This is a genomic window from Bacillus sp. BF2-3, from assembly GCF_008368795.1.
Taxonomy (GTDB): Bacteria; Bacillota; Bacilli; order Bacillales; family Bacillaceae_G; genus Bacillus_A; species Bacillus_A cereus.
The window spans coordinates 173,015-230,685 of the sequence record NZ_QOSA01000002.1 but is presented as its reverse complement, the minus strand read 5'-3'; the positions used below and the strand labels follow the sequence as shown (position 1 = coordinate 230,685).

Genomic DNA, 57,671 nt, shown 5'->3' with positions numbered 1-57,671 from the left:
CCGTTGATTTTAACGGTCTTCCAATTAAAAATCTTTTAATAGATGAAACCAATGCTGTCCACTCTCCAATAATTTTGTACGAACTTTACTGCTTGTTACAGCCAGTAAACGATTTCCTCAGAAAACAAAAAATGTCTACAAGCCATAGCGAAATAGACTTGTAGACATTATTTTTTTTGTCGCACAAGCTCCACCTTCCTTCTCAATATAACGCTTACGAGGTTAGCTGTCGGATTCGGGCCTATGAGTAGCCCTACCTTTTTCAAGGATTCACCCCATCGGATTATGTACTAATCCGTAAAAACGGGTCCCCCGTACCATGCGGTTTCAGCGATTTAGAAAATTGAAACTGTGGATTATAATACTCCTTTATTTTCAAAAAGTAAACAAAAATTTTTAATAAGAAAAAAATTAAAATGATTGCGCATAATCCGCTGAGAAATATACATAATGAATACTAAAAAATCCGCAAAGGAGACCCATATGTCTAAAGAAAAGAAGCCTATTTTTTCCGATTCATATTTAGATGCAGTAGCAAATGAAATTAATCAGTTATATGGTAAACGTGAACAGGAAATAAATTTGACAGATAGAACGAAAAGAAATAAATAATTTGTCATACAAAAAATAAAAAAGATAGCAATACACTTATATATTGCTATCTTTTTTATTTTTTCATACATCTAATTCTATTACAGATCTGTTAAAGGTCATCTCTTCATACACCTTTAAATTTTGATATATAGTGCCTAATAATGGTGCCGCTATAGAAAATTGCTCTGCTACATCCAGTAAATATCCTTGCAAGTGCTTCCCTTCAATAAACGAACCCTTCTCCATATCACGTTGCATCGATGACTTCATATCATACGAAATTTTATCAATTGTTTTCATATGTTCCTGGACATTATTAACCTTTATTGGAGCTCCTAATACTCTCATGATTTGTACAGATTCCTCAAATACATTACGGATAAAATCACGGCCGCCTTCACTTTCACGGATTGGTCCAATTGGTGCACGCATTAACGTTGTCACACCGGACATTACAGTAATAAATAAATATTTATGCCACATATCTTGCGTAATATTTTCACTTAAAACAAAACTAGATTTCGTACCTGCAAATGCTTTAGAAATATGCTTTACTCTCTCTGAATTTTGAGACTTAATTTCTCCAAACACAAGTCTGTTGGCAGCGCTAGTTTGTACAATTTCTCCTTGATCGTTTAACGTCGTCTCGATAAAGCATAAACCGCCAATTACTTTTTCTTCGCCGAATTCTTTTTGTAATAGCGATAAATGAGCGATACCATTTAACAATGGAATGATTACAGTATTTTCGCCAACAAACGGCTTCAAATCTTGAATTGCCTCGTTTAAGTGATACGCTTTTGTTGAAAATAAAATGACATCAAATGGAGAAGTTCTCTCTTCTTTCGTTATTAATTTCGGTTGAAAGGAAAAATCCCCGTTAACACTTCGGATTACAAGTCCTCTTTCCTCTAATTGTTTTTTCCGTTTACTACGAACAAGAAATGTAACATCTTCTCCCTTTTCGACTAATCTGCCACCAAAAAATCCTCCGACTCCACCAGCGCCTAATACTAAAATCCGCATACAGCATCCCCCTTTTCAAAATAAAATTTTATAACTTTTAGTATACATAACATTATACATGTCCTCTGCTAAATAAGCTGAATTTTCACTCTCAATTGAGTATAAAAGAGTGGTTATTTTCAAATAAATTTGGGCATGTTGTTTCTATAGCATATATGGAAAGGACACAATGTAGATGGAGGCAATACAATCAATTGAGGAAAAAGGTGTAGCAACAGCTATATTTCAATTTATATTCCCGTTTTCGTTTAAAGCTGGATATGAACAAGAGATGTTCCCTTTCTTACAAAAAAACGATTTTCGTCCTTTTCGGCTCGATCATCTCGATGATGAAAATACATATTATGGGGAGTTTAAAGTTTCACATCAAAATATGGAAGCATACTATCTTTCATTTACAAATAAAATTCTCTTTCCTCACTCAGAGCATCAAAAGGGCTTGCAACGTTATTCAAAGGACCTTAACTTAACTGGACATTTAACAACAAACCGTATTTCAATCCCATTCAAGATACACTCTATTGATGTAACACTTTGTCCTTATGAACTTGGCTTCTTAACAATTCGAACAGAAGTAAACACTGCTCCAAACATGACTTTATCTGAAGCAATCGAATTCGCTGCTCGCTTCCGTGTACTTGAAACTAAAAATGATACAAATGAAACTATTTGTATTGAATGTAACGGAAAAAAGTATTCCCAAGTTGAAAAATTCATTTTTGGTTATTTATTTCATGGCGTAACTGATTTCTTTGAAAAGAAGAGATTAAGAAGTTCATACTTTCAAACCTTCCCTTTCTTCGAAGACCAAAGAATGTACGTCCAAACTTTATTGTCACTAAAAGAAGGTATGGAGCTTAATGAAGTGGATGTTTATCGTACTTCTAGTCTTTCCGGATTAACAAGTGATGGTAAGCCATATGTGAGCGCAAATAACCTTCCTTACATTCATGACTATTTAAAAAAACACGCTTACCAGAGATGGGCTCCAAATCGTTATTTCATAATGGAAGAACATATTTTTACATGTGTAACAAATGAAGGAGAACGTAAAATCGCTAAACTCGCTAGTCAAATGTACGGAGAATTTTATTACGCTTTATTATTAAACCTATTCCATAAAATTGTTTTATTAAAAATGGCTAACGCCTATGCTGAGCTAAACATTGAACAAGATACTAATGAAATAGAGAAATTAATTTATTCGATCAATTCGTTCACTGCTAATTATTTTTCTTTAGAATTAGTATCCCAATCACAAAGTGAAGATATTTTCTTTCGTTTAAGAAAACTTTTTAATATTGAGGTTCTATACTCGAACGCGAAACAAAATCTTGATAGTTTGTTTAAATATCAAGAAAATGTCGCCTCTAAAAAAGATAGCCTCTTATTGTTAATTTTAACGCTCTACTCTGTAGTGGGCCAAATGTTAGGGTTTACTATGATTGACCTTTTAAGAAACACCGATTCAAACAAAATATCGTCACCTCTTGAATTTTTCGCTCTATTAATTGCGATTAGCGGCATTGTCATTTCACTTATTTTAGGAGCCCAAAGTTTATACCAATGGGGTCTACAACATAAACGAAGAAAAGCTTGGGTAAAACAAACTGTACTTTCTGCCGTTAAAGAGAAAGAAGATAAAAATTAAAAAAGGTTATTTTCAAATTCTTGGTGCGCTGCAGTAAGTGAAATTTTTATGAGCGATTTTCCGATTATATCGGCGCAACTCGAAATATATCAGCGATTTTTTTAATATATCGACTTACCGACAAATGACAGGACCGGATAATAAAAAAAGGGTGCTCCAAAATAAAACTTGGAGTACCCCTTTTATTATACGAATTCAGTTTACTTCCCTGCTTCGATTTGCTCTAATGCAGCAGCTACTTGCTCTTCCGTTAATTCATGTTGTATTACGTAGCGGTTACGTGGACTTACACGACATTCATGAGAACATGCACGTAAATATTTCGCTTCGTTTTCTTCAGAACATAAAATTTTCTTATTACATTCTGGATTTGAACAGTTTACATAGCGCTCACAAGGTTCACCTGTAAAGTGGTCTTTACCAACGATAACATGTTCTTTTTGGTTTACTGGTACAGCAATACGCTCATCGAACACGTAACATTGTCCATCCCAAAGCTCACCTTGTACCTCTGGGTCTTTTCCGTACGTTACAATTCCGCCGTGAAGCTGACTTACATCTTCATAGCCTTCACGAACTAACCAACCAGAAAACTTCTCACAACGAATTCCGCCTGTACAATAAGTTAAAATCTTTTTACCTTCAAGTACTTCTTTATTTTCACGAATCCAATCTGGTAATTCACGGAATGATTCGATATCAGGTTTAATCGCACCTTTGAAGTGACCTAAATCAAACTCATAATCATTTCGTGCATCAATGATAACTGTATCTTCTTGTTTCATTGCTTCATAAAAATCTTTTGGCTCTAAATACTTCCCAGTTATTTCGTGTGGGTTAATGTCATCTTCTAGACGAAGTGTAACTAACTCTGGACGAGGACGCACGTGCATTTTCTTGAATGCATGACCATCAGCTTCATCTATTTTAAATACGATACCGTCAAAACGTGGATCATTGTTCATTGCTTCCATGTATTTCTCTGTTTGTTCTACAGTTCCAGAACAAGTTCCGTTAATACCTTCTTTCGCTACAAGAATTCTTCCTTTTAATTCAAGTGAATTACAAAATTCTAAATGCTCTGCCGCGAATTCTTCTGGGTTTTCAATTGTTGTGTACATGTAATATAGTAATACTCTGTATGGTTTTGTAGTTGCCAATGTATTTCTACCACCTATCTAATTTTTAAAATCATGTATAAGTTAACGTTCATATCAAAACATATATAATAAGAAAATGAATCCCATTTTCTTTTCTTTATACTATTTTCTATCAGTTAACAAAAATAAAAAACAAGATTACACATCAAAACACTATGGTTATGTTGTAATCCCAATATATTATATATCATACAAATGCAATTCCATCAATTAATATGCTGGATTATCGGCTTTATGTTCACATAAATTTCAAAATTGACCCTTTAATTTATTATGTTTCCCCACGTCATCACACCATAAACTCCCAATTTATTTTACGTTATCACACCATCCATTGCATAAAGGCATATAATTTGCATTAAGGAAACTTTCGTGTTCAAATGAAATTATCATATAACATATTTAAATGTATTGAAATAATGAGTAAGAATAAATACAATAATTTCATCAAGTTAACATTTTAAAGGGGAAAACTACTATGAATAAAGATATAACAAAAGATGAACATCTCCCTTCTGAAAGTACAACCGTACAATCAGCTCACTTAGCTTTAAGTGGAGAAACAAAAGGCTGGAAAAGACTGTTACCATTTTTAGGACCCGCTTTTATAGCGTCCGTTGCTTATATTGATCCTGGCAACTTTGCTACAAATATCGCAGCTGGTTCACAATATGGATATTTACTATTATGGGTTATACTCGCCTCTAACTTAATGGCTGTATTAATCCAAACTTTATCAGCTAAATTAGGAATTGCTACAGGAAACAATTTACCCGAAATAGCTCGTGAAAACTTTCCAAAGCCTGTGTCTATCGGTTTATGGATACAAGGTGAACTAGTTATTATGGCTACAGATTTAGCGGAATTTATTGGAGCTGCATTGGGGCTTTACTTACTATTTGGAATCCCGATGCTACCTGCCGCTTTAATTACAGCAGCCGGATCATTTATTATCCTTGAATTTCAACGTAGAGGATTTCGTCCACTAGAAGCTATTATTACAGGAATGATTTTCATTGTAGTAATTGCTTTTGGGATTCAAGTTTTTTATGCAAAACCAGAATTAAGTCCCCTTCTTTCAGGACTATTTATTCCAAAATTCCAAGGTGTAGACAGTATATTACTTGCAGCAGGGATTTTAGGTGCGACAGTTATGCCGCATGCAATATACTTGCATTCTGCATTAACACAACGCCGTGTGGTCGGAACAACTGACGAACAAAAGAAAAAGATTTTTCGTTTCGAATTTATCGATATTATTATTGCAATGGTTATTGCTGGAGCAATTAATGCAAGTATGTTAATTGTTGCTGCTGCACTATTCTTTAAAAACGGCTTGCACGTTGAAGATTTAGATGTTGCTTACACTCAATTTACCAACTTAGTAGGTCCTGTATCAGCTGCTTTATTTGGAATTGGGCTCTTATCAGCAGGACTATCTAGCTCTTCTGTCGGTACAATGTCGGGTGATATTATTATGCAAGGTTTCATTCGCATGCATATTCCGTTATACTTACGCCGATTTATTACAATGATTCCACCATTAGTTATTATCGCTTTAGGTGTAAATCCAACTTACGCTCTAGTCATGAGCCAAGTCGTCTTATCATTCGGTATTGCATTTGCACTAGTGCCACTTATTATGTTTACAAGTAATAAAAAGATTATGGGTGCACTCGTTAACCACCGTATAACAACATTTATCGCTTGGATAATTGCAGCACTCGTTATCGTTTTAAATATCTTCTTACTGTATCAAACATTTGTAGGGTAATGAAAAAAGGGTATTCCAATTTTAATTTGGAGTACCCTTTTTGGATGAAATGATTTTCTTCTAGTTACCACTTGTGTATGTCCCTCTTTCCGGCATCATGACACCATTTTCAGTTCGAAAGTAAAGTGGCAATCCTTCCGCAAAAAACATACTTACCTTGGACGGATCTTGCCTTTGATGATGAATATGTAAATGCGGCTCACTTGAACTTCCTGAGTTACCGACTTGAGCAAGAAATTCTCCTTCATTTACATGTTGTCCTTCTCTCACATTAATTGATCCTTTCTTTAAATGGGCAAGAATTAAAAATGTGCCCGTTTCATCTAGTCGTAAATAAATATGATTCCCAGCCATTGACTGAAAATTATCCGATCCCGGAACTAAATCTTGTTCATTATTATTAATTGATACAACCGTCCCAGAAGCTGGTGCCATTACTTTCGCTCCATATATTCCGTAATCCTCTAACTTACTACTTTTCACTTCAGCAGGTGGAATGAGAATATCATATGCCCACCTTTCATTTGGTTTTATAACGTGATAGTTCATTTCTAACCGATCACCACCCCAACCTATTAATGCTCGCTCATTCAAAGGAAAACGAACTACTGCTTTAGGACTCATAGATTGTATATCTGCTGGATAAGCAATTCTACCTATATTAGCAAACCAACCGACAGGCCAAGCTCCAATGATAGAAAACAGAATGATTAAAAATAGCGTTCTATCTATCCGCTTTCTAAAAATGCCTTTCCAAAAAAATATTATTACTGATCCTACCAAGAGGAAAACTGAAATAAAACTAAAAGCCTGTATACTCCACCAAACAAAAACTGATGTAACACCATTAGCTACATAAACTAAGATCCAACTTATAATTAAAAAAGAAACTATAATTACTAATAAAAATGCCTTCCACATGTCGCGTCCCTACTCTCATATCCTTTTTCTCAATGATACAAAGTAAAAATTACGACATATAAAAGAAATACTTACGACTTTCTTACTTTTTTATACTGCGGTAATTTCACAGTAAAAACTGTTTCTTTATCGTTACTACGTACAGTGATATCCCCTTGATGGAGATCGGCTATACTTTTTGAAATTGCAAGTCCTATTCCTTTCCCGCCCGTATGAGAACTACGTGATTTTTCACTACGATAAAATTTCTCAAAAACGTAAGGAAGGTCCTCTTTCGGAATGCATTGTCCAAAATTTTTAATTTCTACTTCAACATTCATTGTTTTATTGGAAATTTCAATTGCAATTTCCTTTCCATCTTTTCCATACATAATACTATTACCTATTACATTTTCAAATAGTCTCACTATAAGTGCTACATCAACTTCTACATGCAGCACTTCATCACTTTTAATATAAAAGCTCATATTAGCATCATCTAATTGTGGTACAAAGTCAATCATGATTTGTTCAATTAATGCTTTCATATCTACTTCATCTTTATGTAATTCAATCTCTCTATAATTTATTTGACAGTATTCTAATAAATCATCTATTTGATGTTTTAATTCATAACTTTTTCGCTTTAATATACTTACATACTGTTCACATTCCTCTCCATTCGAATGAAGTTTATTTCCTAACAGGTCCGCATAACCGATTAAAGATGTTACTGGCGTTCGTAAATCATGAGAAATATTACTAATCATTTCATTTTTCATTTCCTGTGATTTTTTTTCATTCTCGATAGACTCTTTTAAGCTTTTCGCCATTCTATTAACATTTGCCGCTAGTTCACCAATCTCGTCATTTTTCAAAATAGGTATATGTATTTCAAAATTACCGTCACTTATTTCCTTCAGGTTCTTGTTAATTTGGGACAACCTTTTCATCAGTGTTTTTGTCATACATGCAAAGTATGTTGTAGTAAAAATCAAAAAAACTATAAAATATAAAAATGAATATTTTTCCTCTAAAACATTAACCTGACTATATATATTTCCAACTAAAATTTGAAACACTATTATACTTACAGTCGCTAACAAGATGCTACATATGAATGCGATAAAAAACTTAGCTCTAATGCCTTGTAATGATTTAATCTTCAATTTTATATCCGACTCCCCAAACATTTTGAATAAACTTCGGTTCTTTTGGATTCTCTTCAATTTTATTTCTCAATCTTGCAATATGAACTATTACTGTATTATTACTTTCATAGGCTCTTTCGTTCCAAACGCTCTCATATATTTCTTCAATTGTGAACACACGATTCCTTGCAGCTGCCATTAAGTGTAAAATATCATATTCAGTTTTCGTAAGATTGATTCTTTCTCCATATAACATTACTGTTCTCGACACTTCATCTATTTCTAAACCTCTAATATTTATTTTCTTTTCCATTACTTGGGGAGCATTTTGATTGAAATATGTATACCTTCTTAATTGAGCTTTCACTCTTGCGATAAATTCAATTGTACTGAACGGCTTCACAATATAATCATCTGCCCCAGTACTAAATCCAATTACCTTATCTACATCCGATGATTTCGCGCTTAAAAACATAATTGGTAAACTATGTTTCTCTCTAATCCTTCTACAAAGTTCTATACCATCCATTTGAGGCATTATAATATCCAAAATAGCAAGTTGAATACTGTTATTATTTATTATTTCTAAAGCCTCTTCTCCGTTATGAGCACTAAAAACTTTAAAACCTTCTTGTTTTAAATTCACATTAATAAATTGAATAATATCTTTATCGTCATCTACAATTAATATCGAATTTTTTCCATTTCCAAACCTCTTTTTTGAAATATATTCCACATCTAAGTTTATCATAAATCAAATCTACCCTTACACCTTGAATAATCTTTATTTTCAGATTAAATTATATAATAACAAATACATTCTATTTTCATGTGAAAAGGAGCGAAAATATGTTTCCTTTATTAAAAACTGAAAGACTTATTTTAAGAGAACTTACCGAAGAAGATGCACCAGGTATACTACAATGCTTCTCTAATACTGACGTACTGCGCTATTATGGCCAAAAACCGTTACAAGATATTGATCAAGTGAAACAAATTATTCATAACTTTAAACTGAGTTACAATGCAAGAAGCGGTATAAAATGGGGAATCGAATTAAAAGACAAGAAAGAACTCATCGGTACCATTGGTTTTCACGATTGGTCTTCTGAGCATAAACGAGCCAATATAAGTTATGCCTTTTTGCCTGAACACTGGGGACAAGGATATGCGACTGAAGCTGTTTCTGAGGTTATATCATACGGTTTCCATACGATTCATTTAAAGCGGATCGGAGCAATTGTATTTCTTGAAAATGAAGCTTCCAATAAAGTACTATTAAAATTAGGCTTTGAAAAAGAAGGCGTTCTAAAAAATTATATGTATCAAGATGACATTCCCTATGATACGAATTTTTATTCTTTATTAAAATCGGTTTAGTAGAATACATGTGTAAAAAACTTGTTTCAGTACAACAGTTATAGGTAGCGAATTTTTAATGACGGATGCGAAGTACTATACATTATAAAACATTAAAAAAGGGCTGTGAGTAAGCTTTTACTCATAGCCCTTTTTTATGTTCTTTTTCTGTTTTCGCAATGCTTTTGGTACGTATACGCAGAAAGGCTCACTTTCCGTATAATCCCCCGTCATTGCATATGCTCTAGAACGAGATCCCCCACAAACATATCGAAACTCACAAACACCACACTTTCCCTTATACTTGTCAGGATTACGAAGATTTTGAAAAACAGGGGAGTTTCGATAGATTTCAGCTAGCGAATTTGTTCTAATATTCCCGGTTTTAATCGTCAATACCCCACTTGGATATGTTTCTCGGTATAAAGTTAAGAAATTAGGAATTTTTCATTACTCTAAAAATACGCTATTTAACTGAAGACTATTAAATTAAGTTTCTTAAAATTATATTTTTAAAGTCTTTCAACATCATTACCTCTTTTCTAAAACCATAAAGAACGTACTATCTGGTAGCGTAACAGCATTCCCAGACTCATCTGTAAACTCGATTTTCTCGCTAAGATGGTTTGTATATCCATCCTGCAAATAGTTCATAGCTTGAACGATATTTACTTTATCTCCAAAGATACCCTTTACGAAGTCCTTATAGTCGTTTGGCGTAAAAATTCCAAACTGCTCCTGCACTTCATGAACAAAGGAATCCTCACCCCAAGTATACGTATATAAGAACTCCATTGCATCATTAACAGGCATTTTGACTGTATTGTCTGCAAGTACCTCATACTGGATTATACGCCCCTTAAATTCTTGGACATACTGCTCTAAGAACTTCATTCCGCCTGCATCTTTAAAACGAATCACCCGCATTAACCTTTTATCTTCGGTCATGATGCCATCACGAATGATAATACGGCCTCCTGGCTTTAACACCTCATAAGCACTCTGCAGCCCCTTTTTAATTACTTCATGATTAAATTTCCTACCTTCATACTCGATATAAGAGAACAGCTCATGAAGGATAGAAGAATATACAATCGTATCAACCGATTCTTTTTCAAATGAGCTGCTTAAATTGATTGCATCCCCTTTAATGACGTTCCAAGAACGCCCCTCGTCCTGCTTCTTCTTTTTCAACGTATCAATCACGTTTTCGGAAATATCGATACCGTAGATTCGTTTATCCTCGGTCTCTTCTTCAATCATGTCTAGCATGACACCACCACCGGCTCCGACATCTACAATCGTATCTCCCTTTATATAATCAAGAATAATTCGTTTATCATCAGCCGAGCTATTCATATGCTCCAGATACACTTCTTCGTTATGGAATCTATCATATGCATCCTTTCGTAACCCGAAGAAATCAAACAGCAGCACATTTGCCCGAGCATGCATCATATCTATCTTTTCTGCCTCTACACAGAAGGTAATTAACGCCTCACCTACAGCAGAAAACCGAAACGACACATACGCAGTCTTCATATCTTCATCGACTTTAACCTGAAAAGAAACATGCGTTGTATTCGGTTTCTCGTTCTCACGGTACTCCCGTAGATACTTCTCAATAACTCGCTTACGATACACGTTGTCCTTTTTTTCGCCTTTGAAATCATAATGTAGCTGCTGCATCAATTTCTCGAAATGTATATGCTGAACTTTTCTAGTGCCTATCTCATTCTTTAACATAACAAAAACTGTCCAAATATCCTCAAAGCTAAGAGCATGCATAGAAGGTTCTACATACCACAAATCCTTATTAGATAGGAATGTTTGAACGTCACTCTTCTCGCTCCCCATAATTATATCTTTTTCAAATGCTGACTCCTTATGTTTTGGCGTGAGTCTATGTATACGAGAAGTAAATGGCTCCATATAACCATCAAACAGACCATCAATTGTAATCTTCACATCGTTCTTCACTTCACTCCACAAAGCTTTTGATACGCCCTCAATAATGCATTGGTTAAGATAGTATAGAATCTCCTTTAACCTAACGTCTCCGTATTCTTCTTTATATGTGTTAATTAAATCAACATGAGAGTCCAAACGAGCCTCCCCGCGTATATACTGCCCGATTAATCCATGTGTTCTAATTAAATCTTGAATAAACAAATACTCAGTAGAGTTTAAGTTTGTCTCTACACGTTCAATAAACTGAATATCACTAAAGATATCAGCAGAACCCTCGTTATGTACCAATAGATTAATCCCTTTTTTCTTCCATTGCTCCCGCTGTTTTAAAGATCCTACCTTTGCAAGCTCACTATACGTTAGTACCTTTTCAATAATACGATATGCTTCTTCATCTAAAGACAGTCCATCCAACACTTGCAGCGTACGGTGTACATAGTACAACACCGCATCTGTTTTTAATGCACCAAGTACTTGTACATTCTCATAATTTTGATGTATCTCCTCTGCCTCAATTAGATGCTTTAACCACGTAGGGATTGAAACAGAACTCACTTCAATATATGTATTTAGAACTTCAATGCTTTTCAACTTATTTCCCCCCATATATAATCAATATCGGTAGTAAGATCTAGTACACCTTCTCCAAAAAGAACATCACCTTATGTCCCTTCTCCTAAATACTACTACTTGCTTTTTACCATCTACATCTCTTTCGAATAAAAATGTATCAAACCCAGTCTTTTTATCGTGTAAAAGAGAGTTATAAATTCCGTTACTACCACGCCAAGGTTGTAACATATTTTTTGTTGATCTCTTATTTTAACTTCATTAGGAATTTCGGAAGATCACCTCTTAAATTGATAAACATATGTTGTGACAGAATCAACTGAAAATGGAAACGGCAAGCGGGTGCACTCCACTTACCGTTTTTTCATAGCTTAGTATGTATTTGAATTTCTTTTGCTTTCTCTTTTTCACCCTTCACGCGTACAATTAAATCATATGATCCGGATTTTGAAGCTTCAAAAGAAAGCAAACCTTCTTTTTGAGAAGTGATTTCTTCTTCATAAATAACCTTATCATCTTTTGTAACTTGTAATAAAATCGTACCTTCTTCAACAGCTGCTTCATAAGGGATTTCCACATTTCCTTTTTCAGCTTTAAGTGTTTGTACATCGTAATACCCTTGCAGAGAACCAATTTTTAAAGTCGTTTCGCCATTTTTTTGAACCTTTGTAACTTGTGTCGCTGTATTGCACGCGCTTAACAATACAACAAGAGTGAGAATCATAAATAAACGTAATGATTTCATAGAAATTCCCCTTTTTTATGTATATGTGAATTAAGATTCATTCTTTAACTATTTCAAAAACACCAACACCTAAAAAGAATCACTGCTTTTCTTCAATTTCTTTTTTAAATAATTTTTGAAACTCTAATCATTAAAAACCCTACTTTTTCTTACTTTAATTGTTTCTAAAATATAGAAAAGAACCCCTAAACCAAATATCTTTTCAGCATTAGAAATATTATTACCTAATTTAATAATAGGTACATTTAATCCGAATCTTTCGCTCCATTCCAAAGGCATATATCCTCTTTTACAGTTTATTAATATCCGGTTATCCATTGTACGAAAAGAAGTTTCGAAAAAATCAAATTCAACTTCTACTTCAGAAAGTCTTATCTCTTTTTCATTCATTAAAGAACCACGTACCATTCCAAATCCTTGTATCATATTTTCTTTAAACATACCTACACAATTATAATTTGAGTCATAAATAGCCCAATCATAGTTTTCAACTTCACTATGAAAATATGCAAGAGTTTCCCCATCCTTTGCTTCCAATCCAATAACTTGCTTGTTTTTTAAAAAAGGTAATTTTGAAGAAATTATATCAGTTGAAACCATAGTTGTTCCTACTATATAGGCCCCATCGGGAGTATATAAACCGTAATGTTTATTATTTTGAGGTAATTCTAGTAAAACATAAGTATCAATATCCCAAAACTTCAAATCATTTTTAGCTATATTTTCTTCTAATAAGTTCCCTTTTCTTAATTGCCAAAATCCAATCCCCCCCAAAACAAACGAAGCTATAACCATAAATATTATTTCTCCCCAATTAACATCACCCCAACTATTATACAGACAATATAATCCAAAGAGAAAAATCCCTGTCCCAATTAAACACTTAAACCGCCCCTTTTTTTTATAATACTCAAATAATTCCACACAAACACCTCTATCAATTCATCTTAATACCCCAAATTACCTTTTAAGTATACCAAGGACAAAATATATAACCTAATATTTTTTTATATAATTAAAAACAAACATAGTTACAGAAAGAAAATGCTTGTATGCTGATCTGTACTACATTCCCTTATTCCTTGTATGCTATATTTCTATTCTTCTCTTTACTTAAACAAACTGCTCAATATTATTTGTTGCAACTTCTTATGAATGTGTAACTACAATTTTGCACTTCTCTTCTTTATATGCTAGGAACACCACCAAAGGATTTCCCGGTCCTCTGTAAAAAAAACCTTACTTTTAAAAAGTAAGGTTTTTTTTATTTATTCATTAGCAATATAAGCATTCTTATAAGTATAAATACCACCAAATTGATGCTTTTCAATTCCTTTTACATAATCCTTTTGTACATATGCTGAGCCAATATGATAAAGCGGCGCCACCGCAGCATCTTCTAATAATACCTGCTCGGCTTCTCGCAACGCTTTCCATCGATTTTCCGTATCTAGTACAAAATCCGTTTTCGCTTTCTTTATTAATTCATCGTAACGAACATTAGAATAATTCATTTTATTATTCGGATTCCCTGTCGTAAATAACTCTAAATAACTAATTGGGTCTTTATAGTCAGGTCCCCAATTTGCCATAGTTATATCGTAATCACCTATTTGTTCTAACTGTAATTTTTGCTTAAATGGCTGTTGTTTAATTTGTATCGTTAACCCTTGCAAATTCTTCTCTAAATCACCTTTTATATATTCTGCCATACGTATTGCGTTATCTTGTTCGAACGTTAAGAACTCTAGGTTTACTTGTTCTACCCCAAGCTCTTTTTTCGCTTCTTCCCAAAGTTTTTTTGCATTTTGCAAATCATATGAGGAAATATCTCCATTTTCTTTTCTAAAATCTTTACCAGTCACTTCATTTACATGACCAACTGGTACAAGTCCACTTGCAGGTTTTGCTCCGTTATTAATAAAGTGAGCAACGAAATCATCTTTATTTAACGCTAATGAAATAGATTGACGCACCTTTTTATTTGCTAACGCGTTATTTTTTTCATTAAAACGAAGCATAGCAATTCCAGGATCACTCGACATATGTAATTCCTTATTCCCTTTATACTTGTCTACAACTTGCGAATTAATAGGTACTCGATCTAAATCTCCGGCTTCATATAAATTTACAGCTGTCATTGTATCCTTTACGATATGAAAGTTTATTTCGTCTAATTTCACTTTCTTTCGATCCCAATATGTAGCATTCTTCTTTAATTGAAACTCTTGTTCATGCTTCCATTTTTCTAATACAAATGGACCGTTATATATGAGATTACTAGGTTCCAATGCATAATTGTTTCCTTGTTCTTTCAAAAATGACTCATGCTGTGGTAAGTATATAGGTAGTGCTAACAACTGTAAAAAATACGGAACTGGCTGTTCGAGTTCAACTTCTAACGTATAATTATTTATTGCTTTAACCCCAAGTGCATCAAGAGGCATTGTTCCCTTATTAATCTCTTTCGCATTTTTCACATAAAAGAGCATGTATGCATATTGAGATGCCGTTTCAGGATTAATTGCACGTTTCCATGCAAATATAAAATCATTTGCTGTCACACTGTCTCCATTTGACCATTTTGCATCTTTACGCAAATCAAATGTATATTTCTTACCATCTTCACTTCTTTTAAACGATCTTGCTACTGCTGGAATAGGCTGATCTTGATCATTTAATACATATAACCCCTCAAATATATTCTGCATAACGTGGGCTGATGTACCATCCATTGTTTTCGCAGTGTCCAGAGAAGGAATTTCTTCTGATACTGTTACATTTAACACTTGTTTTTTAACCTCTGTATCACTTTTATTCGCTTTATTATTACAAGCTGTTAATAATAAAGATGTAACAAGTGCCATTACCATTAAATGGCTCTTTTTTCGCTTCATGAGTTGTTCTCCTTAAATATAAAATATTATAAAGCGTAATATATTATAGCAGAAATACTAACAGAAAGATGCGACATTCTTTTGAATATTTATTCGTTCAAGAAAAAAGCTATCCTTTTAAAAGGATAGCTTTTTCAACTGCCACATAATTATCTATCTTTGCAAACCTCGTTTATAACGACTTGCTTCAAATATAATACGCTCTTCATCTAACGTTTTACATTCGCCATTCCAAACGACATGTTTTCCGTTAATAATTACATCGCTTATATCTTTTCCACTAGCAGCATATACAAGGTGTGATAACACTTCATCCGCTGGTTGTAAATGCGGCTTATTAGACGGGTCAATCGTAATAAAATCAGCACACTTACCAGCTTCTAGTGACCCTGTTTGTTTCATCCCGATTACTTCCGCAGCTCCTTTTGTCGCAAGAGAAAGAGCTGTTTCAACTGGTAATGCTGTTGCATCTTGGTGAATACCTTTTTGTAATAAAGTCGCTATGCGCATTTCTTCAAACATGTCTAAATTATTGTTAGATGCAACACTATCTGTTGCAATTCCTACTTTTATTCCTGCTTCTAGCATCGCTTTTACATTCGCTATACCAGAACCTAGTTTTAAATTACTATTTGGGTTATGTGCTACTCGAACATCATGTTCTGCTAAAAATGCACGCTCATCGTCATTTAATACTACACCGTGTGCAATAACTGTTGGGCGTTTAAACAATCCGCAGCTCGCTGCATATTCTACTGGACGTTTTCCATATTGTGCTTCAATATCACGTACTTCACGCTCTGTTTCCGAAAGATGAATATGGACCATCGTTTGATTTTCTACTGCAATACGTGCGCATTCTTCTAACAGTTCTGTAGAACATGTATATGGACTATGCGGTGCAACCATCGTAGTTAACATGCCATTTTCTTTATAGTAACGCTTCACATATTTCTCAGCTTCTTCAATTGCTTTCTTTTCATCCTCTTTCGTTCCGAAGCTAAATAAAGTTCTTGAAACAGCAGCTCGCATTCCACTCCTTGATACCGTTTCCATAATTGCATCTTGATCTACTCCAATTGGATTAAACATGTCAGAAAATGATGTTGTACCACTTTTCACCATTTCAAGTAATCCTAATTCCGTACTAGCAACCGCAAGCTCTGGAGTAAACTGACTTTCAAGTGGCCAAATTCTCGTCTCCAGCCATGGTTGTAATAACATATCATCGCCAATACCTCTTAAGAGACTCATTACAACGTGTGTATGTGTGTTTACAAGCCCTGGTAAAACCCACTTTCCTTTCATGTCAATTACTTCATCTACTTCAAAATCATTAGCGAATTCTCCGCTCTTTACATCTATAATTTGATCATTTTCTACAATGATATATCCATTTTCTATCACTTCGTTTTGTTCATTCATCGTTACAATTGTAGCGTTTACATAAGTTGTTTTCAAAAGTATTTCCCCTTTCAACTCTATGAAGTTCCCTTTAATAAGTTACCACCATTATAGTAACTTATTAAAGATTAAGAGTCAAAAGATAATTTTAATTCTTTCGTTATTTTTCCCTTCAAAATGTTATATTGCTTTTCATTTGTATCTGCAAATGCTTCTTCCCGATTTGACTTTTCATCCATATAATTCAATTTCCCATTGAATTGAGTCTCTGTAAAATCAAATCTCTGCCCATCTATAAAGTTATAAAAGTGCCATACCTCTCTTACTTTTGTCTTTTTAATTTCTCCTCCGTATATGTCTTGAACGACAAGAGCTGTAACACCACATTGTCCCTTTGCTGGGTTTTCAATTGTCCACTTTGAACTCGTTTCAATCGACCACGATTTTATTAGTGCTTCATATATTCTTTTTTCCTTTACATCATCCATTCTAATCTTCCCCTACTATTAATAGTTTTACACATCATATTTCAAAAGAGGCAGTACACGATCCTTAAAGACAGTTGATGGTGTCTCTCCTATTAACTGTGCTCCCATTTTCAAGTAATATCCTTTTGCATTCGGATCACTATCAATTGTAAAACTTTTTAATCCTAGTTCATTGGCTTTTTCTATTACATACTCCCAAAGTATTTTCCCGTAACCTTTTCCTTTGTAATGAGGATGAATGTACAAGAAATCGAGAGCTTTATCATTACGTAAAAATGAGAAAAAACCAATCTTCGCATTATCGTTTACTAAAACATATACAAAATTATTTTTTATGTACTCTTCCGTAATTGTTAAATCTTCCTTACAAGCAAGTATGAATTCTTCACTATAATTCCACGTTGCTTTTGAATGCAGTGCGAGTTCACTTAATTCATTTGCTTCACTTAATAATGCTTCTCTTATCTTCATGATTCTTTTTCCTCACTTTCAATATGTACACTACTAAATTGATTCGGAAAGCACTTCAAAAAAACCTTTAATTTCCATAAAATAGAAATTGATTTTATAAATCTTTATTATAATCAGTACGATTTTCAACAATTTTTTTAAAGAAAAAGAACGCCATCCCTAAAAGTTGGCGTTCTCTTTTTCTAAAATTTAATCTTCAAGCTCACTCATTCGTTTTACTATTTCGTACGATACAAACCTATACAGTTTCTACTACCGCTTCAAGCATTGTTCCATTTTTAGCATAGTTCGTATGCCAAGAAAAAGCTTTTTCTAAAATATGAGGAGTTTGTCCACCTCTTATTTTTGCTTCTTCGTAATAAGCTCGTAGCTGTTCACGATACATTGGATGTGCGCAATTCTCAATAATAAGTTCCACTCTTTCTCTTGGCGCAAGTCCCCTTAAGTCGGCATATCCCTGTTCAGTGACGATAACATCTACATCATGTTCAGTATGGTCTACATGAGAAACGAAAGGAACGATACTTGAAATGTTACCACCTTTCGCAATCGATTTAGTAACAAAGATAGCTAGGCGAGCATTTCTTGCAAAATCACCAGACCCACCAATACCATTCATCATTTTTGTACCTAAAACGTGAGTAGAGTTAACATTTCCGTATATATCTAATTCTAATGCAGTATTAATTGAGATTAATCCAAGGCGACGAATAATTTCAGGATGATTGGAAATCTCTTGTGGACGCATCATTAATTTGTCACGATATTTTTCAAAGTTAGAAAATACTTGTTGCATTTTCTCTTCAGAAAGCGTGATAGAACAACAAGAAGCAAAATTGACTTTTCCAGCATCCATAAGATCAAAAACTGCATCTTGTAAAACCTCGGAATATACTTCTAAATCTTCAAATTCTGAATCTAACATTCCATGCAATACGGCGTTAGCCACTGAACCAATTCCTGATTGTAACGGCGCTAAACGATTTGTTAATCGGCCTACTTTGACTTCTTCTCGAAGGAATTCTATTAAATGCTGTGCCATAATAACAGTTTCTTCATCCGGAGGAACAATTGTCGATGGCGAATCCAATTGATTCGTAAACACAATTCCCTTTACTTTTTCAGGATCAATTGGAATACCGATTGTTCCAATTCGGTCATCTGTTTTCACAAGCGGAATTGGAAGCCTCTCCCCTTGTTTACCTGGTTCATATAGATCATGTAGCCCCTCTAATTGCGCGGATTGAGCCATATTCATTTCAATAATAATAGACTTAGCATTTAAGGAAAACGCTAAGGAATTTCCAATTGAAGTGGTTGGAATAATCATTCCGTCCTCTGTAATCGCAACCGCTTCCAAAATAGCGAAATCTATATCCAGAACGTCAGCACGGAGTAACTCTGCTGTATGAGACAAGTGTTGATCCACAAATAAAAAGTCTCCGTTATTAATTCCTTTTCGCATAGTAGCGTCAGCTTGGAAAGGTAATCTTTTCCCTAAAATTCCTGCCTCAGCAAATAATTTGTCTACATCCGATCCTAAAGAAGCCCCAGTATAAACATTTACTTTAAAAGATTCATCATTCTTAACTCGGTTTACAAGCGCAAATGGGACTGCTTTTACATCACCTGCACGTGTAAACCCACTTAAGCCTAAAGTCATTCCACTTTGAATCCAGGAAGCTGCTTCTTCAGGTGTAACTACCCGATCTTTTAGACGTTGATCTCTGATTCTATCTAAATTGTTCTCCATATGTAATCCCTCTCTCATTGAATATTCATAATTATTTTACACATTAACACTATCAAAATAGGGATTTTAGTATACAATGCCGAAAATTCAGACAGAACAGCAAATCTAGGTTCTAAAGCAGAAAAATTTAGAATCCTAGAAGTTTACGGAAATAACTAGCGTATGATTGACTAACTGGTACTCTCTCACCATTATCCATCGAAAGTACAAAAGTAGAATGGGTATCAGGATAAATTGCTTTAATATGATTAACATTTACAATAAACGAACGGTGACATCTAATAAATGAATCTTTCGGAAGCAAGTATTCGAATTCTTGCAGAGAGTATTTATGTGTTCCTGATAACTCTTCTGAATTCACATACGTCTTTTTATCTTTAGCCTCTAAATACATAACCTTTGAAAAAGGAACCGGAATCCAGCCGTCTGTTGTTTTTAAAGTAACAACTGACTTTCCATCCGTTAAAGCTGGATAAATTGCCGTCACGCACCCTTCAAGCTTTCCATTGTTTGAAAATGGTACAGCCATTCCATGATAAGGAATACCAAAAACATCTCGATTCATAAACTCAGATGTTTTTTGATTCATCACCATCGCTTTATGAGCAATCGTTCCTTCCTTTATAGGATCCCCGACACTAATCTTTAAATCAATTCGTTTACTTGGCCGATAGTAAATATATTCTTTCGTATTCGAAACAGCAATTGAAATTTCATCTGAAAATAGTTCCCCAACAACATCTAGTAATAAACCTAACGTTCTATCTTCCATTCTATTAACACCTCATTCACTATTATACTACTATTATGAACGAGCATCTGTTGCTTTATAAAAAGTTTAATTTTAAATTACTTTTAAAATTAGTTTTATTCACTATTACTTCGTTACTACAAAAAACCTCACTTCAGAAAAGTGAGGTTTCCTCTCATACAATATTTTTTTATTTTTTATTAAGTAAAGTGAATTTAAGAATTTATTGCCCCTATTTCTGTATAATAAATAATCCCAAACTACAAACAGTTTGGGATTATCTTTCTCATTTATTATGCGCATCTAACCACGAAATTAAATCTTTAAATACTTCATCCTTATTTACTTCATGAAACATTTCATGTCTACCATTTTCATATAAACGTAGTGTCACGTCTTTCACACCACATTTTTTATAGTTTTCATATACTTCTTTTACACCTTTCCCCATATCGCCAACAGGATCACGATCACCAGAGAATATATGTATTGGAAGATTCTTTGGCGTCTTCTTGTATTCTTCTAGTTTATTTACTTCTAATACACCAGAAAATAATTCTCGGTAAAAACTCGTCGTACAAATGAAACCACATAACGGATCCGCAATATATTTATCAACTTGATTATTATCTGAAGATAACCAATCAAATTTTGTACGATTTGGCTTAAAGTTCGAATTGAAGTTTCCGAAAGATAAAAAGTTTAACATTGGACTTTTCGTTTTTGCCCCACGCAATTTCATTTCGATTGTTGCTACTTTATGACCAATAGCTCCTAAAAGCCCTGGATTTCCACCTGTTCCTGAAATCAGAAATCCATCATATAATTCGCCTCTAAGTTGTACAGCACGTCTTGATAAAAAAGAACCCATACTATGTCCAAGTAAAAACAAAGGACTTGACTGCTCTTCTTTTATCTTTTCTGAAACAAAGATAACATCCGATACAACTTGATTCCAGCCTATATTTGGTTCAAAATGACCATAATCTTCTTCTTTTTTTACTGTTTTCCCATGTCCTTTATGATCATGCGCATAAACACCATACCCTGCTTCCAATAAAGCATCTACAAATTCTGTATACACCCCTGCATGCTCTGTCATGCCATGTGCAATTTGAATAATTCCTCTCGGATCTCCTTCTGGTAACCACTTACGCAAATAAATTTCCGATCCATCCAATGCCGTAACGAAACTTTCCTGTACATTCATTTCGTCAGCCCCCAACTCTATTATGTATAGCTTTAAGAAAATGAATATCCATTCACTTTTCTTATTTTATATTATATGTAATTGCTTTCATTATGACAAATGATGTATTTTTCAGACTTGCTTTTAAACTAATTTCTTGACGAATTCAAAATAAAATTATATAGTTACTTACATAAAGTAACTATATAATTTTTAGGAGGTTCCTACTATTATGATGCCATCATTATTTTTAGCACATGGTTCGCCTATGCTCGCTATTCAAGATACAGACTATACACGATTTTTAAAAACACTTGGAGAAACATATAAACCGAAAGCAATTGTTATTTTCACTGCTCATTGGGAAAGTGAAGTATTAACGATTTCCTCATCAGATAACGAGTATGAAACAATTTATGATTTTGGAGGTTTTCCCCCTGAGTTATACGAAATCAAATATCGTGCGAAAGGCTCTTCTCATATTGCATCTATTTTAGAAACAAAATTTAAGAACAAAGGTATTTCAGTCCATCATAATATGACGAGAGGTTTAGATCATGGTTCATGGACACTCCTGCACCGCATGTATCCAGAAGCAAATATTCCTGTCGTGCAAATATCAGTCAATCCATTCCTTTCTGCAAAAGAACAATTTGAAATTGGAGAAGCACTTAAAGGACTCGGACAAGAAGATATTTTAGTAATCGGGAGTGGCGTTACCGTTCATAATTTACGAGCACTGAAATGGAATCAAACTACACCTGAAAAATGGGCAATTGAATTTGATGATTGGATTATTAAACATATGCAGAATAACGATAAAGATGCATTGTTTAATTGGGAGAAAAATGCTCCTCATGCACAATTAGCAGTACCAAGAGCAGAACATTTTGTTCCTTTATTTATCGCTATGGGAAGTGGTGAAAATAGCGGTGAAGTCATTCACCGTAGTTACGAGCTTGGTACATTAAGTTATCTTTGTGTTCGATTTTAAAGAAAAGGATGAAGCACATGCTGCTTCATCCTTTTTCTTTTTCATTCACTTAGTTAACTAACTTCCAAATGTCGGTTCTCTGATACCTCTTCGTTCTTATTATGAAAATAAACCCAAATACACGCAATAAATAATAGTGAAGATGTAGAGAGGAAAACATATTGGAAACCTGCATGCGCTGCAATTTGTCCCCCGAGCACTGGACCAATCATATTTCCTAAAAACTGAAATGATTGATTATATCCAAATATTCGTCCCGTAACATGGGTTGGTGTATGTTGTTTTAGTAGAGTTTGTACGGAAGGTAATAATCCTGCTTGTGCGATACCTAATAAAAATCGAAGAATTAATAGTTGCCAAGCTGACGTTACAAATGCTTGCGGGATAAAAATAATTCCTGCAGCAAATAACGCTACAACTAACGTTTTTTGAGGACCGATATGATCTGATAATCTTCCTAGTCTTGGTGCTGCCAAAATAACTGCTAATCCTGTCGCTGACATAACTGCACCCGCAATTGTTTCAATATGTGCAGTATGAGGACCTACTAAATTTTTCACGTACAATGTAACAATTGGTTGAACTGACATATTAGCAAGTTGAATAATAAATGTTGTTACAAATAAACTAATAATTAAATGCTTCGCTGGGACCATCGTCCATACTTTTTTCGGCTGTGTTTTTTTTGCTTGAGCAGAGTGATTTTCTTCATGCAGGAAGAAAAAAACGATGAGAAAGGAAAGGAATAAAAAAGCTCCCGTAACAAGAAAGACATGACGCATTCCAATTAACTCAGACAAATAACCGCCAAGTAACGGGCCAAGTAACGAACCGCTCACACCACCAGTTGAAATTGTGGAAATCGCCCAACCTGAATGTTCTTTCGGAGTTTCTGCTGCAATAAATGTCATCGCTGTTGAAAGGAAACCAGATACTGCTCCCATTAAAAATCTTAGTGCGACTAGTTGATACACATCCGTTACAAACCCCATAAGCGTCATAATAATCGCCATACCGAGGCTAGCACGAATAAGCATCAATTTCCGTCCATGTATATCACCAAGCTTTCCCCATATTGGCGATACGATCGCACCCATTAAAAATGTTACACCAAATGCAAGTCCCGACCACTGTGCAATGCTTGAAGTGCCAGTTACTCCTAATTCCTCAATATAAAAAGATAAGAAAGGAATTACTAAACTCATACCGGCTGCAGTGGTAAAACAACCTAGCCAACAAATCATTAAATTCCGTTTCCAGCTGGCCATTTTCACACCTTCTTTCTTTAGATACCCATTCTACACCCTTTCTTGTAAAAAGTTTAGTAATTTGCTTTATATGCAAGATTTACTACAAAACCCGCTATTTTCTAGTAAAAAACACTACATCTCTACATCATTTTCATAATAAAACCAACTCCTCTATATGAAGTTGGTTACTTATTATCTATCGGTATTAAACGAGCATTACAATTTCTCTCGTAAAACTCAATGGGACCTGCTTGTCCAATAATCGCATATTCATATCCATCTTGCTTCATATTATATAAACAATGATGCAATAATTCTTTTCCTACACCTTTCACACGATTTTGTTTCGCTATGCCCATTGGACCAAACAAGCCTTTCTTTCCTCTCACTACATCGTAACAGGCGAAACCAACTATTACTTCCTCCTGCTGTGCAATATAGATAGGTAACTTTTCGTTATATGTCCGAAATCCATAATCAACCGACTGTAACCACCGTTCACCAAATTCATCCACTACAAATCGTGATAACTTATCAAAATCAGAAGGACTAACTCTTCTTACATGACAAAATAATGTATTATAAATAGATTTAAAACTATTTAAATCAACCGCTAAGTCTCTCGGTGCAGCTGTAATACGTAATATATCTTCTTGCATTTGTGTATGTATAAATCCACCAATATTTGTATCTACATGAAATAATGCATACATAACATGTCCTTCATTTACTACTACTTGCTGAAAGCGTTCCATACGTTTCTTCGCTATTTGTAAAATTTCTATCGCCTTATAAGATAGTTTATATTGCCCTATTTTTTTATACTCTTGATTATGTAAATCGAATTGTTTTCGTAACGAAAGTTTTTCTAAAAAATCTGGACCGACTTTGTGAAACAAATACATAAATAACTCAGCGCAAACTCCTGTACCTTCTTTACACATACCTATAAACAGATGGACTGGGTGAATTATGTTATACTCACTCTCTTTTGCTGCAATCTCCAATATTTTATGCACACGTTTTGTAAATTGAAATTCCTCCATATGTGTTTCCATCCTCTACTAATTTACTAACAAACCGTAACCATAAATAATTGAAACAATTACACCCACTACCAATATACCTGGAAGTAAATTTGCCACCTTGATTTTAATAATACTAAGCAAGTTCAATCCAATAGCAGATATCATAATGCCGCCCGTAGCCGTCATCTCCACTATAAATTGGTTCATTAATTCTTTCGGGACAAAACTATTAATTTGTGTTGCAAAAACTGCAATACCACCTTCATATAAAACAACTGGAATTGCCGAAAATACTACGCCAATTCCTAGAGTTGTCGTTAATATAATAGAAATAAATCCATCGATAATCGCCTTTGTAAATAAAATATCATGATTTCCGCGAATCCCACTGTCAAGTGCACCAAGTATCCCCATCGCGCCAATTGCAAAAATTAAAGTAGCTGTTACAAAACCTTCTGATATGCTACCTTTCCCTTTCGATCCAACTTTATTTTCTAGCCAATCCCCTAAATGTTTTAACTTTTCTTCTAATTGTAACCATTCTCCAATTACCGTACCAATCACTAAACTCAGTATGACAACAAGAAAGTTTTCACTTTTTAATGCCATTTGAAGCCCAAGCACAGTAACCGCTAAACCGATTGCGTGCATTATCGTCCCTTTCATACTTTCTGGAATCCTACTAAATAATTTACCAAGTAAAGTACCAAATATAATACAAATTCCATTTACAACTGCTCCTAATATAACCATTTCTCATTCTTCACCCTTCGAATTCTTTATTTCTATATTTTGGTTTATACATTGATTTACAGGTTATCTATATGTTAACTTAATATTGAGAATATTAACAAATGTTTTCCACTACATAACCCGCTATTTTTTGTAACTTTAATTACCTTTAATAGATTCAGTGTTAATTTAATTGCGGGATAATATTAAAAGGGAAGGTATATATGAAAACTTTACTAAAACGATTTTTGTTAATAGCCTTTTTCATTACACCGATTGTTTTATTAATCAATTACTCTTTTATTTCAAAAGCAAAAGACAAACCCGATTTGCAAAACAAATCTAGTAAAACCGCTTCAAAAAGCGAAAAGAAAATAGAAGACCAAGAAATCACACTCACCTTCTCTGGTGATACAATGTTTGATTGGCAATTACGTCCTATAATCGAAAAGAATGGGGCTGATTACCCATTCCAACATGTAAAAGAAGAAATAAAAAAAGCTGATATTTCTTTTGTGAATTTAGAGTCGGCATTTACAACGAAAGAAAAGAAAGCACCTGGGCAACTGTTTTGGATTAAAAGTGATCCATCTACACTACAAGCTATTAAAAACACTGGATATGACATCGTAAATATTGGGAATAACCACACACTTGATTATGGGCAAGATGGATTATTAGATACGATTTCTCACGTAGAAAAATTAAAGTTCCCTTACATTGGAGCCGGAAAAAATGCGAAAGATGCATATACAGCACGAGAAATGACCGTAAAAGGGAAAAAGTTTAAATTTCTTTCCTTCGTTCGATTTATGCCTGATTCTAATTGGGTAGCTGGTGAGAATAAACCTGGCGTTGCGAATGGCTATGATTTAAATCTTGTAACAAAAACAATTAAAGAACAAAAGAAAGATGCAGACTATTTAATCGTCTATATGCATTGGGGCGTTGAAAAATCAAATCGTCCGGTAGAATACCAAAAGCAATATGTACCTAAAATGGTTGAAGCAGGAGCTAACGCAATTGTCGGGAGCCATCCACATTGGTTACAAGGGTTTGAGTATTATAATAAAGTTCCTATCGCTTACTCATTAGGTAACTTTTTATTCCCGAGTTATGTGAATGGGAAAAGCGCTGAAACTGGCGTATTAACTTTAACTTTTAAAGGAAAGGATGTCCAAATGTCATTCAATCCTTATATCATTCGCAACAACCAAGTTTCCCCTGTAAATGAAGGAGAAAAGAAAAAAGCTCTTCAATATTTACAAACAATTTCAACTGATGTAGAAATTGATGATACAGGGAAAATAAAAAACAAACGAAACTAGACAGCTCAAGATCTATTTCTCTGTAATATACTTTACAGAATAGGTGATAAACATGCTGAAAGAGTTATTAGAAAATATAAACCTCTTAGAAAACATCTATAAAATGTCTATAGCAATCCTGCTTTTATGTTCCTTTTATTCTGTGAGACTATTTAAAAAAATAAAGCGAGAGAGAAATCTTACTCCTTTTGAATTTACAATGTATGTAATCATTCGTATTGCGATACTCTTTTGGTTAGCTAGCTTTATTCTTCTTGAATTTAATGAGTACCTAGTTTAACTATAAAAAAGATAGAACAAGCACTATATTCCCTCGCTTGTATCTATCTTTTTTATTTACATTCTAACTCTTTCCTTCTATTAAATAAGCAAATCAAACAAAACAGGGTTTTTATTAAGTTCCATAAATTGAATATTATTTTCTTTAAAGCGAGTAATTAATTGCTCATAATCTTCTTTATGTTTTAATTCTACGCCGACTAATGCTGGACCATTTTCTTTATTATGTTTCTTAATATACTCAAAGCGCGTAATGTCATCTTCTGGTCCTAATCCTTTATCAAGAAATTCTCTTAGCGCACCTGAACGCTGCGGAAATTCAATGATAAAGTAATGTTTCAGTCCTTCATAAATGAGCGAACGCTCTTTCATTTCTTGCATTCTATCAATATCATTATTTCCACCACTTAGCGTACATACAACTGTTTTACCTTTTATTTCATCTCTATATAAATCAAGCGCTGCAATAGAGAGTGCACCAGCCGGTTCAGCTACAATCGCATTTTTCTTATACAGTTCTAAAATCGTCGTACAAACTTTCCCCTCTGGTACTAAAATAATATCGTCAATTACATCTTTACAAGTTTCAAATGTTAACTTTCCTACTTTTTTAACAGCTGCCCCATCAACAAAGCTATCTATTTTCTCCAATGCTACATTTTCATTTTGAAGAAAAGCCTCTTTCATAGATGCAGCTCCCATTGGCTCTACACCAATAACCTTTGTAGTAGGACTAACACCTTTTACATATGTACCAACTCCTGATGCTAATCCACCACCGCCAATTGCTGTAAAGATATAATCAACCGGTTTCTCCATATCATGCATAATTTCAACTGCCACTGTCCCTTGACCAGCAACTACATACGGATCATCAAACGGATGAACAAATGTCATTCTATTTTCTTCACAATAACACTGTGCTTCTTGGAAAGAGCTATCGAATGTATCACCAACTAATACAATCTCTGCGAAATCACCACCGAAAAATTGTACTTGTGATACTTTTTGTTTCGGTGTTGTTGTGGGCATAAATATTTTTGACGGAATCTTCAATAAATTACACGTGTAAGCAACTCCTTGCGCATGATTACCAGCACTTGCACAAACAACACCGTTTTGTAACTTTTCTTTCGGTAAACTTTGAATCAAATTGTATGCACCACGAATTTTGAAAGAGCGAATTAATTGTAAGTCTTCTCGTTTTACATAAACGTCACAATCATATTTCTCAGATAAAACTGTATCACGTTGTAACGGTGTTTTAATAACGATATCTTTCATGCAATTATGGGCCATTAAGATATCTTCAATTTTCACTCTCTCCTTTACCTTTTGCACCATTATATATCATCCTTATCTCTTTTAAATTGGCTCAATCAAAATGTGGGATTTTCAGAACAGCCCCTGTATTCGCCGATGTTACCATTTGTGCATAACGTCCAAGCCAGCCAGTTTTCACTTTTGGTTCTGGTCGTTTCCATTCTTTTTTACGCTTTTCTAATTCCTCATCACTCACCCTTACTTCTAGCAAGCGTTCTTCAACATCAATACATACAATATCCCCTTGTTCAAGAAGTGCAATCATCCCGCCCGCTGCTGCTTCTGGTGAAATATGTCCTACTGAAATTCCACGTGAAGCTCCAGAAAAACGTCCATCTGTTAATAATGCAACCTCAGCACCTAATCCCATTCCAGCAATTGCTGATGTTGGGGCTAACATTTCTGGCATACCAGGGCCACCTCTTGGTCCTTCATAACGAATGACAACTACATCTCCTTTTTTCACTTTCCCAAGCATAATGCCCGCAAGTGCCTCATCTTGTGAATTAAAAATAACGCAAGGCCCTTCAAAACGCTTTACCTCTGTTGCACCGCTTTTAATAACCGCTCCATCTTTAGCAAGATTTCCTTTTAATATACGTAAGCCCCCCTCTTCACTATGAGGGTTTTCGAGAGAGTGAATAACCTCCTTATCTTTAATCTCTGCCTCAGCGATATTTTCTCTTAATGTTTGCCCAGTAGCAGTTATTCGATCAAGATGAAGTACTCCTTCTTTCCGGCTCATCTCTTTCAAAATTGCACTAATCCCGCCCGCACGATCAATATCTTCCATATGCCAATTTGAGGCTGGACTTACTTTACATAAATGAGGTACACGTCTTGAAACTGCATCAATACGGTTCATATCATAATCTAGTCCTGCCTCTTGTGCGAGTGCTAGCGTATGTAATACTGTATTCGTTGATCCACCCATCGCCATATCAAGTGCAAAAGCATCGTCAATTGCTTCTTCTGTTACAATATCACGCGGCTTAATATCTCTTTCAATTAAAATTTTCAATTTCTCTGCTGCTTGTTTAATTAACTCTTCACGTCTTGGATCAATTGCTAAAATACTCCCGTTACCAGGAAGAGCTAAACCTAATACTTCACATAAACAATTCATAGAGTTCGCGGTAAACATACCCGAACAAGAGCCACAAGATGGACAGCCATGATCTTCAATATCTTTTAATTCTTCTTCTGAAATTTTCCCAGATTGATAAGCTCCTACCCCTTCAAAAACAGAGCTTAAATCAACAACTTCTCCTTTTGACGTTTTTCCAGCCGCCATCGGGCCGCCTGAAACAAACACAGTCGGAATATTAATACGTAGTGCAGCCATCATCATACCTGGTGTAATTTTGTCACAGTTTGGGATACAAATCATGCCGTCAAACCAGTGTGCATTTACAACCGTTTCTACTGAATCTGCAATAATTTCACGACTCGGAAGAGAATAACGCATACCGATATGTCCCATCGCAATACCATCGTCAACTCCAATTGTATTGAATTCGAATGGTACCATACCTGCCGCGCGAACTGCCTCTTTTACAAGTTTCCCAAACTCGTTCAAGTGTTTATGCCCTGGAATAATTTCAATAAAAGAATTACAAATCGCTATGAAAGGTTTATCAAAATCTTCATCTTTCAAACCAGTTGCTTTTAATAAACTACGGTGCGGTGCTTTATCAAAACCTTTTTTAATCATGTCACTTCTCATCTTGTCAAATCCCCTCTTACATATTTTTCATTTATACTCTCTTACTCTATTTCTTTACTAATTCTTTCGGTGCATGAATCCAGCTCATCATTTCACGAAGCTCTGCTCCCACTTTTTCTAATTGATGATTTTGTTCTGCTTTTTTCATTGCGTTATACGTCGGACGCCCTGCTTGATTTTCTAAAATCCATTTCTTCGCAAATTCACCTTGCTGAATTTCTGTCAGAACACGCTTCATTTCCTTCTTCGTTTCATCTGTAACAATTCTCGATCCTGTTACATAATCTCCAAACTCTGCCGTATCTGAAATAGAATGGCGCATAGTCGTTAATCCACCTTCGTACATTAAGTCAACAATTAGCTTTAATTCATGCAAACATTCAAAGTATGCAATTTCAGGACGATATCCACCTTCCGTTAACGTTTCGAACCCGGCCTTCACAAGTGCAGTTACCCCGCCGCAAAGTACAGCTTGCTCACCGAATAAATCCGTTTCGGTTTCTTCTTGGAATGTCGTTTCAATTACCCCCGCACGTGTACACCCTACACCTTTTGCATACGCCAGTGCTACATGTAGCGCTGTTCCCGTCGCATCTTGATGCACTGCGACTAATGCTGGAACACCATTTCCTTCTTGAAATACACGGCGAACGAGATGACCTGGACTTTTTGGCGCGACCATCGCTACATCTACGTAACTTGGCGGATTAATTTGTTCGAAGTGAATGTTAAATCCATGTGAGAAAAGTAACATTTGTCCTTCACGAAGATTCTCTTCTACCTCTGCTTTATACACATGAGCTTGCTGTTCATCTGGCAATAACATTTGTACAACTTGTGCGGTTCGAACCGCTTCTGAAACAGACATTACTTCAAATCCATCCGCTTTCGCTACTTCATACGACTTACCAGGACGAACACCAACTACAACCTCTACACCAGAATCACGTAAATTTTGTGCTTGCGCATGACCTTGTGATCCATAACCAACTACTGCAACAGTTTTTCCTTGTAATAACTCTACATTTGCATCTTTTTCATAATATGTTTTCATATTCCATACACTCCTTATAATTTATTTACTTGCAGAACATCAATTAATTTTTTCAACTGACTAACAAGTAATGTCGCTTCATTTTCAGTACAAACTGCTGTGAGTTTCATTTCAGAAACACCACTAGTATCTCTTTCTTTTAAATGTAAAGAAGAAATATAATAACCACGCCGAGCAAAAATCCCACTTATACGTAATAAGACGCTTGGCTCGTTATGAATAACGAGTGAAAAAGTATGACTCATTCTTCCCACCTCTTCATAATCATTTCGTTATTCCCTTTGTTTGGCGGAACCATCGGAAATACGTTTTCACCTTCTTCTACACAAAAATCAACTACGACAGGACCTTCATAAGCAAATGCTTCTAACATCACTTGTTTTGCCTCGGTTGAATTTGTTGCTCTTAATCCCTTTACTCCATAAGCTTCTGCTACTTTCACAAAATCTGGTGATCCAATTTTTGATTCTGATAAACGATTTTCATAAAACATTTCTTGCCATTGCCTTACCATCCCTAAAAATTTGTTATTTATGATAAATACTTTTACAGGGATGTTATTTTCAGCAATTGTTTGTAGTTCTTGAATGTTCATTTGAAAAGAAGCGTCACCTGCAATACAAATGACAAGTTCTTCTTTTTTAGCTAGCTGAGCACCAATTGCTGCTGGAAAACCAAACCCCATCGTTCCTAATCCTCCAGAGGTAAGGAACGTCCGAGGTTTTCTTGCTTTATAGAAGTGAGCAGCCCACATTTGATGCTGACCTACTTCTGTTGTGACAATCGCTTCACCATTCGTTAATTCACTTACTAAGTTGATCACATGCTGTGGTTTTAACTCAGATTCTTTTTGCTTATAAGAAAGTGGATATTCTTCTTTCCATGTCTTTACTTTCTGAAGCCATTCGTCTGTTTGTGTATAAATAGACATATGTAACAGCATGTGTAACGCTTTTTTTACATCACCAACAATCGGATGTTTTACAGTTACATTTTTATGAAACTCAGAAGAATCAATATCAATATGTACTTTTTTCGAGTTTGGAGAAAAAAGTTCTAATTTTCCTGTTACACGATCATCGAAGCGAACACCTAATGCAAGTAGTAAATCACATTCTGTTACCGCCATATTAGCAGCGTATGTCCCATGCATACCAAGCATCCCTAGAAACAATGAATCATCCGGTGGATATGCACCAAGTCCCATTAAAGTTGAAACGACTGGAATACGGTTCTCCCTTGCGAATTCGAAGAGTTCATCGGATCCACCTGAATGAATGACACCTCCTCCAATATAAAGAAGTGGACGCTTAGATTTTGAAATTGCTTTAGCCACCTCTCTAAGTTTCATGCTGTCTGGTACAAATTCTGGTTTATACCCCGGAATATCAACTTCTTCATTAAAGAAACTGGTGACTTTTGCATTTTGAACATCTTTTGGAATATCAATTAATACTGGTCCCGGGCGCCCGCTTTTGGCGATGTAAAAAGCTTCTTGCACAATTCGTGATACATGATTCACATCACGAACCTGGTAATTATGCTTCGTAACAGGTACTGTAATTCCGACAACATCCGCTTCTTGAAATCCATCTTTACCAATTAAAGGCGTTGCAACTTGCCCGGTAATGACAACTAAAGGAATCGAATCCATATAAGCGTCTGCTAAGCCCGTAACTAAATTTGTCGCCCCTGGGCCAGAGGTAGCAAAGACTACCCCGACCTTTCCAGAAGCCCTCGCATATCCTTCAGCCGCATGAATGGCAGCTTGCTCATGACGAGTTAAAACATGTTTCAAACCACTTTCGTATAACGCATCGTATACTGGTAAAATCGCTCCGCCTGGATAGCCGAAAACGGTCGTTACACCCAATTTCTTCAAACATTGAATCACGTGCCCAGCGCCTGTCATTTCTTCATACTGTAACTTCTCATACGCTGTATACTGCTGCTTCATTTCCATTAACTCCTCTCCTTATTTATGCTAAGCTTTCCGTCAGCCCGGGAACACGTACTCCTCTTTCTCTCGTTAATTTTTTAAATTCTTCGGTCAATTGTTTCGTTACACTTCCTGGTTTCCCATCTCCAATTTCTCTGGAATCAACTTTTACAACTGGAATTAACTCCGCTGCTGTTCCTGTTAAAAATACTTCATCCGCTACATATACATCATGGCGAGTGAACGGTCTTTCCTCACACGGAATACTCAGTCGCTCACATAGCTCGATAACACTATTTCTCGTAATACCTTCTAATGCTCCTAAATAGGATGGCGGGGTTAATACTTTTCCATCTTTCACAACGAAAACATTATCACCAGAACCTTCACAAACATATCCTTGTTGATTTAACATAAGAGCCTCTAACACTCCTGCTTGTGCTGCTTCAATTTTTACAAGTACGTTATTTAAATAATTCATTGACTTAATACGTGGATCTAACGCATCTGGCGTATTACGTCTTGATGCAACAGATACAACGCTTAGCCCATTATCATAAAATTCTTGTGGGAATAACTTTAATTGTTCTGCAATGATAATTACGCTCGGCTTCACACAACTTCTCGGATCGAGCCCTAAGTCACCTTTTCCTCTTGAGACAATTAAGCGAATGTAAGCATCAGTATATTCGTTTTTTTGGAGTGTATGTAAAACTGCTTCTTCCATTTCTTCTACCGTCATTGGAATTGTTAGTAAAATAGATTTCGCTGATTCATACAATCGTTTCACATGTTCTTTTAAACAAAATACATTTCCTCCGTAACTACGAATCCCTTCAAATACACCGTCTCCGTATAAAAAACCGTGATCATATACTGAAACAACTGCCTTTTCTTTTTCTACAAATTCCCCATTCATGTAAATGTACTGGTTTCCCATCTCACATCGCTCCTCTTTTTTTCTCTATTTTTTGCAATCTATTTCTACATCGATTGCTGAGATGAGTATTTTTAACAGAATATTCAGTATATAAACCTTAAAAATATACTCGTCTCAACAATCGATTACTTACATACTTGTAGCAATCCATTGCTGAGACGAGGGAATCGTGGTACCACTCAGCTTCCTTATACTTCTCACGAAATATAAGCTCTGCAAGTCCAATTAGACTTTTGTTTTTCTATCGGGAACAACCCCGCTACTTTTTACTAGTTTTCAAAAGTAGTGCTCCAAGGTGATTTTCAATGAGTAAATTGTTACCACCCTCACAGCCTCGGGGCAGCTCTCTGAAACAATCTTTATCATTTACTCTCCTCTTCTACGCATTCTCTTCTTCTATTTTTAAAAATAAAAACTCTCGCCTCAGCAATCAACTACTACAATTTAGTAGCTTTGATTGCTGAGGCGAGAGTTTCGCGTTACCACTCAGCTTCCTTATACTTCTCACGAAATATAAGCTTCTTCTACGCATTCTCTTCTTCTATTTTTAAAAATAAAAACTCTCGCCTCAGCAATCAACTACTACAATTTAGGATTGCTGAGGCGAGAGTTTCGCGTTACCACTCAGCTTCCTTATACTTCTCACGAAATATAAGCTTTGTAGGTCCAATCAGACCTCCGTCCTTTTACCGGAGACGATGCCGCCGCCCTCTACTCAGTTTCCCTTTCGCAAGCGATGCTCCGAGGTGATCTTCAATGATTCGATTGTTACTACCCTCACAGCCTTGGAGTAGCTCTCTGAAACGATCATAATCATCTACTTTCCTCTTCTTTGCATATACAACATATAAAGTTAGAAAATTCTTAATTAACTTTTATTTGTTACACGTATTATAGGACGTTGTTCTTTTCGTTGTCAATATGTTTTTTTCAAAAAAAATCAAAATTCATTCTATTTATTTTTTCTCAAATCAAAATTGGAATGCATTACTTACATACACTCATATATTACTTAAGTATGTTTGCATTACTACATAAAGAAAAACTTATAAAGTTTATGAGGAGATGAGGAAACTATGTTAAAAGGGAAAGTAGCGTTAGTTACAGGAGCAAGCCGAGGAATTGGACGAGCGATCGCTAAACGTTTAGCAAATGACGGTGCATTGGTTGCTGTTCATTACGGTAGTCGAAAAGATGACGCTGAAGAAACTGTTCATGAAATTCGATCAGATGGTGGCCAAGCTTTTTCTATCGGCGCAAATCTAGAATCCTTACACGGTGTAGAAAACCTTTATAACGCTTTAGATACTGAATTACAAAAGCGCACTGGTGAAACACAATTTGATATTTTAATAAACAATGCTGGCATTGGTCCTGGTGCTTTTATTGAAGAAACGACTGAACAGTTTTTTGATAGAATGGTTTCAGTAAATGCAAAAGCTCCATTCTTTATCATTCAACTAGCACTACCACGTTTACGTGACAATAGCCGAATTATTAATATTTCATCCGCTGCCACCCGCATTTCTTTACCTGATTTTGTTGCATATAGTATGACGAAAGGCGCTATTAATACAATGACTTTTACGCTAGCAAAACAGCTTGGAGCACGAGGAATAACGGTGAATGCAATACTTCCAGGATTTATTAAAACAGATATGAATGCAGAACTCTTGAGCGACCCGATGATGAAGCAGTACGCTACTACTATTTCCGCTTTCAATCGCTTAGGTGAAGTAGAAGACATTGCCGATACTGCTGCATTCCTTGCTTCTCCAGACAGCCGCTGGGTTACTGGACAATTAATTGATGTGAGCGGAGGATCTTGTTTGTAAAAAACATATATTTTCAAATCTTTTTTATTGCGCAATAAAACAATTTATATAATACTATATAAAACATATACATTTAGGAGGATTACAGCAATGTCCGAAAAAACATACGAACTCGCAACCTTCGCAGGCGGTTGCTTTTGGTGCATGGTAAAACCATTTGATGAACTTCCTGGTATTCATAAAGTACTTTCTGGCTATGCAGGAGGTCATGTAGAAAACCCAACATATGAACAAGTAAAAGCTGGAACATCTGGACATTTAGAAGTTGTTCAAATTACATTCGATCCTTCTATTTTTCCTTATCAGAAATTACTAGACTTATATTGGCCACAAATCGATCCAACTGATGATGGCGGACAATTTTTTGACCGTGGTCCATCTTATCGTACCGCTATTTTTTATCATAACGAAACACAAAAAGGGCTTGCTGAAAAATCAAAACAAGCTCTTGCAGAAAGCGGTATGTTTAAAGATCCAATCGTGACTGAAATTCGTCCTGCTGCACCTTTTTACGAAGCAGAGGAATACCACCAACATTTCTATAAAAAGAATCCAGAGAAATATGCTACTGAGCAAAAAGAATCTGGGCGTGAAGACTTTATAAAAGAAAATTGGCAAAAAAAATAATAAAAACGCATCGTGCTTTTTTAGTACGTTGCGTTTTTATTTTTGATAAAAGTACCATACAATTAACAGAACAATTGCTGTTAGTGACCAAAGTACTATCTCGTTTTTCACTCTATTCTTTTTCTTAGTCATTTCATTCCCTCCTAATAACTATTAAACATATTCAATTTTTTCTTTGTTTAATTGTCCATCTTATATACGTGAATACATCCTTACAAATTCTAATAGCAAGACCACCAATAATTCCGATTGCAATGGAAATTACTAGCATCTGTCCAAAACTAAAAGAATTTGTGTACATTATGTAGAGAACGATACATATAAGTAAAACATCCGGTAAAGAAAGTAAAAACCTTTTAAGCATTCCTTTATCTCCTCTATACTTTTTAATTTATATCTTCTACTGTAATTTTGAAATAAAATTTGTTCAAAAATTCCATTTACACCCTCATTTTATGAAAAATAATAAGAATCCCTTTTCAAAAGAGATTCTTATTCAGCAGATTTAAGTTTAATTATTTTCTACATATCCTATTCCATAATTACTCCTAAAATAGAATAATATTACTAATGATTTATTGTAAATTGACTATTTGCCAGGTAACCGAATGTCGCGCCAGCTACCTACATCGCATTGGCCAAATTCATTATTACCTACCGCGATCACCGTACCGTCTGATTTTAGTCCGACTGTATGTGCACAACCAGCCGCTATCGCTACAATATCTCTCCAATCACTTACGTTACATTGACCATACTCATTCCAACCCACTGCGACCACGGTACCGTTTGATTTAAGTCCGATTGTATGATTCGTACCAGCCGCTATTGCTACAATATCTCGCCAGCCACTTACATCACACTGGTTATGTTTATCATTCCCCACTGCTGTCACCGTACCGTCTCGTTTAAGACCAACAGTATGAAGATACCCAGCCTTGACCGCTACAATACCTCGCCAGCTACTTACATTGCATTGACCATATCGATTATTCCCCACAGTCGTCAATGTGCCGTCCAATTTAAGACCGACTGTATGCCAGTCACCCGCTGTGACTGCCACAATACCTTGCCAACTGCTTACATTGCATTCTCCTTCTTTATTTCGGCCCACCGCTACTACCGTGCCATCCGATTTCAGGCCAATAGTACGACGCCACCCTGCCGCAACCGCTACAATATTATGCCAATCGTTTACATCACATTGTTCATGCTTATTCCAACCCAGTGCTACCGCAGTACTGTCACATGTAAGACCGATTGTATGAGCATTACCCGTGTTCGTTGCCATATGAACATTGCCCACTGCGACTGCTTCAATATCTCGCCAGCCACTTACATTACATTCTCCTTCTTTATTTCGGCCCACCGCTACTACCGTGCCATCCGATTTCAGGCCAACTGTATGACAACGCCCCGCCGCTATCATATCTTTGGGCCATCGCTTCACTTTTTCTTTCGATAAAAGGTAATCCATGTTTTACCTCCTTGCATATAAGCAACTGTATCATAATAGATATTTTTATCAAATTTCATTATAAATCTACATTTACAAAGAAAGCTTATTTTACTTCTTCAAAAAATAAAAACCTCCAGTTTAAATACTAGAGGTTTTCTCGTTATTTCTTCAATCGCTCAATAAAATCATGTAATTTATCAAGTGACTTCATATTCTGATTGCAAGCTACACCATCTTTGCAAATGTAGTTTCCCTTTTTAACGAAAGTTCCTGGTACATCGCCTTTAATTTCAACTAAAAACATTCCTACTTCTTCATGTCCATGACATAACGAACAAATGCTTTTTTTATTTAAACTTTGGAACGTTCCTTGCAGACCAACAAATTTATTTTTATCATTTTTCGCTATAATAAATTTCCTGCTTGACCCCTTATCAATCCAGCTTAAATAAGATATTTCTTTCATATCCATTTCTTCCATATCAGGAAGTTTTAACTTTTTCGCTTTAGGAAATAATTTTTTTAATGTTTGTGCTGTAACTTCTTGAAACGGAATTACATACGGATTTATTTTCATTAAAAATGATTCTGCATCTTCTCTATTTTGAACTGTTAATACCGTATCAATTAACTCTTTCTGTTCATCCGTTAAATTCTCAAATACATGTATTATCTTTTCAATCGCAAGCGATTTTAACGCTTGAATTACACCTCTATCATTTGCCGTTGCATGCCCGTTTGCTAAAATATAAGCTTGTGATTTTATAAAATTATATTGATCACTTCTAATAAACGCTTCCATCTTTATCACTCCATACAAATTGTTGATCTAGTTTTATTGTATACAATGATTACATTTTTTGATATGTAAAAGATAACTTAGAAACAAACATTACATATATCACTTATTCTCTACCGCTGCATTTCCTGACAAAAGAAGCCATCATCTGTTTTCCATTCCGCATATAATACGTCTTCAAATTTAGTAATTCCTTTTTGCTTTATTTGTTTATAAAGCCATCCTTCATCAAATCCCGCTTCCCTCAAATTATCCTTAACTACTTTTCCATCACTAATTAATGAAATTGGTAAGTATACAGGCTTATGTTTTAAACTTAAATCATTTATAGTAGGAGATTCGTATTTACTTTTTTTCAGAACGCTTATGTTTCCGTTCGGTTCCAATATCATATATTCAACTTCTCGGATTGAAAATATATCTTTTTGTTGCCTAAGTATTTGTTGTAATTGGTTTATATCCAAATGATTTACGCTTAATTGTTCACGATCAATCTTTCCGTTACGAATAATAATTGAAGGATACCCTTCAAAAAACCTTCTTGTTCCTCTTACTTTTTGTGTTATCACTTCTATAGTATAAATTAAAATTACCCAAACAAATACTGAATATAAAATAGACCATACTTTAATTTTAGGATCATATATTGAATTTCCAACGAGCTCACCTAGGACGATTGCAGAAATAAAATCAAATGGCGTTAGCTGAGATATTTGTGTTTTCCCTAATATTTTTGTAGCAATTAATAGAACAAAAAAACCAACTAAAAGCTCTATCGTTATTTGTCCAATATGATTCATATATGTTCACCTTTCTACTTTTCAAGTGCTCTGTATACCATTTAATAAAAAAACGGCACATTTTTTCTATTATCATGCCCGTTCACGCCTCATATATCCAATACACATAAAACAAAAAGAGTCTGATTCAAAGTAATATATGAATCAGACTCTTTTCCTCTTATTTAGAATACACAATCTTTTTAATCGTTTCCCCAGAAAGAAAATATTCTTCTGCAAGTTGATGAATAGCAATCCCACTTTTAAACGCTTCTTTAATTGCTTTATTTCTTTCATCTAGTTGTTTTCTTCCGCCAGATCGTGTACCCCATTTATAATGTTTCGTTTCTTGTTTCGGAATGTAAATTGTTTCACCTTGTATATACTTTTGAATTTCAGTAATTAAACTCTCTGGTAAAACAGCATTAGCTTTTACGTATTTCATTTCTGCTCGCCCCTTATTTTTTATGGTTCATTTCAATAAGGTGCAAAGCCAAATATAAAAAATGATACGAGCTCATATAGGCGATTGTATATTACTTGTCTACCTCACGCAAAGTATCGCCATTTCCATACTTGGCTTTGCATGAGACGTTGCAGTGTCTGGCAATTGAATTATAATCGCCATATAAACACCTCCTAATATACCTTTTGCATTTTATTATATGATAAATTCCTTCTCCTTGCATCCACACCCTTCTTAAAGCACGAAATTACTTAGTTTGATATAATACTTTTTAACTGAATTAAAAATCATTGTGAGGTTACATTATGAAGAAAAAAATTATCATTACAATCGTTACACTATTCTTTATTATCACGGCATTATTCGGAACATACAAATTGATGAACGCAAGAAGCTTTCAATTATTTGGAGATTTAACACAACGCGTAGAAACAAATGAAAAAGTGATTGCTTTAACTTTTGATGATGGCCCTACTAACAATGTAAAACAAATATTACCGCTACTAGATAAATACAACGCTAAAGCTACTTTCTTTTTAATTGGAAATGAATTAGAGCAAAATTTATCGTTAGGAGAAGCTATCACGCAATCTGGGCACCAACTTGGAAACCATACATATTCTCATAATAGAATGGTTTTCAAAACACCTTCTTTTATTAAAGATGAAATAGAAAAAACGAATTCATTAATCCGCCAAACAGGATTTACAGACGAAATTGATTTTAGGCCCCCTAACGGTAAAAAGTTAATAGGGCTGCCATATTATTTAAATAAAAACAATATCGAAACAATCACATGGGATCTTGAGCCCGATACTTTTTATAAATCTGCGGCTGATAAAATTAAATACGTTAATAAAAATGTAAAACCAGGTTCTATCATTTTACTGCACTCTATGTATGATGAGTCTAATGAAAATTTACAAACGATTGAAGGTATTTTAGATTCTTTATCTAAGAAGGGCTATCAGTTCGTAACAGTAAATGAATTGCAAAAAAGAGCAAAATAAAAAGGTAGCGTATCTTTGTATGATACGCTACCTTTCTTTTTATATAATGCCAAGTACATTTAAGAATACGATAATAATCGCAATTGGTGCGATATAACGAAGTAAGAATAACCATAATACGAATAGTTTATAACCTTTATTTTTACTTACACCTAGCTCTTTCATTAATACATCTTTCTTCATTTTTAAAGGAACAAAGATAGAAACTAATAATACACCAAGTGGCATTAATACGTTACTTACTGCATAGTCCGCTAAATCAAAGACTGTCTTCCCGAAAATCTTCAGATCACTTAATATACCGAATGATAATGCTGATGGTACCCCAACAACGAAGATTAATAACCCTACGATTAAGGCCATTTTTTCACGTTTCCCTTTACCTTTTGATGTTAACGATGCAACACTAATTTCTAACATCGAAATTGCTGATGTAATCGTAGCGAAGAAGAATAGTAATAAGAAAACGATGAAGAATAATTTTCCGAATGCCATTTTACTGAAAATAGCTGGCAATACGATAAATAATAGTCCTGGTCCTTGAGATGGTTCCATCCCAAATGCGAACACAACTGGGAAAATTGCAAGTCCTGCAAGTAATGTAATAACAAGAGTTAAGGCTACGATAGAAAATGCTGAACGTGGTAAGCTTTCTTCTTTCGGTAAGTATGAGCTATACGTTACCATAACGGCTACCCCAACAGATAATGAGAAGAACGATTGCCCCATTGCGTATAAAATAACTTCTGATGTTACATGTGAGAAATCAGGTTGTAAGAAGAAACGAACGCCTTCTCCAGCACCATCTAACGTAAGTGCACGAACGATTAATACAAAGAATAAAACGAATAGTGCTGGCATGAAATATTTATTTACTTTTTCAACACCATTTTGTACACCTTTACTTACGATGAAAATAGTAATAAGGATGAATAATAGCTGTGATCCAACTGCTAAATATGGATTGGAAATGATTTCACCAAACGTAGCTTCGTATGCTCCATTTCCTTCCCATAGTCTACCTGTAATTGCATTCCATAAATATAATAAAATCCAGCCTCCTACAACACTGTAGAAAGAAAGTAATATGAAACATGTTACAATTCCTAATTTACCTAACCAAGGCCATAACGTTTTAGGAGCAATCTCTCTATATGCATCGACAGCCTCTTTTTGTGTACTTCTTCCAATAACAAATTCAGCTAATAATAGCGGTAAACCAATTAATAATGTGAAACCGATGAAAATTAGGAAGAACGCTCCGCCTCCTCCAATGCCGGCCATATATGGGAATTTCCAAATCGCCCCAAGACCAATTGCCGAACCTGCTGCAGCTAATACGAAACCTAATTTCGATGTCCATTGCTGTGAATTCATTTGTTAATCTCCTCTCTATCTCTTTTTCTTTGTTACAATTCGGTATTTATATTGTTCTATCAATACTCTTTTCTAATACGTTCACTTCCTCCCTAATAATAAAAAAACGCCCCTACGTAAATACGTAGGGACGACAAAATTATCGCGGTACCACCCTAGTTGTGAAGAACACTAAGAAACCACCTAAATAAAAACGCCCCTACGCAAAAACGTAGGGACGATAAAATATCGCGGTACCACCCTAGTTATGAAGCCACACCAAAGTTAGGACCTAAATAAAAAACGTCCCTACGTAAATACGTAGGGACGATAAATATCGCGGTACCACCCTAGTTGTGAAAAAATCTTCACCACTTTATTTGATAACGGTATAAACTACCGTCTTTCATTTCCTCAAAATATGAGATTTATGAAAGATGCTCCAGGACGAACTTCATAAATAATCTATATACTGATTCACACCAACCATCAGCTCTCTGAAATAGGGAGATATTCACTACTATACCCTTTCATTGCCCAAATATTATTTTCCGAATTGATTACTATCATTTTTATCACACATTAAAAATAGTGTCAACTTATATTTCGAATTTTTATGTATTACAATCTATTTAAAAATTCGAAATATAAGTTTTAGTTTAGAAAACAAGTAGCTTAGTACATAACGAATTCTAACAGGCAATAGAAAAAGAATTACGTATTATTGATACTTATTCAATAATACAAATCATCTAGAAACATAACCTGTCTCTCTGTATTCATTTTTTAAGAGTTTGATGGATACCAAGAAAATTTCGCATCACTATCCAGTGGTCTATTTTTCGTTTCTTCTTTAATTACACGAAACCATTCATTTAGAATTTGAGTTTTGGGCAATTGAGCAGCAAGGCTATCTTCCCAAATTATATGTGAGAACCAGGCTTTCGTTTCCCATTCAAACTGCAATTGTGCGAACGAAATTATAGGGTGATCAGCTCCACGAAATTGCTCATTTACTGCATTTGAAACTTCTGGAGCTTGCGGTAACAACTCGTTCTGAATTCTATTTCTTATCGTCTCATTTTCTAGCTGATCCCAGAAATACAATTGCCCATTTATTTGATAAAAAATATCAAATGAAGCCTCACCTTTCTTCAAATTCAATAACACGAAGGCACGTTCCACATCATTGTCAGCCGCTTTTACAGCATTAAAAATTATATTTTGTGCCATTGATACCCAGTAACTAGTCGCTTCCTCTACCGGTGATTCAACATACAATTCTTCACTTAATTCATGAAGAGTAGCTTCTTGCTCATTTACTTTTTCAACTTTTTTAAAAAACCTATTAAAAAACCCCATAACTTCCCCCTTATTACTATTTTCTATTTCACAAAATAAAAAATAGATTTTTCTTGCTCATCCACATTTACTCCTGGCGCGTATGTATGAACTTGTTGCAACACTTCTTCTATCAGCAACTCTAACTCCTGCACACTTTTTTCTGGATTCCCTATTAATGTGTCCGCCATACGTTCATATAATTTTTCAGGTTTAATAGTCATTCGTTCCACATTATTAGGCATCCATTTAAACGCTGGATGATGTACGTACATTTTATTCAAACCAAATAAAACACCGAATATGTTCCTTTGTACTTCGCAAATAACGTCATAAAGCATAAGCCAATCTTTCCGTTTTAAAAGCGCCTTTCGATTGTGCCAACGATTACTTAACCATAGATTTTCTGAAATCATCCGTTTTGCTAGTTCATCTGAATATGCCGCTACTTTTTCTTTTAATTCATTCACTTTCCCTTCTCCATACAAACTAACACCATCATGAATGGATGATACAATACATTGTTTTTCATAACTTATATCATATTGATCCACCACATCCGAAATCACTTTCTCTACTGTCTCTGTTAAAAAGTTACTAATCTCTAATTTAATTCCCTCTTTCGTTAAATACGTTTCCGACCATTCTTCTTCCTCATACGGATGATACGATAATATTGTCCCATCAATATGATGAATAGGGGCCCTACGATCCTCATCTTCTGGCGGTGTTGACCATAAAATATGTAATTCTATATCTGAATGTTCATCTTCAAGCTTTCTAGCTACTGAACCCGCTAAAATAATAGCTTCTACTTTCGGATTTTTCCTATAAATCTCTGACATCTCTATCGCTTTCTCTTTTAATCCCATTTCATTTCCCCCTAAAATTGCAGTAATCCCCTATATTTCATTTATCTATTTCGATATTACAGCTTGCATTACCTTTTCAAATTCCTACTTAATCATATCTGTATCCAATAGCGCTGAATAACTTCACCAGTACGAGAAGAAACTACTTCATTTTCTAACACACCTCCAACCTTTTGAATCGTTTTAGCAGAACCGATATTGGATTTATCGCAAGTTATTAATACTTTCTGCAATCCTAATTTTTGCGCTTCAGCTAATGCAAGTTGTAGTTGTTTCGTAGCGTAACCGTGGCGACGTTTATTCGGATGGACACTATATCCAATATGACCGCTTTCCCGTAATAATTCTGGATTTAATCTATGTCTAATATTCACAAAACCTATAAGTTCCCCTTTTTCAAAACTTAAAAACTGACTAGATGGCACTCGATTAGCTAGTAAATTTTCTCCTAGTTCTTGTTTACTCACTTTTTCAAACCATTCATCAAGAGAATCAAAGTTTTGTAAAGAACTACTTCCATGTGGTTGTTCCCCTGAGTGTAAAAACGCTTGTCTATACGCCGTAATATGCTCACTATATTCATGGATTGGTTTTAATAGTTTCATTGTTCTTCTCCCCCTCTTCATTCCATAAAACAAACACCTTAATAGCAGCTATTCACTATTAAGGTGTTTCTATCCTTTTTATTCAAATAACCCCATGCTTAAATAACGTTCACCTGTATCAGGCGCAATACATAAAACTTTTTTACCAACGCCTAGGCGTTTCGCTATCATGATTGCAGCGTAAACAGATGCTCCAGAAGATGGCCCAACTAATAATCCTTCTTGTCTAGCTAAGTTTCTCATTGTCGTTAAAGCCTCTTCATCTGCAATTTGAATAATTTCGTTATACACTTCTGTATTTAAGTTTTTCGGAATAAATCCTGGGCTTGTTCCTACTAGTTTATGAGGACCTGGTACACCACCGGATAAAACGGGAGATCCTTTCGGTTCCACTACTGCAATATATAAGTTTGGCAATTTCTCTTTTAACGTTTCACCAGTCCCTGTAATCGTTCCGCCTGTTCCTGCCGTTGCAACAAAAGCATCAAGCTCTCCATCCATTTGTTCGTAAATTTCAAGTGCAGTCGTATAACGGTGAATATTCGGATTAGCTGGATTTTCAAATTGTTGCGGGATAAAACTATTCGGTATTTGTTTTTGCAGTTCTAACGCCTTCGCAATTGCTCCTGGCATTCTTTGTTCTGCTGGTGTTAAAACTACTTCTGCTCCGTATGCTTTCAATAAATTAATACGCTCTTTTGACATATTATCTGGCATAATTAAAATCGCTTTATACCCTTTAGCTGCTGCATTCATCGCTAAACCAATCCCTGTATTCCCGCTTGTCGGTTCAATAATTGTATCTCCTGGTTTGATGAGACCATTTTCTTCTGCAACGTGAAGTAAATTATAAGCAGCACGGTCTTTCACACTGCGCGATGGATTAAACATTTCTAGTTTCACATACACATCTGCTGCGTCTTCTGGAATAAATTTAGATAATCGGACGACAGGTGTATCTCCTATTAATTCCGTAACGTTTTCACACAATTTCATAGCGCATCCCCTATTCTATCGTTTTCTTATCACTTGGCAGTAACCATGAAGTGAGTCCAATTAATGGTAGACAACTACATAATAGCATAATAAATTGCAGGCTATATATATCTGCTAATTTCCCAAGAACTACAGCACCTAATGCTCCAAGTCCAAATGCAAGACCTACGATTAATCCTGACACCATTCCCACTTTTCCAGGCACAAGCTCTTGTGCATATACAACAATTACACTAAAACTACTTGAACTAATAAAACCGATACATAAAAATAACGGTACGACCCACACAAGTGAGACATGTGGTAATAACAGTGCAAGTGGCGCTGAACCTAACATTGAAAATACGATGATATTTTTCTTACCAAATCGATCTGCTAACGGTCCTCCGAAGAAAGTGCCTAACACACCAGCAATCATAAATGCGAATACGAAATACTGGGCATTTTTTATAGATAAACCGTAATGCTCTATTAAGTAAAATTGATAGAAATTCCCGATACCAGCACCGTACCAAGAGCGTACAAAAGTAAGAAAAACAAGAAGTATAATAACGAATTTAATGTGTGTACTTACAATTGCATTTTCCGCCTCAAGTGCAGCCCTCTTCTTCCTTCTTACAGCACCGGTTGCTAATTCATTTTTGTACCAATTCGATACGAAAATTAATAATGCAATTCCTACTGCTGCAAATGCTGTAAAACCTAATGAACCAATTTGACCGAGTGGAACGAAAATTAGCGCTGTAAAAATAGGAGCTAGAGAATTCCCCGTGTTTCCCCCAACTTGATAAATTGCTTGCGCTAACCCTCGTTTTGCACCTGCCGCCATATACGCAACACGAGCGCCTTCTGGATGAAAGACTGCGGAACCTAAACCAATAAATAAAACAGAAATAATAACAATAATAAAGTTTGGTGCAAACGCGAGTCCAATCATTCCAAGCATACTTGAAAACATGCCGAGTGGTAATAAAAATGGTGACGGCTTCTTATCTGAATACATACCAAACACCGGTTGCATAATCGATGACGTCATATTTAATGCAAACGCAATCCACCCTACTTGCATATAGGATAAATTCATCGTTTTTTCCAAAATAGGAAACAACGCCGGCACAACTGCTTGCATCGAATCATTTAAAAAATGCCCAAAGCTAATCGCAAATAAAATTCGATATATTGTCGGTGTTTCTACAGTTTTTTTGTGTGAAACTGCCTGCATATGTGAATCTCCCCTTTCTGTACAAAATATATATTTATTACAGTAGGTGTAATAAATTCTGACTTTTGAAACATTTCTATTCTATACTGCTTTCATTTCTTTTTCCAGAAATATAACTTAACTCCCGTCATTGGCTTGCATCCTTGTAACTTTCAGCGGTAAAACAGTACAAAAAAAAGACAACCCAATCACATACTGGGTTGCCTCTTACATTAAATTGCAAAATGCTTATACTTCTCGTAATCACTCGTCTTACATTCTATTTGTAATTTGGTACCTTCGTTTTCGTAACTCGTAGATAAAACGTGTGCATGATTATTGAAATACGAAACTACCTGTCCTTGATCATATGGAATTAACATTTCACACTTCGTATATTCTTTATAGATGTGTGAGCGAATCATTTCTACAAGTTCTTCAATTCCAACATGTTTCTTCGCTGATAAATAAACGCGATCTTCTTGCACTTTCGGAATTTCAACATCTACCATATCTGATTTATTATAAGCATAGATCGTTGGAATATTTTCTACTCCAATTTTCTTTAACGTTTCATTTGTAATATCAATTAATTGTTCATAATTTGGATTTGCGTAATCTACAACGTGAATAAGTAGGTCTGCTTCCGCTACTTCTTCTAACGTTGAACGGAACGCCTTCACAAGATGATGTGGTAATTTACTTACAAATCCAACTGTATCTGTTAATAAAAATGATTTATTATCTGGCAAATCAATATTTCGTACAGATGTTTCTAACGTCGCGAATAACATATCTTTTTCAAATACTTGTTTTTCTTCTGTACCATTATAAATTTCAAGCATTGCATTCATCGTCGTTGACTTTCCTGCATTCGTATAACCTACTAATGCTACAACAGGTATTTCATTTTTCTTACGCTGCTTTCGTTGCGTTTGACGCTGGGCAACGAGCGCTTCTAAATCTTTATTCAAAACTGAAATTTGTTCTTCAATTTTACGACGGTCTAACTCTAACTTCTTTTCACCGACACCTTTATTTTTCGTACCAACGCCGCCGCTCTGTCTCCCTAACGATTCACGAAGACCGATTAAACGAGGCATCATATACTGAAGGTGTGCTACTTCTACTTGTAGCTGTGCTTCTTTCGTTTTCGCACGTTGCGCAAAAATATCTAAAATTAAAATGGTACGATCAATTACCTTACAATCTAAATCCTCTTCTAAATTTCGAATTTGTGAAGGAGATAATTCATCATTAAAGATAACCATATTGGCATCTATTTCTTGTACATACGCTGCAACTTCTTCAATCTTTCCTTTTCCGATATAATGCGATGGATTTACTCGTTGTAAATTTTGCGTTACTTGCCCAATTACCTCTACATCACAAGCTTCCGCAAGATTTGTTAACTCTTCCATCGAATATGCAAAATCATCTTCATTACCTACATTTACTCCAACTAAAACTGCTCTTTGTAATACTTCTTCCATATATTTATTCCTCCATTTCGATTACGTAAAATAAAAAACACAGGTCGCTGCCTGTGTTTTCGTAAACGGATAAGGGTTCACCAAAGAAATAGAAGAAAGCTATGCTTTCATCCTATTTTATAGTCAAAAAGTCCCAAGATTGTATACGTATCCACAGTAAGTGTTCACTTATACAATCCCATTCTATTTATAAAGGCAAAACAAAAAGAGGGCGTATTCGTCCCTCCCTCTTTTTCACATATAAGCTTAATAAAGGGTTCCTTTAAAATAGGCAGACCAATCCCGTTCACTCTGTACACAGACAGAGCCTTTGAGCGCTATTCAATTATTGGCACAAAGTATTGAGACGTAATCTGATTAAGATCAAAGGAAGCCCCTCCGTTCATTTTAAGTTACATAAAGTGTAGCATAAGTAATTCGCTTTCACAAGGTTTAACAACCTATATCACACGAAAGAAAATCTTTATATTTTTACTTTAATCTTCATTTTTTGCGAGTTTTTCTCACAATAAAAATAACAAAAACAATCATCAATAACAAACCAATGGAAATAATAGCAACTTGCCGCCAATTTAAACCGCTCACCATCTCACCTTTTAAATCCACTTTCTTCGTCGGAACAGACTCTTTTGCAATTTGACTTAAAGCCGCTTTGTCCGCCCCTGCCTCATCCAATCTCTTCGTTCCACTACAACTATTTGTGTGTAATTGTTTTTCTGATCCTCTTTGAGTAGAAAATACTAAGTACTCCCCTCCTTCTACAAAGCGAAACATACAATCACCACCCTTTGTATATACGATAATTTGCGAAGAAGTTGTCCCTTTCCAAATTTTCTTCACTTCAAATAACACTTCAGTTCCAACCCCTGCTTTCCTTCCAACCTCAATTACTTTTCCCTCAAACACTACATCGTTTTTTTGAAATGCATCTTCTGTTGATACTTTAATACAATCACAAGCATAAGATTTCTCTGGAAAAATAATAAGAATAAAGCTACAAATGATGACGACAGGAAACATGTGTAAAATCCTTTTCAAGGAGCTCAACTCCCTTCATTATCAATTTTAGAAACTTCTCGTATATTATTTTTACAGCACTCGCCAAATTCCTTCATAGTAAGTTAAGTATTATCGTTTTAATACAACAAAAATCTTTATTGACATTTTTATAACCTAATATTAGTATCAGGTTATAAAAATAAAAGTTAGGAGATGTTCCTATGCATTCTAAATCTCGTATTACTGCAATTGGTACTTATGTTCCAGATCAAATATTGTCTAATAACGATTTAGAAAAGATGGTCCATACGAATGATGAATGGATTGTACAAAGAACAGGAATGAAGGAAAGAAGAATCGCTAGCGGCGAAGAATACTCCTCAAACTTAGCCATTAAAGCAATTGAAAATTTATGTACAACATATAAGAAAAACTTAGAAGATGTCGACTGTATCATTGTCGCTACTACTACTGCTGATTACGTTTTCCCTAGTGTTGCTTGCCAAATACAACAATACTTCAACATACCTCATACACTAGCTTTTGATTTAAATGCAACTTGTGCTGGTTTTACATATGGACTACACGTCGGTAATAGCTTAATCACTTCTGGATCACATGAAAAAGTACTTGTCGTAGCGACAGAGACATTATCTAAAGTTACTGATTATACCGATAGAACGACCTGTATTTTATTCGGTGATGGTGCTGGAGCTATTTTATTAGAAAGAGATGAAAACACCCCAAGCTTTATCGCTGCTCACATGGGAACAAACGGTGATGGCGGCATTCATCTATATAGAACAAACTTATCTACTACTATGAATGGCACACCACTGCAAACAAATGAAAAAATCGTTCAAAATGGAAGAGAAGTATATAAATGGGCAACACGCACAGTACCAAAAGGCATAAAAAATTTATTACATACCGTAAATATGCAAGTAGATGATATAGACTGGTTCATACCCCACAGCGCTAACTTACGAATGATCGAATCTATTTGCGAAAAATCTCAAATTCCAATACAAAAAACATTAACGAGCGTGGAATATATGGGGAATACCTCTTCAGTCACCATTCCACTCGCTTTAAATTTAGCTATAAAAGAAGGGAAATTAAATAACGGAGACACACTTTTACTATACGGATTTGGTGGCGGACTTACGCATTTAGGGCTTATTGTAGAGTGGAATTTAATTTAAGTGTATAAAAAGAGGTTCTAGTCAGTAACTAGAACCTCTTTTTCATTTAATTTCTTGCCCCTTTTCGAGACCATATCACAACAGGAATAAGTAATAACGCTAACACGCCTCCAGCCAATGACAATGCCGCATAACTTGAATTCGCTACTACCATACCTGACATTGCTCCACCAGAAGCTCCAGCTAGCGCAATAAAAACATCTATTTTCCCTTGTGTTTTAGCACGTGTAGACGGTGTTGTGGAATCAACGATTTGTGCTGTACCACTTATCAATCCGAGGTTCCATCCTAGCCCAAGTAAAGACAGAGCAACGATTAATAATAATAAAGAATCACTTGGCGCTATCGCAGCTATGACACCCGCTGCAAGTAAAATCACTCCACCAGCTATGCTCATTGTAGTTCGGCCAATTTTATCAATTAACATTCCTGTAACAAGAGATGGAAGATACATTGCACCTACATGAAAACCTATCACAAGTCCTACTGCACTTAAACCGTGACCGTGGTGTCCCATATGAACTGGCGTCATCGTCATAATCGCAACCATCACTATTTGCGTAAGTATCATTACGATTGCTCCAACTGTAATACCTCGTTTATTTTCTTTCGCTTCTTCTATTATTGGTTGTCCTTTATATGTATGTTCCTGTTTATATCTTTCTATTATGTTAGCAATAATCAAAGGATCTGGACGAAGCATAACAAAAAGAACTAGACCCGCCAGTATAAATGCTGCTGCCGATAGTATGAACGGACCTGCAAGTTTAGGAACTCCAATTGAATGAGCAAAACTTCCCATTACCCCTACTAAATTTGGTCCTGCAACTGCACCGAAAGTCGTCATTACCATCGTAATACTAACAGCCGTTGCTCTCTGCTTCTTATCTGCTAAATCTGTACCTGCATAACGAGCTTGTAGATTCGTGGCTGTACCAGCACCATATATAAGTAAAGAAATAAGTAAAAGAATAATACTATTTGTTAAAGCTGCCATTACAACACCAATTGCTCCAAATCCACCTACTATAAACCCTGTTGCAAGACCTATTCGGCGTCCATATCGTTGCGAAAGCTTCCCTACTATGAAAGCTGCTAATGCCGATCCTAATGTAAACATAGCAGTTGGTAATCCTGCAAATGCATCTGTTCCAAGCATTTGTTGCGCAAGAAGTGCTCCCACTGTAATACCAGCAGCTAGTCCTGCACCGCCAAACATTTGTGAAATGCTGACGATTATTAACGTTCGTTTGTATAGTTTTTGTTGCTCTTCTTCTGTGTACACATGATTATCTATTAAAGCCCCTGCCTTATCTAGCAATTCCCCATCCTCCTTTTAAAATTAATCCCTCTTGTTAATGTACTATGTATAACGTTACATATTCAATGGCATTTTCCATTCCTTCCTTTCATTCTAAAAAACTTTCTGATCATACTCGACTTATCCCATGCTATATTAAAAATACTACTATTCACAATAGGCAAGGATGAAACAATGAAAAAAACAGTAGAATTATGTGAAGCTTGCAAACATGATCCAGTATATAAAATAGAAGAATCCGATCAAGCAAATCAACCTTATAAATTATGTAACCGATGTCATGAGCGTCTTATTTCGTTATCTTTACATCCTAAAGAATGGTACCACCTTGTAATGATTCACTCACCTTATAAATATTATTTGCATGATAGTTTTTATGAAGAAGATGGTAAAGCGAAGCAACCAAAATTAGAGATGAATGAGCACAAACTTACACCCGTGCCCACTTTAGAAGAAGTTCGCTCTAGTTTAGAGGAATTACTTGATTACACCATGACTAGATGGTTTCTTCAAGAAGCAGAAATTGAAGCTCTTAATAGGTACGATCAAAACGAAGTACTAGATGCTGTTATAAACCGCTTTTCAAACACAATGAATGGTGTAATTAAAACTAGATTACTTGAGATTGTTATATGTATACTAGGAGAATTCGCCTCAGATTGGATAAGAAAACTGTGGAAGGCATTTGATGAAGATTTACTTGCACCTCTTTCTCACGCTGCAGCTTATTGTTTACCATTTGAAGAAGCCTTTCCTTTAGTAATAGAAAGGCTAAAAACAGTATTAAAAAGTGAGCTTCCGACCACTTCCTTCATTTGTCTGCATTCTTTTCAATCCTCAGAAACATTAGATTGGATAGAGGAACATGCAGTATCATTTCATAACGATTGGGCGCGATTAGCTGCAGTATCACAACTAACTTGGAGACGAATTAAGTCTTGGCTAACAAAAGGACACCCTTTAAGTTTAATAGCACTTGATGCAATGGTTAGCTGTATACCTGCAAATGAAGATGTACTATATAAAATGGCTCCAAAAATTTTATTAGCAGATCCGTCAGAAATAAAGTCAACCTTAATAGCTTACAAACAAAGAGACAATGTTCCAACTGTCAAAAGAAGTGTTGAAACTATTTTAGAAAACAAGACAGAAATATTTCAATACATGAATCCTTTACAAATATCTATCAAAAAGAAACCACAAAACTTTTTAGTTATGGATGGCACAGTACAAATCCATGAAAACAGACTGGATGAATACGTAGACTTCATTAATACAAACAACTTTACTGATGTTTACATTAATGATTTTAGGTATAGTTTGCACCATATTAATTTTCTTGAACACTGCCCGCAAATTGAAAGCTTACACATTAGTAGTATATATATTACTGATTATTCAGCCCTATATAAATTAAAAAACTTAAAATCTTTATCACTAGAAGAACCACAAGTTCCACTAAACTTAACAGAGCTAGAAAGCTTTACAAATTTAGAGGAACTTCACATAAAGTGTAATAAAAACATTAAAGGCTTCGAATCTTGTCCTAACTTAAAAGAACTATACATTTGGAAATACAAACCGAAACAAAAGAACCTTGAAGAATTAATGTCTTTACAAAAAATTGAAAAACTAAGCATTACACAAGGGAACATTAATTCATTAAAAGGATGTAGGTCATTACCTAAATTAAAGCATTTAGAACTCAATTATTTAAGAAATTTAGAGCATATTGACGAAATTGAAAACAATGCTTCAACTTTAAAACACATCGAATTCGACCATTGCAGTAAGCTTAAAAACCACGAATATTTGCGCTATTTAACGGAATTAGAAACTCTCATCTTATCAAGTTGTGGTAACATACGAAATCTACAATTCATTAAAGAACTACAAAAATTAAAACATTTAAGCTTCGTGGATTCTACGATTGTAGACGGAAATTTAGAATCTTGCGTCGGAATTGATTTTGTTGGTTTTAATAATAAAAGGCATTATAGTCATAAATTTAAAGAATTAAATCCAGATTTTTCATACTAACGTAAGGAAAACAGGCTAATAGCAGCCTGTTTTCCTTTACGCTTCTTCTACTATCCTTCCCTTTCTCTTTTTACTCAAAGCTTTCCCTTCCCAAAACAACAAACTTACGAAAGCACAAATTAAAATAATTGGCACACTTGCTTTATATAAATCTGTAAAACTCATAGCCATCTGATTCTTGGCATAATGATTCACATCATTTGAAAATGTGAGTACCTCTTTCTTTATACTTTCCTCTTGTTTTTCAACTTCTTTTGTCACTTTCCTCATAACTTCTTCTCTTTTTACATCTCTATATTCTACTGGAACTTTTCTTAATATTTCATCCGTCTTGTCGCGAATCAATTCTTCCTTTTTCTCTTTACTTAATCCCATTGTCATTGCATTTTGTTTCTTATTTATATTCGACTCTAAACTTTGATTCTCTATTTTCTCTTTAGTCATTTGTAAAATTTCAGTTTGCTCAGTACTATTCACATGAATAGTACGCACCTTTTCTTCTGCATAACGATATACTTTTTCTTTATTTACAGTTAAATTGTGAGTTAAGTTAGAGACAAATATTGCGACTGCCAATACAATTCCGACTTGTCGTAACATTGATACAACACTTTGAGAAGCAGTTAACAATTCTCCTTCAAACGAAGACGCACTTAAAACTGTAATTGGCCCCACTACTAAACCATATCCAACACCTAATATCATACATGGAATAATAATTTCTATATTTGTTGAATGAACATCAATCATTTGCAACCAATAGTAGGAAAGCCCCATAACAAGAAATCCTGACAAAATAATAGTTACTTTTCCGAGTTTTTTAATTAAAGTTGCTGCAACTGGTGAGACAAAAAATATCATTGCTGAAATAGGTGTCACTAAAAAAGCCGCTTCAATTTCCGTTCGACCCTGTAGTTTCGTCAAGAACGTTGGAAGCAATACAGTAACTCCAATTAAAAATAAATTACTCAATATAACAACGATCGACGCTCCGACAAACATTCGATCTTGAAATAACTTTAAATTCACCATTGGGTTATGAATCTTTCGTTCTACTAAAATAAATAGAATAAGAGAAATAGTGCTAATTGCATAACAAGACAAAGCAATATTACTTTGCCATCCCCATGTATTACCTTTTACTAATATGAGAGTAAATGAAAAAATTGCTGTGCTACTTAATAGTAGTCCTATCCAATCTATTTTTGAGATAATACGTTCTTCATTTTTTATTTGTAGCATGATGCAACATAACACGATTCCTATTATACAAACCGGAACATTAACGAAGAACACCCATCTCCATCCTAAATTTTGCGTAATAATTCCACCTATTACTGGTCCCATAGCAGCTGACAATCCTTGTGTTACTCCTAAAATCGCAAGCGCAACATGCCTTTTAGCTAATGGCATAGCTGATACACCAATTACCATACTTGTTGGAAATAAAATCGCTGCCCCAATACTTTGTATAAAACGAGAAAAAATAAGAAAATCACCTGTATTAGCAAAAGCGCAAAGTACCGATCCACCACCAAAAATCACCAGACCCAGAATATACATCTTTGCTTTTCCAAAGATATCAGCTATCCGCCCTAACGGAATGGCAAGTACTGCAATCGTCATTGTATAAACATTTAATACCCAAGACATCTTTTCTAACGAAGTATTTACACTCGATTGTATTGCCGGTAAAGCTATATTCATAATTGTCGTATCAATCATACAAAGAAAGATACCTAGACACATTAAAAAGACAATCTTAATACCCTTTGATTGCTCCATCTTTATATACCCCTTTATTTATTGTGAACGCGTTTTTCATTCTTCTGTTTTATTGTTTTCTTTCGCCTCTAACTCTTCTAATTTTTTCTTCAAAGTCTCCACTTGTGCACTATACGATGCAATACCTACATCTAGTGAAATTTCTTCGACGAAAGTAATACCTACTCTCCACTTTTCATATTTCAATCGAAGATCTGCAATGTACGCTTCTTTTCTTTCAATTTCATCTTTAATCCATTTTTTTATTGTTACATCATCACTATAGTTACCAAAATACATTCTCATTAAAAAATCCGAACGTAAAGCATCCTTCTCTACAGGCGTCTGCATGTATTGATAAAACTCTTCACGTCCTTCATCTGTAATAAAGTACATTTTCTTATTCGGTTTCCCCTCTTGCATGACAACCTCTTTTTTTATTTTCCCTTCATTCTCCAATTGTCGTAACGTTGGATAAATCATTCCAAAACTTCCATCAAAAAAATGAGTAAATACGTCTTCAAACACAATTTTAATATCGTAACCAGACAATTCCTTTTCCATTAATAAACCTAAAACAACATCTCTTCCCTTCAAAGTAAAACCCCCACACATTATATAATCAATAATCATATTAACAATGTTAATATGATTATTGATTATATACCTTATTCTGTTAATTGTAAAATGTTTCTAAATAAAAAAGCCCCATAATTTGGTTTCACCAATTCACAGGGCCATTTTCTTTTTTACTCTTTCACACCTACATCTTGCAAAACTTCAATATCCTCTTTCATTTCATAATAATAAGAAGGCAATTCTATACCATGTTCTAAGAAATAATCCTCAATGAATGAAATAATGATTTTTAACGTTTTCACACGGGCATACAATTTATCGTTACTTTCAATAATATGCCACTTCGCATTCGGCTTACTTGTTTTTTCAAACATGTCTTCCATTGCTTCAACATATTCATCCCATTTTTCACGATTACGCCAATCTTCGTCTGTAATTTTCCATCTTTTCAAAGGATTTTTCTCTCTATCTTTAAAT

Annotated in this window: 54 protein-coding genes, 1 pseudogene, 1 riboswitch and 2 other annotated features (2 of these 58 running past the window's edge); of the genes and pseudogenes, 12 read left to right on the top strand and 43 right to left on the bottom strand. The window is 35.0% G+C overall.

The window, feature by feature from the left end:
- Positions 1-52 carry the 5' portion of an APC family permease gene (locus tag DN401_RS03315; protein WP_000254887.1) on the bottom strand. It extends 1,775 nt beyond the left edge of the window, so 52 of the gene's 1,827 nt are visible here — the first part of the coding sequence; it begins with the start codon at positions 50-52; its stop codon lies beyond the left edge, outside the window.
- Positions 53-196: 144 nt separating this feature from the next.
- Positions 197-343: riboswitch (cyclic di-AMP (ydaO/yuaA leader) on the bottom strand.
- A 140-nt stretch (positions 344-483) separates the two neighbouring features.
- On the opposite strand from DN401_RS03315, the gene DN401_RS30080 reads away from it, so the two are divergent.
- On the top strand, positions 484-612 hold the full coding sequence (locus DN401_RS30080) for a hypothetical protein (RefSeq protein WP_000031873.1): 129 nt from the start codon (positions 484-486) through the stop codon (positions 610-612).
- Between the two features lie 63 nt (positions 613-675).
- On the opposite strand, the gene panE is transcribed toward DN401_RS30080, so the two are convergent.
- Positions 676-1,620, bottom strand: a complete 945-nt coding sequence (gene panE / locus DN401_RS03310; RefSeq protein WP_149287515.1) for a 2-dehydropantoate 2-reductase — start codon at positions 1,618-1,620, stop codon at positions 676-678.
- Positions 1,621-1,795: 175 nt separating this feature from the next.
- Between panE and DN401_RS03305 the strand changes: the two genes are divergently transcribed.
- Positions 1,796-3,271, top strand: coding sequence for a hypothetical protein (locus DN401_RS03305; RefSeq protein WP_000387437.1), 1,476 nt, complete (start codon positions 1,796-1,798; stop codon positions 3,269-3,271).
- Positions 3,272-3,471: 200 nt separating this feature from the next.
- On the opposite strand, the gene trhO is transcribed toward DN401_RS03305, so the two are convergent.
- A complete protein-coding gene (gene trhO, locus DN401_RS03300; protein WP_000246231.1) occupies positions 3,472-4,431 on the bottom strand; it encodes an oxygen-dependent tRNA uridine(34) hydroxylase TrhO in 960 nt (319 codons plus the stop codon).
- 478 nt (positions 4,432-4,909) lie between these two features.
- On the opposite strand from trhO, the gene DN401_RS03295 reads away from it, so the two are divergent.
- A complete protein-coding gene (locus tag DN401_RS03295) occupies positions 4,910-6,205 on the top strand; it encodes an Nramp family divalent metal transporter (RefSeq protein WP_001030679.1) in 1,296 nt (431 codons plus the stop codon).
- A 60-nt stretch (positions 6,206-6,265) separates the two neighbouring features.
- Here DN401_RS03295 and DN401_RS03290 read toward each other — a convergent pair whose 3' ends face one another.
- From DN401_RS03290 to DN401_RS03280, 3 genes are all read right to left on the bottom strand, one after another.
- Positions 6,266-7,126, bottom strand: coding sequence for a M23 family metallopeptidase (locus DN401_RS03290; protein ID WP_000265298.1), 861 nt, complete (start codon positions 7,124-7,126; stop codon positions 6,266-6,268).
- A 71-nt stretch (positions 7,127-7,197) separates the two neighbouring features.
- Positions 7,198-8,298 carry a HAMP domain-containing sensor histidine kinase gene (locus tag DN401_RS03285; protein ID WP_162837403.1) on the bottom strand — a complete coding sequence of 367 codons (1,101 nt, stop codon included), beginning with the start codon at positions 8,296-8,298 and terminating at the stop codon, positions 7,198-7,200.
- Complete coding sequence (locus DN401_RS03280) at positions 8,264-9,007, bottom strand: response regulator transcription factor (protein ID WP_149287514.1); 744 nt, start codon at positions 9,005-9,007, stop codon at positions 8,264-8,266. Before DN401_RS03280 ends, DN401_RS03285 begins: the two co-directional genes overlap by 35 nt.
- Before the next feature lie 98 nt (positions 9,008-9,105).
- Here DN401_RS03280 and DN401_RS03275 point away from each other — a divergent pair, with 98 nt between their 5' ends.
- On the top strand, positions 9,106-9,636 hold the full coding sequence (locus tag DN401_RS03275) for a GNAT family N-acetyltransferase (protein WP_144639877.1): 531 nt from the start codon (positions 9,106-9,108) through the stop codon (positions 9,634-9,636).
- 117 nt (positions 9,637-9,753) lie between these two features.
- On the opposite strand, the pseudogene DN401_RS03270 reads toward DN401_RS03275, so the two are convergent.
- The 11 genes and pseudogenes from DN401_RS03270 to DN401_RS03220 all read right to left on the bottom strand — a co-directional run.
- Positions 9,754-10,029, bottom strand: a pseudogene (locus tag DN401_RS03270) (SPASM domain-containing protein); the annotation flags it as partial.
- Between the two features lie 117 nt (positions 10,030-10,146).
- A complete protein-coding gene (locus tag DN401_RS03265) occupies positions 10,147-12,192 on the bottom strand; it encodes a class I SAM-dependent methyltransferase (protein ID WP_149287513.1) in 2,046 nt (681 codons plus the stop codon).
- Between the two features lie 328 nt (positions 12,193-12,520).
- Positions 12,521-12,901 (bottom strand): BA_1872 family lipoprotein, encoded by a 381-nt coding sequence (locus tag DN401_RS03260; RefSeq protein WP_000838922.1) that lies wholly within the window; start codon positions 12,899-12,901, stop codon positions 12,521-12,523.
- 123 nt (positions 12,902-13,024) lie between these two features.
- On the bottom strand, positions 13,025-13,825 hold the full coding sequence (locus DN401_RS03255) for an ABC transporter ATP-binding protein (protein ID WP_149287512.1): 801 nt from the start codon (positions 13,823-13,825) through the stop codon (positions 13,025-13,027).
- A gap of 344 nt (positions 13,826-14,169) precedes the next feature.
- Positions 14,170-15,798: a peptide ABC transporter substrate-binding protein gene (locus DN401_RS03250; protein ID WP_033695998.1), complete on the bottom strand. Its 1,629-nt coding sequence runs from the start codon at positions 15,796-15,798 to the stop codon at positions 14,170-14,172.
- A gap of 153 nt (positions 15,799-15,951) precedes the next feature.
- A complete protein-coding gene (locus tag DN401_RS03245; protein WP_149287511.1) occupies positions 15,952-17,277 on the bottom strand; it encodes a bifunctional S-methyl-5'-thioadenosine deaminase/S-adenosylhomocysteine deaminase in 1,326 nt (441 codons plus the stop codon).
- Between the two features lie 53 nt (positions 17,278-17,330).
- A complete protein-coding gene (locus tag DN401_RS03240; RefSeq protein WP_000342907.1) occupies positions 17,331-17,690 on the bottom strand; it encodes a YunG family protein in 360 nt (119 codons plus the stop codon).
- A gap of 27 nt (positions 17,691-17,717) precedes the next feature.
- A complete protein-coding gene (locus DN401_RS03235) occupies positions 17,718-18,161 on the bottom strand; it encodes a GNAT family N-acetyltransferase (protein WP_016124391.1) in 444 nt (147 codons plus the stop codon).
- A gap of 238 nt (positions 18,162-18,399) precedes the next feature.
- A complete protein-coding gene (locus tag DN401_RS03230; RefSeq protein ID WP_000429812.1) occupies positions 18,400-19,914 on the bottom strand; it encodes an acetyl-CoA hydrolase/transferase family protein in 1,515 nt (504 codons plus the stop codon).
- Between the two features lie 127 nt (positions 19,915-20,041).
- Positions 20,042-20,686 (bottom strand): LytTR family DNA-binding domain-containing protein, encoded by a 645-nt coding sequence (locus DN401_RS03225; protein ID WP_000390211.1) that lies wholly within the window; start codon positions 20,684-20,686, stop codon positions 20,042-20,044.
- 265 nt (positions 20,687-20,951) lie between these two features.
- Positions 20,952-21,875, bottom strand: a complete 924-nt coding sequence (locus tag DN401_RS03220; RefSeq protein WP_001102581.1) for an alpha/beta hydrolase — start codon at positions 21,873-21,875, stop codon at positions 20,952-20,954.
- Positions 21,876-22,086: 211 nt separating this feature from the next.
- Here DN401_RS03220 and DN401_RS03215 point away from each other — a divergent pair, with 211 nt between their 5' ends.
- Positions 22,087-22,848 (top strand): DODA-type extradiol aromatic ring-opening family dioxygenase, encoded by a 762-nt coding sequence (locus DN401_RS03215; RefSeq protein WP_000982900.1) that lies wholly within the window; start codon positions 22,087-22,089, stop codon positions 22,846-22,848.
- Positions 22,849-22,901: 53 nt separating this feature from the next.
- Here DN401_RS03215 and DN401_RS03210 read toward each other — a convergent pair whose 3' ends face one another.
- The 3 genes from DN401_RS03210 to DN401_RS03200 form a co-directional block, all read right to left on the bottom strand.
- Positions 22,902-24,116 carry a multidrug efflux MFS transporter gene (locus DN401_RS03210; RefSeq protein ID WP_000179304.1) on the bottom strand — a complete coding sequence of 405 codons (1,215 nt, stop codon included), beginning with the start codon at positions 24,114-24,116 and terminating at the stop codon, positions 22,902-22,904.
- Between the two features lie 167 nt (positions 24,117-24,283).
- Positions 24,284-25,144, bottom strand: coding sequence for a GNAT family N-acetyltransferase (locus tag DN401_RS03205; protein WP_000390853.1), 861 nt, complete (start codon positions 25,142-25,144; stop codon positions 24,284-24,286).
- An 18-nt stretch (positions 25,145-25,162) separates the two neighbouring features.
- Positions 25,163-25,879 carry a DUF554 domain-containing protein gene (locus DN401_RS03200; protein WP_000236030.1) on the bottom strand — a complete coding sequence of 239 codons (717 nt, stop codon included), beginning with the start codon at positions 25,877-25,879 and terminating at the stop codon, positions 25,163-25,165.
- Positions 25,880-26,082: 203 nt separating this feature from the next.
- Here DN401_RS03200 and DN401_RS03195 point away from each other — a divergent pair, with 203 nt between their 5' ends.
- A complete protein-coding gene (locus tag DN401_RS03195) occupies positions 26,083-27,186 on the top strand; it encodes a CapA family protein (protein ID WP_000854536.1) in 1,104 nt (367 codons plus the stop codon).
- A 52-nt stretch (positions 27,187-27,238) separates the two neighbouring features.
- Complete coding sequence (locus DN401_RS03190; protein WP_000910604.1) at positions 27,239-27,466, top strand: hypothetical protein; 228 nt, start codon at positions 27,239-27,241, stop codon at positions 27,464-27,466.
- An 80-nt stretch (positions 27,467-27,546) separates the two neighbouring features.
- Here DN401_RS03190 and ilvA read toward each other — a convergent pair whose 3' ends face one another.
- Genes ilvA through ilvE form a run of 6 tightly spaced genes read right to left on the bottom strand, consistent with a single transcriptional unit; the run spans position 27,547 to position 34,447 of the window.
- On the bottom strand, positions 27,547-28,809 hold the full coding sequence (ilvA, locus tag DN401_RS03185) for a threonine ammonia-lyase IlvA (protein WP_000250327.1): 1,263 nt from the start codon (positions 28,807-28,809) through the stop codon (positions 27,547-27,549).
- Between the two features lie 31 nt (positions 28,810-28,840).
- Entirely contained in the window at positions 28,841-30,514 is a 1,674-nt protein-coding gene (gene ilvD, locus DN401_RS03180) for a dihydroxy-acid dehydratase (RefSeq protein ID WP_001255814.1), read from the bottom strand.
- Positions 30,515-30,560: 46 nt separating this feature from the next.
- Positions 30,561-31,568: a ketol-acid reductoisomerase gene (gene ilvC / locus DN401_RS03175; RefSeq protein ID WP_149287510.1), complete on the bottom strand. Its 1,008-nt coding sequence runs from the start codon at positions 31,566-31,568 to the stop codon at positions 30,561-30,563.
- A 14-nt stretch (positions 31,569-31,582) separates the two neighbouring features.
- Positions 31,583-31,813: an ACT domain-containing protein gene (locus DN401_RS03170; protein WP_000019909.1), complete on the bottom strand. Its 231-nt coding sequence runs from the start codon at positions 31,811-31,813 to the stop codon at positions 31,583-31,585.
- Entirely contained in the window at positions 31,810-33,525 is a 1,716-nt protein-coding gene (ilvB, locus tag DN401_RS03165) for an acetolactate synthase large subunit (protein ID WP_136363733.1), read from the bottom strand. Before ilvB ends, DN401_RS03170 begins: the two co-directional genes overlap by 4 nt.
- A 22-nt stretch (positions 33,526-33,547) precedes the next feature.
- Positions 33,548-34,447 carry a branched-chain-amino-acid transaminase gene (ilvE, locus tag DN401_RS03160; RefSeq protein ID WP_000528161.1) on the bottom strand — a complete coding sequence of 300 codons (900 nt, stop codon included), beginning with the start codon at positions 34,445-34,447 and terminating at the stop codon, positions 33,548-33,550.
- 151 nt (positions 34,448-34,598) lie between these two features.
- Positions 34,599-34,838 (bottom strand) — a binding site (T-box leader).
- Between the two features lie 685 nt (positions 34,839-35,523).
- Between ilvE and DN401_RS03155 the strand changes: the two genes are divergently transcribed.
- Positions 35,524-36,282 (top strand): SDR family oxidoreductase, encoded by a 759-nt coding sequence (locus DN401_RS03155; RefSeq protein WP_000911822.1) that lies wholly within the window; start codon positions 35,524-35,526, stop codon positions 36,280-36,282.
- A gap of 90 nt (positions 36,283-36,372) precedes the next feature.
- Positions 36,373-36,909, top strand: a complete 537-nt coding sequence (gene msrA / locus DN401_RS03150) for a peptide-methionine (S)-S-oxide reductase MsrA (protein WP_001291883.1) — start codon at positions 36,373-36,375, stop codon at positions 36,907-36,909.
- A gap of 163 nt (positions 36,910-37,072) precedes the next feature.
- Here the strand turns inward: msrA and DN401_RS03145 are convergent, their stop codons facing one another.
- The 5 genes from DN401_RS03145 to DN401_RS03125 form a co-directional block, all read right to left on the bottom strand.
- Positions 37,073-37,273, bottom strand: a complete 201-nt coding sequence (locus tag DN401_RS03145) for a hypothetical protein (RefSeq protein WP_000919314.1) — start codon at positions 37,271-37,273, stop codon at positions 37,073-37,075.
- Between the two features lie 225 nt (positions 37,274-37,498).
- A complete protein-coding gene (locus DN401_RS03140; RefSeq protein ID WP_000385090.1) occupies positions 37,499-38,386 on the bottom strand; it encodes an RCC1 domain-containing protein in 888 nt (295 codons plus the stop codon).
- A 142-nt stretch (positions 38,387-38,528) separates the two neighbouring features.
- On the bottom strand, positions 38,529-39,170 hold the full coding sequence (locus DN401_RS03135) for a FusB/FusC family EF-G-binding protein (RefSeq protein ID WP_000387072.1): 642 nt from the start codon (positions 39,168-39,170) through the stop codon (positions 38,529-38,531).
- Between the two features lie 110 nt (positions 39,171-39,280).
- Positions 39,281-39,967, bottom strand: a complete 687-nt coding sequence (locus DN401_RS03130; protein ID WP_149287509.1) for a DUF421 domain-containing protein — start codon at positions 39,965-39,967, stop codon at positions 39,281-39,283.
- Positions 39,968-40,127: 160 nt separating this feature from the next.
- Entirely contained in the window at positions 40,128-40,391 is a 264-nt protein-coding gene (locus DN401_RS03125) for a CD3324 family protein (RefSeq protein WP_000878325.1), read from the bottom strand.
- Positions 40,392-40,717: 326 nt separating this feature from the next.
- On the opposite strand from DN401_RS03125, the gene DN401_RS03120 reads away from it, so the two are divergent.
- On the top strand, positions 40,718-41,422 hold the full coding sequence (locus DN401_RS03120) for a polysaccharide deacetylase family protein (RefSeq protein WP_000726860.1): 705 nt from the start codon (positions 40,718-40,720) through the stop codon (positions 41,420-41,422).
- Between the two features lie 39 nt (positions 41,423-41,461).
- On the opposite strand, the gene DN401_RS03115 is transcribed toward DN401_RS03120, so the two are convergent.
- The 8 genes from DN401_RS03115 to DN401_RS03080 form a co-directional block, all read right to left on the bottom strand.
- Positions 41,462-42,799, bottom strand: coding sequence for a sodium-dependent transporter (locus tag DN401_RS03115; RefSeq protein ID WP_001088187.1), 1,338 nt, complete (start codon positions 42,797-42,799; stop codon positions 41,462-41,464).
- Between the two features lie 299 nt (positions 42,800-43,098).
- Positions 43,099-43,321, bottom strand: a binding site (T-box leader).
- A 243-nt stretch (positions 43,322-43,564) separates the two neighbouring features.
- Complete coding sequence (locus tag DN401_RS03110; RefSeq protein WP_071740395.1) at positions 43,565-44,140, bottom strand: hypothetical protein; 576 nt, start codon at positions 44,138-44,140, stop codon at positions 43,565-43,567.
- Positions 44,141-44,163: 23 nt separating this feature from the next.
- Positions 44,164-44,991: a DUF4037 domain-containing protein gene (locus tag DN401_RS03105; RefSeq protein ID WP_000523174.1), complete on the bottom strand. Its 828-nt coding sequence runs from the start codon at positions 44,989-44,991 to the stop codon at positions 44,164-44,166.
- Positions 44,992-45,083: 92 nt separating this feature from the next.
- A complete protein-coding gene (locus tag DN401_RS03100) occupies positions 45,084-45,596 on the bottom strand; it encodes a GNAT family N-acetyltransferase (RefSeq protein WP_000771271.1) in 513 nt (170 codons plus the stop codon).
- A gap of 78 nt (positions 45,597-45,674) precedes the next feature.
- The gene (gene cysK, locus DN401_RS03095; protein WP_000762273.1) at positions 45,675-46,592 is read right to left on the bottom strand and encodes a cysteine synthase A; all 918 of its coding nucleotides are present in this window, start codon (positions 46,590-46,592) and stop codon (positions 45,675-45,677) included.
- 10 nt (positions 46,593-46,602) lie between these two features.
- Entirely contained in the window at positions 46,603-47,814 is a 1,212-nt protein-coding gene (locus DN401_RS03090; protein ID WP_001149398.1) for an MFS transporter, read from the bottom strand.
- Positions 47,815-48,026: 212 nt separating this feature from the next.
- Positions 48,027-49,286: a GTPase HflX gene (gene hflX, locus DN401_RS03085; protein WP_000393283.1), complete on the bottom strand. Its 1,260-nt coding sequence runs from the start codon at positions 49,284-49,286 to the stop codon at positions 48,027-48,029.
- A gap of 483 nt (positions 49,287-49,769) precedes the next feature.
- The gene (locus tag DN401_RS03080; RefSeq protein ID WP_002204811.1) at positions 49,770-50,306 is read right to left on the bottom strand and encodes a hypothetical protein; all 537 of its coding nucleotides are present in this window, start codon (positions 50,304-50,306) and stop codon (positions 49,770-49,772) included.
- Positions 50,307-50,506: 200 nt separating this feature from the next.
- Here DN401_RS03080 and DN401_RS03075 point away from each other — a divergent pair, with 200 nt between their 5' ends.
- Positions 50,507-51,490: a ketoacyl-ACP synthase III gene (locus DN401_RS03075; RefSeq protein WP_000555760.1), complete on the top strand. Its 984-nt coding sequence runs from the start codon at positions 50,507-50,509 to the stop codon at positions 51,488-51,490.
- Between the two features lie 46 nt (positions 51,491-51,536).
- Here DN401_RS03075 and DN401_RS03070 read toward each other — a convergent pair whose 3' ends face one another.
- The gene (locus DN401_RS03070; protein ID WP_000884507.1) at positions 51,537-52,811 is read right to left on the bottom strand and encodes an MFS transporter; all 1,275 of its coding nucleotides are present in this window, start codon (positions 52,809-52,811) and stop codon (positions 51,537-51,539) included.
- A gap of 174 nt (positions 52,812-52,985) precedes the next feature.
- Here DN401_RS03070 and DN401_RS03065 point away from each other — a divergent pair, with 174 nt between their 5' ends.
- Entirely contained in the window at positions 52,986-54,851 is a 1,866-nt protein-coding gene (locus tag DN401_RS03065) for a leucine-rich repeat domain-containing protein (protein WP_000754355.1), read from the top strand.
- Positions 54,852-54,887: 36 nt separating this feature from the next.
- Here DN401_RS03065 and DN401_RS03060 read toward each other — a convergent pair whose 3' ends face one another.
- From DN401_RS03060 to DN401_RS03050, 3 genes are all read right to left on the bottom strand, one after another.
- Positions 54,888-56,636 (bottom strand): MFS transporter, encoded by a 1,749-nt coding sequence (locus DN401_RS03060; RefSeq protein ID WP_000438114.1) that lies wholly within the window; start codon positions 56,634-56,636, stop codon positions 54,888-54,890.
- Between the two features lie 36 nt (positions 56,637-56,672).
- Positions 56,673-57,212, bottom strand: a complete 540-nt coding sequence (locus tag DN401_RS03055) for a PadR family transcriptional regulator (protein WP_000678332.1) — start codon at positions 57,210-57,212, stop codon at positions 56,673-56,675.
- Between the two features lie 152 nt (positions 57,213-57,364).
- Positions 57,365-57,671 carry the end of a polyphosphate kinase 2 family protein gene (locus DN401_RS03050; protein ID WP_000427312.1) on the bottom strand. The gene runs 497 nt beyond the window's last position, so 307 of the gene's 804 nt are visible here — the last part of the coding sequence; the start codon falls outside the window, past its right edge; the stop codon is at positions 57,365-57,367.

Coding starts and splice junctions, on each gene's coding strand:
- DN401_RS30080 (WP_000031873.1), top strand. CDS start 484: ATGTCTAAAGAAAAGAAGCCTATTTTTTCCGATTCATATTTAGATGCA.
- panE (WP_149287515.1), bottom strand. CDS start 1,620: ATGCGGATTTTAGTATTAGGCGCTGGTGGAGTCGGAGGATTTTTTGGT.
- DN401_RS03305 (WP_000387437.1), top strand. CDS start 1,796: ATGGAGGCAATACAATCAATTGAGGAAAAAGGTGTAGCAACAGCTATA.
- DN401_RS03295 (WP_001030679.1), top strand. CDS start 4,910: ATGAATAAAGATATAACAAAAGATGAACATCTCCCTTCTGAAAGTACA.
- DN401_RS03290 (WP_000265298.1), bottom strand. CDS start 7,126: ATGTGGAAGGCATTTTTATTAGTAATTATAGTTTCTTTTTTAATTATA.
- DN401_RS03285 (WP_162837403.1), bottom strand. CDS start 8,298: ATGTTTGGGGAGTCGGATATAAAATTGAAGATTAAATCATTACAAGGC.
- DN401_RS03280 (WP_149287514.1), bottom strand. CDS start 9,007: ATGATAAACTTAGATGTGGAATATATTTCAAAAAAGAGGTTTGGAAAT.
- DN401_RS03275 (WP_144639877.1), top strand. CDS start 9,106: ATGTTTCCTTTATTAAAAACTGAAAGACTTATTTTAAGAGAACTTACC.
- DN401_RS03265 (WP_149287513.1), bottom strand. CDS start 12,192: ATGGGGGGAAATAAGTTGAAAAGCATTGAAGTTCTAAATACATATATT.
- DN401_RS03260 (WP_000838922.1), bottom strand. CDS start 12,901: ATGAAATCATTACGTTTATTTATGATTCTCACTCTTGTTGTATTGTTA.
- DN401_RS03250 (WP_033695998.1), bottom strand. CDS start 15,798: ATGAAGCGAAAAAAGAGCCATTTAATGGTAATGGCACTTGTTACATCT.
- DN401_RS03240 (WP_000342907.1), bottom strand. CDS start 17,690: ATGGATGATGTAAAGGAAAAAAGAATATATGAAGCACTAATAAAATCG.
- DN401_RS03235 (WP_016124391.1), bottom strand. CDS start 18,161: ATGAAGATAAGAGAAGCATTATTAAGTGAAGCAAATGAATTAAGTGAA.
- DN401_RS03230 (WP_000429812.1), bottom strand. CDS start 19,914: ATGGAGAACAATTTAGATAGAATCAGAGATCAACGTCTAAAAGATCGG.
- DN401_RS03225 (WP_000390211.1), bottom strand. CDS start 20,686: ATGGAAGATAGAACGTTAGGTTTATTACTAGATGTTGTTGGGGAACTA.
- DN401_RS03220 (WP_001102581.1), bottom strand. CDS start 21,875: ATGAATGTACAGGAAAGTTTCGTTACGGCATTGGATGGATCGGAAATT.
- DN401_RS03215 (WP_000982900.1), top strand. CDS start 22,087: ATGATGCCATCATTATTTTTAGCACATGGTTCGCCTATGCTCGCTATT.
- DN401_RS03210 (WP_000179304.1), bottom strand. CDS start 24,116: ATGGCCAGCTGGAAACGGAATTTAATGATTTGTTGGCTAGGTTGTTTT.
- DN401_RS03205 (WP_000390853.1), bottom strand. CDS start 25,144: ATGGAGGAATTTCAATTTACAAAACGTGTGCATAAAATATTGGAGATT.
- DN401_RS03200 (WP_000236030.1), bottom strand. CDS start 25,879: ATGGTTATATTAGGAGCAGTTGTAAATGGAATTTGTATTATATTTGGT.
- DN401_RS03195 (WP_000854536.1), top strand. CDS start 26,083: ATGAAAACTTTACTAAAACGATTTTTGTTAATAGCCTTTTTCATTACA.
- DN401_RS03190 (WP_000910604.1), top strand. CDS start 27,239: ATGCTGAAAGAGTTATTAGAAAATATAAACCTCTTAGAAAACATCTAT.
- ilvA (WP_000250327.1), bottom strand. CDS start 28,809: ATGGTGCAAAAGGTAAAGGAGAGAGTGAAAATTGAAGATATCTTAATG.
- ilvD (WP_001255814.1), bottom strand. CDS start 30,514: ATGAGAAGTGACATGATTAAAAAAGGTTTTGATAAAGCACCGCACCGT.
- ilvC (WP_149287510.1), bottom strand. CDS start 31,568: ATGAAAACATATTATGAAAAAGATGCAAATGTAGAGTTATTACAAGGA.
- DN401_RS03170 (WP_000019909.1), bottom strand. CDS start 31,813: ATGAGTCATACTTTTTCACTCGTTATTCATAACGAGCCAAGCGTCTTA.
- ilvB (WP_136363733.1), bottom strand. CDS start 33,525: ATGAAGCAGCAGTATACAGCGTATGAGAAGTTACAGTATGAAGAAATG.
- ilvE (WP_000528161.1), bottom strand. CDS start 34,447: ATGGGAAACCAGTACATTTACATGAATGGGGAATTTGTAGAAAAAGAA.
- DN401_RS03155 (WP_000911822.1), top strand. CDS start 35,524: ATGTTAAAAGGGAAAGTAGCGTTAGTTACAGGAGCAAGCCGAGGAATT.
- msrA (WP_001291883.1), top strand. CDS start 36,373: ATGTCCGAAAAAACATACGAACTCGCAACCTTCGCAGGCGGTTGCTTT.
- DN401_RS03145 (WP_000919314.1), bottom strand. CDS start 37,273: ATGCTTAAAAGGTTTTTACTTTCTTTACCGGATGTTTTACTTATATGT.
- DN401_RS03140 (WP_000385090.1), bottom strand. CDS start 38,386: ATGGATTACCTTTTATCGAAAGAAAAAGTGAAGCGATGGCCCAAAGAT.
- DN401_RS03135 (WP_000387072.1), bottom strand. CDS start 39,170: ATGGAAGCGTTTATTAGAAGTGATCAATATAATTTTATAAAATCACAA.
- DN401_RS03130 (WP_149287509.1), bottom strand. CDS start 39,967: ATGAATCATATTGGACAAATAACGATAGAGCTTTTAGTTGGTTTTTTT.
- DN401_RS03125 (WP_000878325.1), bottom strand. CDS start 40,391: ATGAAATACGTAAAAGCTAATGCTGTTTTACCAGAGAGTTTAATTACT.
- DN401_RS03120 (WP_000726860.1), top strand. CDS start 40,718: ATGAAGAAAAAAATTATCATTACAATCGTTACACTATTCTTTATTATC.
- DN401_RS03115 (WP_001088187.1), bottom strand. CDS start 42,799: ATGAATTCACAGCAATGGACATCGAAATTAGGTTTCGTATTAGCTGCA.
- DN401_RS03110 (WP_071740395.1), bottom strand. CDS start 44,140: ATGGGGTTTTTTAATAGGTTTTTTAAAAAAGTTGAAAAAGTAAATGAG.
- DN401_RS03105 (WP_000523174.1), bottom strand. CDS start 44,991: ATGGGATTAAAAGAGAAAGCGATAGAGATGTCAGAGATTTATAGGAAA.
- DN401_RS03100 (WP_000771271.1), bottom strand. CDS start 45,596: ATGAAACTATTAAAACCAATCCATGAATATAGTGAGCATATTACGGCG.
- cysK (WP_000762273.1), bottom strand. CDS start 46,592: ATGAAATTGTGTGAAAACGTTACGGAATTAATAGGAGATACACCTGTC.
- DN401_RS03090 (WP_001149398.1), bottom strand. CDS start 47,814: ATGCAGGCAGTTTCACACAAAAAAACTGTAGAAACACCGACAATATAT.
- hflX (WP_000393283.1), bottom strand. CDS start 49,286: ATGGAAGAAGTATTACAAAGAGCAGTTTTAGTTGGAGTAAATGTAGGT.
- DN401_RS03080 (WP_002204811.1), bottom strand. CDS start 50,306: ATGTTTCCTGTCGTCATCATTTGTAGCTTTATTCTTATTATTTTTCCA.
- DN401_RS03075 (WP_000555760.1), top strand. CDS start 50,507: ATGCATTCTAAATCTCGTATTACTGCAATTGGTACTTATGTTCCAGAT.
- DN401_RS03065 (WP_000754355.1), top strand. CDS start 52,986: ATGAAAAAAACAGTAGAATTATGTGAAGCTTGCAAACATGATCCAGTA.
- DN401_RS03060 (WP_000438114.1), bottom strand. CDS start 56,636: ATGGAGCAATCAAAGGGTATTAAGATTGTCTTTTTAATGTGTCTAGGT.